Source organism: Marinomonas sp. BSi20584 (assembly GCF_002792415.1).
GTDB classification, from domain to species: domain Bacteria; phylum Pseudomonadota; class Gammaproteobacteria; order Pseudomonadales; family Marinomonadaceae; genus Marinomonas; species Marinomonas polaris.
Genome location: NZ_KZ454896.1, coordinates 1 through 57060, shown reverse-complemented (window position 1 = coordinate 57060; position 57060 = coordinate 1). Strand labels below are relative to the sequence as shown.

59 protein-coding genes, 1 other RNA gene and 1 riboswitch (1 of these 61 only partly in view) are annotated in these 57060 nt (G+C 43.6%); of the genes, 27 read left to right on the top strand and 33 right to left on the bottom strand.

What is annotated here, in order from left to right; translation table 11 throughout:
- A protein-coding gene (locus TY87_RS20225) for an ATP-dependent helicase (protein ID WP_232617192.1) crosses the window boundary here: on the top strand, positions 1–110 show its 3' portion. Its footprint begins 2197 nt before the window's first position; only the last 110 of its 2307 coding nucleotides appear in the window; its start codon lies beyond the left edge, outside the window; the stop codon is at positions 108–110.
- 10 nt (positions 111–120) lie between these two features.
- Positions 121–1077 (top strand): isopenicillin N synthase family dioxygenase, encoded by a 957-nt coding sequence (locus TY87_RS20220; RefSeq protein WP_100188439.1) that lies wholly within the window; start codon positions 121–123, stop codon positions 1075–1077.
- 98 nt (positions 1078–1175) lie between these two features.
- Here TY87_RS20220 and TY87_RS20215 read toward each other — a convergent pair whose 3' ends face one another.
- The 5 genes from TY87_RS20215 to TY87_RS20195 all read right to left on the bottom strand — a co-directional run bounded on the left by TY87_RS20215 (position 1176) and on the right by TY87_RS20195 (position 6223).
- On the bottom strand, positions 1176–1934 hold the full coding sequence (locus TY87_RS20215; protein WP_100188438.1) for an SDR family NAD(P)-dependent oxidoreductase: 759 nt from the start codon (positions 1932–1934) through the stop codon (positions 1176–1178).
- A gap of 150 nt (positions 1935–2084) precedes the next feature.
- Positions 2085–2870 (bottom strand): class II glutamine amidotransferase, encoded by a 786-nt coding sequence (locus tag TY87_RS20210; protein ID WP_072839818.1) that lies wholly within the window; start codon positions 2868–2870, stop codon positions 2085–2087.
- A gap of 73 nt (positions 2871–2943) precedes the next feature.
- Positions 2944–4611, bottom strand: coding sequence for a methyl-accepting chemotaxis protein (locus tag TY87_RS20205; protein ID WP_100188437.1), 1668 nt, complete (start codon positions 4609–4611; stop codon positions 2944–2946).
- Positions 4612–4931: 320 nt separating this feature from the next.
- Complete coding sequence (hisI, locus tag TY87_RS20200) at positions 4932–5345, bottom strand: phosphoribosyl-AMP cyclohydrolase (protein WP_100188436.1); 414 nt, start codon at positions 5343–5345, stop codon at positions 4932–4934.
- Positions 5342–6223, bottom strand: a complete 882-nt coding sequence (locus TY87_RS20195; RefSeq protein WP_100188435.1) for a 6-carboxytetrahydropterin synthase — start codon at positions 6221–6223, stop codon at positions 5342–5344. Before TY87_RS20195 ends, hisI begins: the two co-directional genes overlap by 4 nt.
- A gap of 221 nt (positions 6224–6444) precedes the next feature.
- Between TY87_RS20195 and ffs the strand changes: the two genes are divergently transcribed.
- Together ffs and TY87_RS23020 are read left to right on the top strand one after the other, a co-directional pair.
- Positions 6445–6541: signal recognition particle sRNA small type (gene ffs / locus TY87_RS20190), an RNA gene on the top strand.
- A gap of 137 nt (positions 6542–6678) precedes the next feature.
- On the top strand, positions 6679–6960 hold the full coding sequence (locus TY87_RS23020; protein WP_100188434.1) for a TnsA endonuclease N-terminal domain-containing protein: 282 nt from the start codon (positions 6679–6681) through the stop codon (positions 6958–6960).
- Between the two features lie 98 nt (positions 6961–7058).
- Here TY87_RS23020 and TY87_RS20180 read toward each other — a convergent pair whose 3' ends face one another.
- The 23 genes from TY87_RS20180 to TY87_RS20070 form a co-directional block, all read right to left on the bottom strand.
- Positions 7059–7547 carry a ParB N-terminal domain-containing protein gene (locus TY87_RS20180; protein WP_100188433.1) on the bottom strand — a complete coding sequence of 163 codons (489 nt, stop codon included), beginning with the start codon at positions 7545–7547 and terminating at the stop codon, positions 7059–7061.
- Positions 7548–7549: 2 nt separating this feature from the next.
- Positions 7550–8770, bottom strand: a complete 1221-nt coding sequence (locus TY87_RS20175) for a type III PLP-dependent enzyme (RefSeq protein WP_100188432.1) — start codon at positions 8768–8770, stop codon at positions 7550–7552.
- The gene (locus tag TY87_RS20170) at positions 8767–9534 is read right to left on the bottom strand and encodes an HpcH/HpaI aldolase family protein (RefSeq protein ID WP_100188431.1); all 768 of its coding nucleotides are present in this window, start codon (positions 9532–9534) and stop codon (positions 8767–8769) included. The genes TY87_RS20175 and TY87_RS20170 overlap by 4 nt, the downstream gene beginning before the upstream one ends.
- Before the next feature lies 1 nt (position 9535).
- Entirely contained in the window at positions 9536–13054 is a 3519-nt protein-coding gene (locus TY87_RS20165; RefSeq protein WP_100188430.1) for an IucA/IucC family protein, read from the bottom strand.
- Positions 13051–14259 carry an MFS transporter gene (locus TY87_RS20160; RefSeq protein WP_100188429.1) on the bottom strand — a complete coding sequence of 403 codons (1209 nt, stop codon included), beginning with the start codon at positions 14257–14259 and terminating at the stop codon, positions 13051–13053. Before TY87_RS20160 ends, TY87_RS20165 begins: the two co-directional genes overlap by 4 nt.
- Positions 14249–15967, bottom strand: coding sequence for an IucA/IucC family protein (locus tag TY87_RS20155; RefSeq protein WP_100188428.1), 1719 nt, complete (start codon positions 15965–15967; stop codon positions 14249–14251). Before TY87_RS20155 ends, TY87_RS20160 begins: the two co-directional genes overlap by 11 nt.
- An 11-nt stretch (positions 15968–15978) precedes the next feature.
- Complete coding sequence (gene sbnB, locus TY87_RS20150) at positions 15979–16992, bottom strand: 2,3-diaminopropionate biosynthesis protein SbnB (protein ID WP_100188427.1); 1014 nt, start codon at positions 16990–16992, stop codon at positions 15979–15981.
- 14 nt (positions 16993–17006) lie between these two features.
- Positions 17007–18002 carry a 2,3-diaminopropionate biosynthesis protein SbnA gene (gene sbnA, locus TY87_RS20145; RefSeq protein ID WP_100188426.1) on the bottom strand — a complete coding sequence of 332 codons (996 nt, stop codon included), beginning with the start codon at positions 18000–18002 and terminating at the stop codon, positions 17007–17009.
- A gap of 205 nt (positions 18003–18207) precedes the next feature.
- On the bottom strand, positions 18208–19035 hold the full coding sequence (locus TY87_RS20140; protein ID WP_100188425.1) for an ABC transporter ATP-binding protein: 828 nt from the start codon (positions 19033–19035) through the stop codon (positions 18208–18210).
- 7 nt (positions 19036–19042) lie between these two features.
- Positions 19043–20011, bottom strand: coding sequence for a FecCD family ABC transporter permease (locus TY87_RS20135; RefSeq protein WP_100188424.1), 969 nt, complete (start codon positions 20009–20011; stop codon positions 19043–19045).
- On the bottom strand, positions 20008–21012 hold the full coding sequence (locus TY87_RS20130) for a FecCD family ABC transporter permease (protein WP_157789928.1): 1005 nt from the start codon (positions 21010–21012) through the stop codon (positions 20008–20010). The genes TY87_RS20135 and TY87_RS20130 overlap by 4 nt, the downstream gene beginning before the upstream one ends.
- The gene (locus tag TY87_RS20125; protein ID WP_100188422.1) at positions 20993–21904 is read right to left on the bottom strand and encodes an iron-siderophore ABC transporter substrate-binding protein; all 912 of its coding nucleotides are present in this window, start codon (positions 21902–21904) and stop codon (positions 20993–20995) included. The genes TY87_RS20130 and TY87_RS20125 overlap by 20 nt, the downstream gene beginning before the upstream one ends.
- Positions 21898–24039, bottom strand: coding sequence for a TonB-dependent receptor (locus TY87_RS20120; RefSeq protein WP_100188421.1), 2142 nt, complete (start codon positions 24037–24039; stop codon positions 21898–21900). The genes TY87_RS20125 and TY87_RS20120 overlap by 7 nt, the downstream gene beginning before the upstream one ends.
- A gap of 696 nt (positions 24040–24735) precedes the next feature.
- Complete coding sequence (locus TY87_RS20115) at positions 24736–25104, bottom strand: methionine-R-sulfoxide reductase (protein ID WP_072839848.1); 369 nt, start codon at positions 25102–25104, stop codon at positions 24736–24738.
- A 225-nt stretch (positions 25105–25329) separates the two neighbouring features.
- Positions 25330–25869 (bottom strand): ribosome biogenesis factor YjgA, encoded by a 540-nt coding sequence (yjgA, locus tag TY87_RS20110; RefSeq protein WP_100188420.1) that lies wholly within the window; start codon positions 25867–25869, stop codon positions 25330–25332.
- A gap of 6 nt (positions 25870–25875) precedes the next feature.
- Positions 25876–27228 (bottom strand): magnesium transporter, encoded by a 1353-nt coding sequence (mgtE, locus tag TY87_RS20105; protein WP_100188419.1) that lies wholly within the window; start codon positions 27226–27228, stop codon positions 25876–25878.
- Positions 27229–27235: 7 nt separating this feature from the next.
- Complete coding sequence (locus tag TY87_RS20100) at positions 27236–27505, bottom strand: HPr family phosphocarrier protein (protein ID WP_012070121.1); 270 nt, start codon at positions 27503–27505, stop codon at positions 27236–27238.
- 9 nt (positions 27506–27514) lie between these two features.
- Positions 27515–27964, bottom strand: coding sequence for a PTS IIA-like nitrogen regulatory protein PtsN (ptsN, locus tag TY87_RS20095; RefSeq protein ID WP_012070120.1), 450 nt, complete (start codon positions 27962–27964; stop codon positions 27515–27517).
- Positions 27965–27981: 17 nt separating this feature from the next.
- A complete protein-coding gene (locus TY87_RS20090; RefSeq protein WP_072839851.1) occupies positions 27982–29457 on the bottom strand; it encodes an RNA polymerase factor sigma-54 in 1476 nt (491 codons plus the stop codon).
- Positions 29458–29535: 78 nt separating this feature from the next.
- A complete protein-coding gene (lptB, locus tag TY87_RS20085) occupies positions 29536–30261 on the bottom strand; it encodes an LPS export ABC transporter ATP-binding protein (protein WP_012070118.1) in 726 nt (241 codons plus the stop codon).
- Complete coding sequence (gene lptA, locus TY87_RS20080; RefSeq protein WP_072839852.1) at positions 30262–30789, bottom strand: lipopolysaccharide transport periplasmic protein LptA; 528 nt, start codon at positions 30787–30789, stop codon at positions 30262–30264.
- Positions 30773–31351, bottom strand: a complete 579-nt coding sequence (gene lptC, locus TY87_RS20075; RefSeq protein ID WP_100188418.1) for an LPS export ABC transporter periplasmic protein LptC — start codon at positions 31349–31351, stop codon at positions 30773–30775. Before lptC ends, lptA begins: the two co-directional genes overlap by 17 nt.
- On the bottom strand, positions 31351–32349 hold the full coding sequence (locus TY87_RS20070; protein ID WP_100188417.1) for a calcium/sodium antiporter: 999 nt from the start codon (positions 32347–32349) through the stop codon (positions 31351–31353). The genes lptC and TY87_RS20070 overlap by 1 nt, the downstream gene beginning before the upstream one ends.
- A gap of 127 nt (positions 32350–32476) precedes the next feature.
- On the opposite strand from TY87_RS20070, the gene TY87_RS20065 reads away from it, so the two are divergent.
- From TY87_RS20065 to TY87_RS20025, 9 genes are all read left to right on the top strand, one after another.
- A complete protein-coding gene (locus TY87_RS20065; protein WP_084122376.1) occupies positions 32477–33277 on the top strand; it encodes an ABC transporter ATP-binding protein in 801 nt (266 codons plus the stop codon).
- Entirely contained in the window at positions 33274–34056 is a 783-nt protein-coding gene (gene mlaE / locus TY87_RS20060; protein ID WP_100188416.1) for a lipid asymmetry maintenance ABC transporter permease subunit MlaE, read from the top strand. The genes TY87_RS20065 and mlaE overlap by 4 nt, the downstream gene beginning before the upstream one ends.
- Position 34057: 1 nt before the next feature.
- Positions 34058–34522 carry an outer membrane lipid asymmetry maintenance protein MlaD gene (gene mlaD / locus TY87_RS20055; protein ID WP_072839856.1) on the top strand — a complete coding sequence of 155 codons (465 nt, stop codon included), beginning with the start codon at positions 34058–34060 and terminating at the stop codon, positions 34520–34522.
- Between the two features lie 3 nt (positions 34523–34525).
- Entirely contained in the window at positions 34526–35143 is a 618-nt protein-coding gene (locus TY87_RS20050; RefSeq protein ID WP_072839857.1) for an MlaC/ttg2D family ABC transporter substrate-binding protein, read from the top strand.
- Positions 35144–35356: 213 nt separating this feature from the next.
- Positions 35357–35593, top strand: coding sequence for a BolA family protein (locus TY87_RS20045; protein WP_012070110.1), 237 nt, complete (start codon positions 35357–35359; stop codon positions 35591–35593).
- 24 nt (positions 35594–35617) lie between these two features.
- The gene (murA, locus tag TY87_RS20040) at positions 35618–36880 is read left to right on the top strand and encodes a UDP-N-acetylglucosamine 1-carboxyvinyltransferase (RefSeq protein WP_072839858.1); all 1263 of its coding nucleotides are present in this window, start codon (positions 35618–35620) and stop codon (positions 36878–36880) included.
- Position 36881: 1 nt separating this feature from the next.
- Positions 36882–37526, top strand: coding sequence for an ATP phosphoribosyltransferase (gene hisG / locus TY87_RS20035; protein ID WP_012070108.1), 645 nt, complete (start codon positions 36882–36884; stop codon positions 37524–37526).
- Entirely contained in the window at positions 37527–38837 is a 1311-nt protein-coding gene (gene hisD, locus TY87_RS20030) for a histidinol dehydrogenase (RefSeq protein ID WP_100188415.1), read from the top strand. It abuts the gene before it with no gap.
- Positions 38837–39388, top strand: a complete 552-nt coding sequence (locus TY87_RS20025; protein WP_100188414.1) for an SRPBCC family protein — start codon at positions 38837–38839, stop codon at positions 39386–39388. The genes hisD and TY87_RS20025 overlap by 1 nt, the downstream gene beginning before the upstream one ends.
- 8 nt (positions 39389–39396) lie before the next feature.
- On the opposite strand, the gene TY87_RS20020 is transcribed toward TY87_RS20025, so the two are convergent.
- Positions 39397–40449 (bottom strand): S1C family serine protease, encoded by a 1053-nt coding sequence (locus tag TY87_RS20020; RefSeq protein WP_100188413.1) that lies wholly within the window; start codon positions 40447–40449, stop codon positions 39397–39399.
- An 18-nt stretch (positions 40450–40467) separates the two neighbouring features.
- On the opposite strand from TY87_RS20020, the gene TY87_RS20015 reads away from it, so the two are divergent.
- Positions 40468–41229 carry a Nif3-like dinuclear metal center hexameric protein gene (locus TY87_RS20015; protein WP_100188412.1) on the top strand — a complete coding sequence of 254 codons (762 nt, stop codon included), beginning with the start codon at positions 40468–40470 and terminating at the stop codon, positions 41227–41229.
- A gap of 67 nt (positions 41230–41296) precedes the next feature.
- On the opposite strand, the gene TY87_RS20010 is transcribed toward TY87_RS20015, so the two are convergent.
- Complete coding sequence (locus TY87_RS20010; RefSeq protein ID WP_100188411.1) at positions 41297–41752, bottom strand: Z-ring associated ZapG family protein; 456 nt, start codon at positions 41750–41752, stop codon at positions 41297–41299.
- Positions 41753–41879: 127 nt separating this feature from the next.
- On the opposite strand from TY87_RS20010, the gene zapE reads away from it, so the two are divergent.
- From zapE to TY87_RS19985, 5 genes are all read left to right on the top strand, one after another.
- On the top strand, positions 41880–42980 hold the full coding sequence (gene zapE / locus TY87_RS20005; RefSeq protein WP_100188410.1) for a cell division protein ZapE: 1101 nt from the start codon (positions 41880–41882) through the stop codon (positions 42978–42980).
- 153 nt (positions 42981–43133) lie between these two features.
- Positions 43134–43562 (top strand): 50S ribosomal protein L13, encoded by a 429-nt coding sequence (rplM, locus tag TY87_RS20000; protein ID WP_072839865.1) that lies wholly within the window; start codon positions 43134–43136, stop codon positions 43560–43562.
- Positions 43563–43576: 14 nt separating this feature from the next.
- Positions 43577–43969, top strand: coding sequence for a 30S ribosomal protein S9 (rpsI, locus tag TY87_RS19995; protein WP_072839866.1), 393 nt, complete (start codon positions 43577–43579; stop codon positions 43967–43969).
- 397 nt (positions 43970–44366) lie between these two features.
- Positions 44367–44999, top strand: a complete 633-nt coding sequence (locus tag TY87_RS19990; protein ID WP_072839867.1) for a glutathione S-transferase N-terminal domain-containing protein — start codon at positions 44367–44369, stop codon at positions 44997–44999.
- Positions 45000–45088: 89 nt separating this feature from the next.
- Complete coding sequence (locus TY87_RS19985; protein WP_072839868.1) at positions 45089–45466, top strand: ClpXP protease specificity-enhancing factor; 378 nt, start codon at positions 45089–45091, stop codon at positions 45464–45466.
- A 99-nt stretch (positions 45467–45565) separates the two neighbouring features.
- Here the strand turns inward: TY87_RS19985 and TY87_RS19980 are convergent, their stop codons facing one another.
- The 3 genes from TY87_RS19980 to TY87_RS19970 are packed head-to-tail and all read right to left on the bottom strand — an operon-like array spanning position 45566 to position 48271.
- The gene (locus TY87_RS19980) at positions 45566–46159 is read right to left on the bottom strand and encodes an SIS domain-containing protein (RefSeq protein ID WP_100188409.1); all 594 of its coding nucleotides are present in this window, start codon (positions 46157–46159) and stop codon (positions 45566–45568) included.
- Positions 46160–46164: 5 nt separating this feature from the next.
- Positions 46165–46548 carry a YraN family protein gene (locus tag TY87_RS19975; RefSeq protein WP_100188408.1) on the bottom strand — a complete coding sequence of 128 codons (384 nt, stop codon included), beginning with the start codon at positions 46546–46548 and terminating at the stop codon, positions 46165–46167.
- On the bottom strand, positions 46499–48271 hold the full coding sequence (locus TY87_RS19970; protein ID WP_232617191.1) for a penicillin-binding protein activator: 1773 nt from the start codon (positions 48269–48271) through the stop codon (positions 46499–46501). Before TY87_RS19970 ends, TY87_RS19975 begins: the two co-directional genes overlap by 50 nt.
- A 113-nt stretch (positions 48272–48384) precedes the next feature.
- Between TY87_RS19970 and rsmI the strand changes: the two genes are divergently transcribed.
- The 8 genes from rsmI to TY87_RS19930 all read left to right on the top strand — a co-directional run bounded on the left by rsmI (position 48385) and on the right by TY87_RS19930 (position 56931).
- The gene (rsmI, locus tag TY87_RS19965) at positions 48385–49248 is read left to right on the top strand and encodes a 16S rRNA (cytidine(1402)-2'-O)-methyltransferase (RefSeq protein WP_072839872.1); all 864 of its coding nucleotides are present in this window, start codon (positions 48385–48387) and stop codon (positions 49246–49248) included.
- A 52-nt stretch (positions 49249–49300) separates the two neighbouring features.
- Positions 49301–50059, top strand: coding sequence for a transporter substrate-binding domain-containing protein (locus tag TY87_RS19960; RefSeq protein WP_100188406.1), 759 nt, complete (start codon positions 49301–49303; stop codon positions 50057–50059).
- Between the two features lie 118 nt (positions 50060–50177).
- Positions 50178–50282: riboswitch (TPP riboswitch) on the top strand.
- Positions 50283–50465: 183 nt separating this feature from the next.
- Entirely contained in the window at positions 50466–52547 is a 2082-nt protein-coding gene (gene thiC, locus TY87_RS19955; RefSeq protein WP_232617190.1) for a phosphomethylpyrimidine synthase ThiC, read from the top strand.
- A gap of 15 nt (positions 52548–52562) precedes the next feature.
- The gene (thiE, locus tag TY87_RS19950; RefSeq protein WP_100188405.1) at positions 52563–54095 is read left to right on the top strand and encodes a thiamine phosphate synthase; all 1533 of its coding nucleotides are present in this window, start codon (positions 52563–52565) and stop codon (positions 54093–54095) included.
- On the top strand, positions 54095–54292 hold the full coding sequence (gene thiS, locus TY87_RS19945) for a sulfur carrier protein ThiS (RefSeq protein WP_072839874.1): 198 nt from the start codon (positions 54095–54097) through the stop codon (positions 54290–54292). The genes thiE and thiS overlap by 1 nt, the downstream gene beginning before the upstream one ends.
- Position 54293: 1 nt before the next feature.
- A complete protein-coding gene (locus TY87_RS19940) occupies positions 54294–55070 on the top strand; it encodes a thiazole synthase (protein ID WP_100188404.1) in 777 nt (258 codons plus the stop codon).
- The gene (thiH, locus tag TY87_RS19935) at positions 55067–56239 is read left to right on the top strand and encodes a 2-iminoacetate synthase ThiH (RefSeq protein WP_100188403.1); all 1173 of its coding nucleotides are present in this window, start codon (positions 55067–55069) and stop codon (positions 56237–56239) included. Before TY87_RS19940 ends, thiH begins: the two co-directional genes overlap by 4 nt.
- Before the next feature lie 209 nt (positions 56240–56448).
- Positions 56449–56931, top strand: coding sequence for a Spy/CpxP family protein refolding chaperone (locus TY87_RS19930; protein ID WP_100188402.1), 483 nt, complete (start codon positions 56449–56451; stop codon positions 56929–56931).
- The last annotated feature ends 129 nt before the right edge of the window (positions 56932–57060 follow it).

Sequence of the window (57060 nt, the reverse complement as noted above, 5' to 3'; positions counted from 1 at the left end):
GACAAGAACGAGACGAAAAACAAATGATTTTTGTGGATTTTGGCGAAGTGGGTCTAAAACGCTTTAATCCTAAGCACACACAACTTATTAAACTGTCTTCCAGAGCCTAAGGAACGCGTAATGTCCATTCCATTGATTGATTTATCTAAACTGACTCACGAGAGCGAGTCAGTCCGCCAAACTGAAATAAACGCCCTAGACAAGGCGTGCCGAGAGATTGGATTTTTCTACCTAACTAATACAGGTATTCCGAAAGAATTGATGGCCGCGTTGATGCGTGAAGCTAAACGATTCTTTAATCAGCCGCAAGACGTGAAAAATGCGATTGATATCAAAGACAGTATCAATCACCGCGGTTATGGCAATATTGGTGAAGAGCAGCTGGATGAAATTGGTCACGCGGATTGGAAAGAAACCTTTGATATGGCGTTGGATTTTCCAAAGGATCATCCTTTGGTCGCGAAATACCCAACCATGTACGGGCCAAACCAAAATCCAAGTGATCCAGCAACCGTAGAAGTACTGCAAGAATACTATGTACAAGCCTTTCAGGTAGCACAAAAATTGCTGACGGCTATGGCGCAAGCACTGTCTTTGGACAATGATTTCTTTGTACGTTGCTTTAAAGATCACGTTACCGTGTTACGTATGATTCACTATCCGCCGCGTCCAGCTAACGACCATGACAACGGCGCGGGTGCGCACACGGATTACGGCTGTGTCACCTTGTTGTTGCAAGATCAGATTGGTGGTTTGCAAGTGAAAAATCGCAAAGGCGAATGGGTCGATGCAACGCCAATCGATGACGCGTTAGTGGTAAATATTGGTGACTTGATGCAGCGTTGGACCAACGACGAATATGTTTCTACTGCACACCGTGTGCGTGCTTCGTTGCCAGACGTACATCGCTATTCTTTCCCATTCTTTGTGGAGCCAGATTACGAAACCAATGTTGAGTGCGTGCCGAGTTGTGCTACAGCTGACAAACCTGCGAAATACGACGCTATTTTGAGCGGCGACTGGATTCAGTCACGCTTTGATGCGACTTATGCGTATCGAGAAAAAGAGAGCGCATAAGTAATATCGCAATAAAAAACCTCATCTTGATCCAAGGTGAGGTTTTTTATTGCTAAGTAAAAAGCTTTATCGCTAAGTAAAAATCTATCTAGGTCGATTTACTGAGCGAGGTAACCACCGTCTACAGGATAATACGATGCAGTAACAAAAGACGCCGCATCACTGGCTAACCAAGCCACAAGGTGAGCGACTTCTTCTGGTTTGCCAAGGCGCTTAAGTGCGTGTTTTTGAGCAAGCATATCTAGTGTCTCGGCATCTAAATGTTCATCGACCAAAGGCGTATGAATAAAGCCAGGGCCTACGGCATTTACACGAATGTTGTCCTCTGCATGCTCGACTGCAGCGGCTTTGGACATACCAACAACGCCATGTTTTGCGCTGACGTAAGCGGGTGAGCTCGGGAATGCAACTTGGCCAAGGATGGATGCCATGTTGATAATGCTACCAGAACCATTTTTACGCATGGCAGCAATGGCTTCGCGTTGGCAATAAAAAACACCGTTGAAGTTAACATCAATCACTTTTAACCAATCTTCTGTGGTGTAATCGCCAGATTTGCAAGCGGGGCCGCCAATGCCTGCGTTGTTGACCGCTATATCTAGACTACCAAGTTGCTTCACGGTTTCATCCATAGCAGCTTTGACCGATTCAGGATCACTTACATCGACTTTAATGGTGATGCATTTCACATTGTATTTACTGATAGATTGTCTAGCTTTTTCTAATGCTTCTTCATGAAGATCCCAAATGGCGACATCGGCACCTGAATAGGCCAGTAGCTCTACACAGGCTAAACCAATCCCTGATGCGCCGCCTGTTACCATGGCTTTTTTGTTGTCTAATTGGTAGTTGATCATGTTAGCTCCTTTTAATTGAATCAATGCAATTGAATAACTCACCCCTGAAGGGTAACAGTCAAACGATTAAGTTGCATGATGTAGGTCAAAGGAAGTGGGAAGATAAAGTAGCAATAATATAAAAGATAAATTATTTATTAAAAGTGACCGCTAGGCGGTCATTTTTAATAATTCAGACAAAGGTTGGATTTGGTAATTTTGACCTTTGATTCTGGCAATGTGTCCTGCTGGAACTTGAGTCCAGCTGTCGCTGCAATGGTCGAGAGGTTCTGAGCCAATCACAATGTGCTTGGCGAATTGCTTGCAGTATAGGCTTGGCGCCAGTTCATCACTGGAAAAGCGAATCGCGGTTATTTCTTCTCCGTCTGAAAAAACCGCCGTGAAGCGCAATGGATCTTTGATGTTCTTCTGTTTCATCATGTCGAGAATTTGCGATAAAGTTATCTCAATCGCATATTCTGGATTCGTTTCTAAACCATTGGCGATCATCAATAGGAAAATAACTTCTGAATCAGTTGCGCCATGACGGTGGCTATAAAGATGCTCTGGAATCAAGCGATCCAACTGCCAGCGTAAAGACTCATAACCGCCAATTTGTCCGTTGTGCATGAATAACCAATTCTTGTAACTGAATGGGTGGCAGTTCGAACGGTTGGTTTCTGTGCCCGTAGAGGAGCGAACATGGGCGAAGAATAGCCCACTTTTAATGTGTCTCGCTAAACTCTTTAAATTGCTGTCACTCCAAGCTGGCAAGACTTCATGATAAAGTCCAGGTTCTTCGCGTTCATCGTACCAGCCAAGACCAAAACCATCGGCATTCACGGTGACTTCGGATTTTCTGGCGCTTAAGCTTTGATGAATTAAAGAATGCTCTTGTTTAAAAAGCAATGACTCAAGGTAAACAGGATCGCCTTGGTACGCCATCCAACGACACATGATTTTCTCCTAGGAATGAAAATAAAGAGAAGTAACTTCGTTACTTCCCTAGAGATCTTAATTTGCTGTAGCTCTATACTTTGAAGTAGCTGATTTTTGCCGACAATTGTGTGGCTAATGAAGCCAGCTGTCCAGCTGAGTTACTAATAGAATGTATAGATTTAGTGGTGCGTGATGCAATCTCCGTAATATTTTCGACATTGCGGCTTACTTCGGCCGTTACTGATGCTTGCTCTTCTGCTGTCGCTGAAATTCTATCGTTCATGTCACGAATTTTAGATACGGATTGATTAATATGTCGAAGCGAATCTTCCTCGTGTTTAACTTGATTTACGGCATCAGTGGAGCGCTGATGGCTCGATGTCATGGCTTTTACTGCAGAGCTTGTACCACTTTGTAATAGAGCGATCATTTTCTCAATTTCTTGTGTGGCATTTTGCGTGTTCTGTGCAAGATGGCGCACTTCATCAGCTACCACAGCAAAGCCTCGACCTTGCTCACCAGCTCGCGCAGCTTCAATCGCAGCGTTGAGAGCGAGTAGGTTGGTTTGTTCTGCAATACCTAGAATGACGTTAAGGATATTACTGATTTCTTTAGTATTGGATTGTAATTCATTAATAGTATGTGCAGAACTGGCTATTTCAGTCGCTAATTCTTGAATGCTATCAATTGTTCTAGTGACAATTGCGGTGCCTTCATTGGCTGCTGTTTCGGCATCATGCGCTGCTTGGCTTGCGTCTGTTGTGGATTCAGAAACATGCACTGCCGTGGCTTGAATTTCTTGTATCGCTTGAGATATGAAGTTGGTTTCTTGTTGTTGGCGATCGACCATTTCAGAGGATTCGTCGGTAATACGGTTAAGGTCATTAGCAGCATTGGTCAACATGGAGCTGGACTCAGCCACATCATGCAAAATGCTACTAAGCTGAATGACTAGTTTGTCCATTGCTGTTTCCAGCATGCCGATTTCGTCTTTGCGTGTGCTGGCAATTTTAGATTGAACCAAATCACCTGAGGCAATTTCTTCTGCGCGTCGAACAGCTTTAATAAGCGGTCTACAAATGCCGTTAACAATGATGATACTGACAGTGATACCAATCACAATAAGTACTGCGGCAAATAAACCACTAGCATAAATGGTTTGATCAAGTTTGCTGTTTTGGTTGTCTGCAACGGCACTACTGTATTCATTAATGGAGGTTATAATTTCCTCCATTTGCTTGTTCACCGTAATCAAGCTTTCGTCAGCAGCACGTCGAGATTTATTCGCTTTCATGGTATTTAGCTTGACCCACCAGCTGTAAGTTTCTGTGCTGGCTTCTAAGAAGATAGCTTGTTGCTCTTCTAGTGCTTTAATCTGTTCTAGTAAGCCGTCTAATCCATCGTGTACTGGCATGGTTGCAAGAATGCTTTTTACATTTTCGATACTGGTTACCAACTCACCAGTGTAAGTTTTGAATTTTTCGGCTGATTCTGCAATTTGCTCAGTGCCATACCCACCAATTGTTTTAGCAATAGATACTTGGAAGTAACCGCGTTCAAATTCAACAGATTGTTGTAGTAAAAGCTGACGACTTTTTTCTAAGTTCTTAACTAGTTGGAGGCTTTGTGAGGATAGGCTTTGTAATTCTGAAGACACGGATTTACTGGTAAGTGCAGAACTAACGCTCATACCAACAATAACCAGCGAAAAGAGTGCAATAAGTGAGAGTATTTTAGTGCGTACGGACAGATTTAACATAGTTAACCCAATGAATTAAGAGTGTTGGTCGATATCTCTTATCCAGCAATACTTATGCCAATCAAGTTTCATTCCCTCGCACGAAGAGAGTTGACTTGTTATCCTTCCTGAACTTGTACTTTATTTGATCTAAAGTTTGGCAAAATATTTGCTAGCTTCGAGAGTGAATAAAAAATTTGCTTTTTTACCGTTCGGATTCAATTGCATAATTCTTGTGGAATGTGCAAAAAAAACTGACAAGACCTAAGGTAACTCGAAAGGGAGAGAGAAGCATAGTGGTTTTTTGCCAAAATGCTCCATTTTTGTGCGTTTTTTGTAACTTACTTGGTTGTAGATGGTGCAGAGCTGATAACAACGTCGTTTCCGTCAACCGTAAAAAAGAAGCAGTCGCGTCGATTGGTATGGCAAGCAGGGCCTTGTTGATTCACTTTGACCAGAATCGCGTCGCCATCACAGTCGAATGACATAGATACCAATGTTTGGCGGTGACCAGAACTTTCGCCTTTACGCCAGTAGGTTTGGCGTGAGCGAGACCAATAACATACTTGACCTGTTTCTAGGGTTTCACGAATGGATTGCTCATTCATATACGCCAACATTAATACTTCACCAGTATCATGTTGCTGCGCGATGGCCGCGACCAAGCCATGCTCGTCTGTTTTTAAATTTGCTAATACTGTGTCTAGAGATAGCTTTTCGCCTTTGGCGAGATTTTCGTATTCTTTTAAGCTCATATTCTTGCCTTTATTTTTTCTGAGATTGCGCCCTTACCAATGCCTTCAAAGCCGTGCGCTTCAATATGCGTTCCTAGGTTTTCTTCCGCCAGTACCTCAGCGATATGCGCTGAAAGGGACTCAACCGTAGTGTCACAATCCAGCATGTAGACTTGATTGCTGTCGATTTTTAGTTCAAACAAACCTTGCTGGCTGGTGTAGCTAAAGCAGTGATAATTTACACCGTTTTCAGTCACTTGGCTTATCAAGTCTTCTTGGGTACCTAAATAGATGTCTTCCCAACGCTTTGCCCAATCGTATTCCATCGCAGCATTTCGTGCGCCATCGGTGTAAATCTCAACCGTAGAGCGATGACCATGAGCAATCCGTTGGCAATTCCCTGAGTGTTTTTTCAAACCATGGCTGTATTGATATTGTGCGCCAGTAATTTGCTCTGGTGAAAAACGCACGCTAACGGCTTCTAATTCCGCTGGCAGCAGATTAAGAATTTGCGACTCAACCCATTTAGCGACCGCTTCTGGTGTCACTTCTGTCATTGGCAATACGCAAATCGCTTGAGTCGGCGCGTCGCACTGAAATACACGTTTGTCGTCAGCTGTGGCTTTACTGTGATCAAAGTGAAAAGACACGCGATCATCAGCTAATGGAGTCATAGTTGATCCGCTGTGCTCAGCAGGAATCGCCAGCATGTGATCAATGTTGTCATCCAGCCATTTCTTGATTTGTTTTTTAACGATACTGAAATCACAAATCATGCTTTCATCGTTTAACTTGCCGGTCAGCACAATGTCTGTCTGCCAGCTTTCACCCAACAAACCACGCTTAGCATCAAAGTAGGAAAAATCCACGTGGGTCAGGTTTTTTACAAATAGCTTCAACTCGCTACTCCTATGATTCTTAATGGCGCGTATCTTACCGTAAATAGAAGCAGCGTTATAGCTTGATACTAAGAAGCAAAAAAGTAGAGGAGAAGTTGAAAAGGGCAGTGATAAGCGCCAATTTATAAGTATTTGAAAATACATAAGAAAGGCGGTTGATATTTCGATTTGGCTGCGTATAATTGCGCCCCAAGGTCAACAAGCCTCCTTTATGGTGTCTCTGCTGGTCCCCTCGCAACGATAAACCGTTAATCTGGTCAGGTCCGGAAGGAAGCAGCCACAGCGGTGGACTTGTGTGCCGAGGTGCGGCTGGTAGAGATGCCACCTTAATCTCCCCAAAATATTGATTGAACCATAAGCTGACAAATTGGAAGCATAAGCTGTCAAATTTGCACTATATGATGTCATAGTCTACTTTTAAGTTGTTATTTAGTTACAACTTAAAAGTATGGGTTATGTACAATCGCAACCTTCGCAAACCAAGCTCAAATAAAAACATCTACAAATTCGTTAGTAGAAAAAATCGTTCAACTATTATGTGTGAGAGCGGTTTAGAGTTTGACGCTTGTTTTCATCTTGAATTTTCTCCTTCTATTGCTTCATTTGAATCCCAGCCCACCGGCATAGAGTATCAAGCAGATAATAAAGTTTGCCGTTATACACCGGACTTCAAGATCGTGAAGGATACAGGTGAGGTTGAATACATTGAGATAAAACCTATGAATAAGAGTCATTAATAAATTTCATAAATAAGTAAAGTGCTGGGAGCTACTTGAAAAAATACCTTAATCCAAGCGCTCCCTAGTAAATTTTGAAACTTGCCAGGGTTTAGTTTTCACTTCAGAAGTTCAAGAGAAATATTACATGTAGGCAATGGGCTTTTGAAAATATGCTTGGTGCTTTTTGGGGGGAAAAATTTTCTATTTTTTGCGAAATCCTTAATTACTTTAGGTGTGACCAGCATTGATGAATGGGTACTGATCAACTCAACTTCACTGTAATCTAGCAAGATGCAAGGAATACGTTTTAGGTTTAGTCTTTGAGCTGCTGCTCTTCGGTGATGGCCGTCCATAATCGCAAAACTGTCTCTATCTATCGTTACTGGTACCCGCCATAGCTTTTCCATTTCTATTTTATTGGCCAGCCAGTCTACACGATAATCATAAACTTCCTCGTTAGGTAGTATTAGATTTAAATCAACAAAAGTAACAGGTTTTGCACCCAGCATGGTCGACGTTCGCTCGGAAATGTCTGATAAAAAACTCTTATCCAGCATTGTTAATGTGTCGTGGAAAATGTCTGAGAATTGTTTTGCGTGCAACATTGTTAATACTCCTTAGGAAATGTTAATTGATTATTTTGAATATAAATCCGTTCTGGGTGCGGATGGCTTAAAAAATCATGATGAGATATGTGCCAACCGTAGGCGCCAGCATGCTCAAATAGGACTAGATCACCAACCCTTACTTGCTCAACATGAACTTGTTTGCCTAATACATCTTTTGGAGTACATAACTCTCCACATAATGTGATGTTTTCTTGATTGAAACCTGGGCGAGAGCAGGGCCAGTTCCATTGCTCTTTCGGCACAATTTTGAAGGGGTGATTATGCTGCCAAGAAGAAGGTAGTCTAAAATGATGGCTGCCCCCCCTAAGAATGGCAAAGTTCTCGCCATGATTAGTTTTAAGATCAGTCACCTCGGCGACATAACAACCAATGGGGGCTGTAACGAATCGCCCACACTCCATCGCCAGCTTGAACTCGATGCCAGATTGCTCAAAAATCAGCGTTAGTCCATCGCAGTAGAGCTCCCAATCAAACTGAGAGCCATGAGGTTCATAATTAAATCCAATTCCACCACCGACATTAATAAGTTCTATTTCGAAGCCAAATGCTCGCTGCCACATTTGAGCGAGCTCAATGTAGTTTTGAATCAGGAGAAGATGGCTTTTAGCATCTAAGTTGTTGGATAGGGCATGGAAGTGAAAGCCGACACAGCTGATGTTCGAATAATTCCCTAGAGACTTAAGAATACTTTCGATCTGATGTTGGTCAACTCCGAACTGGGTCGGTTTGCCAGCCATCTGTAACGTCGCATTTGGCAAGCTGAAATAAGGGTTTATGCGAAGCAAAACCTTTACAGGTTTTCCAGCGTCTTTTGCCAGTGTATTTAAGCGGATGAGTTGAAGCTCACTTTCAATGTGATAGAGCTCCACGTTTGACTCTAGCGCTCCCTGTAACTCAACTGAAGTTTTTCCTGGTCCACCGAATGCAATCGGCTTATCAGGTGTTGCCTGTCTGACCTTATTTATCTCCCCTAAGGAAGCTACTTCAAAACCATAGACATAGGGCGCTAAGGTTCTAAGTACGGGCTTGTCAGAGTTGGCTTTGATCGCATAGTAGAAATTTACCTGTTCAGGCAATTCTCGCGTAATCCATTGAATTCGCTCTGATAAGTAGTCTAAATCGTAATAGTAAGCACATATCGGCTCATTCTGATCATCAATGTACTGTTTCAGGGGCGTTAGAGAAAATGGGGTTGTCATACTATCTCCTTATGGGCCAAAAGGTGAGCTTGATGCGCGCGTCGCATAATGCCTCTGTCATCACCAATGACGAATAGTGAAACCGATTGTTTACGCCAGCGTTGCATATCGTCGATATGACGGGGCAAAGCGCAAAAGGCTTTACCAGCAGAGTGAGCCGCTGCACAAATCTGCTCAAGAGCCTGTTGAACTTTAACGTGGCTTGTCTGCCACGATAAGCCCATGGATTGAGATAGATCGGCAGCCCCTTCGAGAATTACGTCTATACCATCGACCTTTGCAATGGACTCCACATTGCTAAGTCCTTCCAAGCTTTCGATCATGACGACAACTAGAGTGTTTTCCATAGCTTTGTGGATGGCATCATTTAAGCCATCCATGCCATAGCGGCTGGTCCGAGTAGAATTGAGTCCTCTATGTCCTAGTGGGGCATAGTGGCATAACCCAACGGCATTTCGAGCCTGATTAGTGTGGTCAACTCTGGCAAATACCATACCCGCCACCCCTGCATCTAATAAAGGTACGACTAAGTGGGAGGTGTTAGGTGGAACTCGTACCAGTACTTCTAGCTGGCTAGCTCGGGCAGCCAGTACCATTGTTTCAATCTGCTCGCAGCTGATGAGCGTATGCTCCAAGTCAATTATTACAAAGTCATATCCAGCGGCAGCCATCTGCTCAAGAGCAACTGCAGATGGAATGGAGCAAAACACACCGAAGCATTCTTCCCTATTTAGAATTCGAGATTTGAGTGATGTCTTGAGCATTTTAGCGCGCTCCACTCAATGGGTTAGCCACTGACATCACACGTAGCCTAATTTCCGGCAGAAAGCGGCGGCTCGCTAGCTGTTCAACATCAATTTGAGCTGCAAAGAAGTCAAACAGCTTGAAGCGGTCGGCAATATTAGGATTGTTAGACTGGTACTGCTCGATCACAGTTCGTGTCAGCTGCCAAAATTTCTCCTCATCGAAGCCGTAATGTAGATGAATGAACCAAGAAAGCTCAGCCAAGTTAACGAAGCATAGGGCGTCTTGGGTGAAATCCCGTAACTCACTAGCACTATTTGTTTCTAAAAACGAGTTGGGGTTTACTGCTGCATGCGCGGTTGGAGCATCAGTGAGCTCTGGCAGGGTAACGGAATTCCCCATAAGCTCCCGGCTATAGCGGACACCGTCATGGAAATCTTTTAGCGCAACCTTGATTGGCATGCCATCTTGGTGGATTAAAAGCATATTTTGAGCATGAGATTCTAGGGCTGTCCCGTACTGCCATAGTAAATGCATTACCGGTAAGTAGACTCGTTCAATGAGCTTTTGAATCCAGTTTTCTATTCCGTGCTGATTGATCCATGGATCGATTACGGGTCGTTTATCTAAATCAAGTTGCATGAGTATTGTCACAGGGCACGCTGATTGGTCCTCTTTTAGGTACGGATAGACACTTTCACGCCAGATGCATGCCAGTGCGCCATATTGAGCAGGGATTTGAAGAGAGGGGGAAACCGACAGGCCGGCGATTTCACGTAAGATAATAGGTTTGTGCGCTTCGGGTAGAACTACATCATCTTGTACCAACTGCCATAGCCAGTCGCTTATCGGAGCTGCATTTTGCACAGTATGTGGCGCGAGAACGCGTGATGTTGAAGTATTTATAAGACTCATCGCCAATTTAACTGATGGTGCCCATAGGTTACTTACATTGGATAAAGTTCGAATCGACTGTTGTGGTAAATAATCAGGCCCCTTTACATTAAGCTTAATCATTTGGGCTTTTACGATCTGGTCTTGGTAAAAAACGCGGATGACTTTTTCCCATTGCCATGGATGAACAGGAAGCAAGGCCACTTTATGGAATGTTTTACCCGCTTCGGCAATCTGTGTCTTAAATGACTTAATTTCTGAGCTGGAAAACTGCTGACGATAAATAGTTTCCCAATTGTATGACTCACTGGTTTTTGTCTGAATCAGTGATTGGTCAACTGCGATCCAGACAACCGGATACCCTGATGAAAGTTCAGGTCCAAAGCGTTCATTCTCTATTAAGTCAAAGCCGATCCGAGATTTAAAACTTGGATGATACAAATGGCCGTTATTGGCGCGTGCTTCTTGCTCAAAATAAGTCATCTCTCGTAAAGGGATAGCAGGAAGAGATTGCAATGCCTGAGCGTGCTTTACTAGGGTTTGAATAAGCTCTTGCTGAAATTGGGTCCAGTGTTCTGGCTCCACCTCAATTACTTGAGCAAGATCTAGCATAACTTGATTAAGAGAAGGGGCATTAGATTGATCTGATTCCTGTCTTCTCAGCGTTCCAGGTTGTAAGCGGATTCGACCAAAGCTGAAGCTAATACGAGCGTTACACTGGTAGCTTAATTCCTTAGTGACAGGAATATGTAGGCTATCGTTTACCTGTTGGTAGGAGAGGGCACGTTCAAATAGCAATGCCTCAAACAGCTGATCAATGACTCTTTGTTCTGCTTGCTGATACGGTACAGTCATCTCTGTTTTATTTAGTGGAGTAAGACCGCAGTAGTGATAGCGACAAAGTGGGTTCAAGATTCCAACCCATACAGGTTTTTCACCGCTCTTCTGGAAGGTACTGAGCATGTTGGCTTTCGCTGGCAACTCGCGTGTCTGCAGAAGTTGCTGCACATAGCTTTTCCCTTGTTCAGACTTATTGGCATCGAACAGGGTTTGTCCTGTTATGCGCCATAAGTCGTCTTCGGTTGTCGGACAAAACCTAGCAATCGCACCGATTAGATGAGCAAGATGATTTACTACCAGATAGTATTTAAAACGGAACCAAGCTTCGTCAGTAGAATACCAAACGGAGCTATCATGTTTGACTTCAGGACAACGCGTTCCTAACACAGAGTCTTTGACGACGCTGACACCTTCCATGTCACGTACTACCAGTTGGATGGGGATACCATTCTCAAATCTCATCAAACTATTTTGAAGATGAGCTTCAAGACTGATCCCCGTTTTAGCAAAGAGCTCCAGCGCAGGCAGGAGTGATACCTTGATATACTGCGCCCACCAATCGCAGATAAAGTCTTTTGTCACGGATGTATTTGCAACCTGAGCAGCCTGATTAATGTAATGCAGCAAAGGCAATTCACCTGTTTCAAGATTTTCTTCAACAAGACTGCCCAAAATCCGTGTTTTTGCCAGAGCGCTAGCTTCCAAGCCCGCTCGATAAACGATGCCAAATGATGCCTCTAACTCAGGAATCTTAAGTGTCTGAGCGGCCAATTCTGGTAATAAACGAAGGTTTTCCTGAGATTCATCAGGGCCGATTTTGTTGAGTAATCGACTGGCATCAATAGCCCTAATTATCTGCTCAGTTGGATTGTTGCGGATAAAGTTGGTGATTCGAACATCTAGGGACAGTTTTAGAAACAGTCCGGTTTCGGGCATCCATACAGTGCGTACGGATGACGTAGGCCAAACCACTTGGCCTATTGGTCCAAGTGAAATAATAGCTTGACCGTCAAGCTTCCTACGAATCTCGTCGTTATCCAACAGGAAGTTTGCCTGCCAAGGGTGGCAGGGCAGAAGTTCATATTGATTAGATTTCGTCCCCAATAGTTGCTCTGCTTCATATTGTGCCTTTGGATCAATTAACTTGGATACGTCATGACCACTGGCATATGTCTGAAGTAATTCTGGCGCTACGGCGAAGTAGTGTAGTTTGAATGACGCCCCTAATTCAGGGCTATAACGTCGAATATCGTCTTCGCTAAAACCGATGTTGGCTTTTGATGTGACATGAAATGGATGGCCTAGCAGCATACCTTGTTCAGAGGTGATGAAATCTTTGACGAGATGTAACGAATCTATTGGGCCACTTCGTTCATTCATGAAGAAACGGGATCGCTCTACGCTATTGCACATGTGTTCATAGAGTGTGGCTGCGGCCTCATGTTGTGCATCAAGTGGCTCCGCTTCAAAAGCCAACTGCTGACTAATCAATTTCAGCAACGGCTGTATCTCGGTTAAACGCTCTACATGGAATCCTTTTGCAGACTCTAGTACGAACTGCTCACCATACTGGTGGTAGCCAGTTAGGGATAAATGTATGATGCTGCCGTATAAGATGGTATCCGATGAAGTAAAAGGATAAGCAAAGCAAATCGAAGCTTCTGTAGGATCCAGCATGTCGAAAAGTGGATTGTTGGTATGTGGAATCTCAAGCTTACTTATCTCCACACCAGTCTCACGAAAATAGGTATTGAGATATTGTTCGTAAAGCTTGTTTAGCCAACGTGAGTTTTGGGTTGACGTCATAGTCTGATTGCCTTTTGGTTGGTGGTGTTTTTGTTAGGAATGAGAAAGAGTGCAGCCGCAGCAAAAAAAGCAGCACTGATGGCTATGGCCCCCGAAGCTTGAAAAAACGAATAGCCTCCCGCTGCGGCTAGTGGACCAATTAACTGCCCGAGAACCAGTGCGCTTTTAGCGGTGCCTATTGCTTGTCCTTGCTGACTTGAGCCTGCTTGTTTGCCAATGCTGTACATGACCGCGGGGATCAATGCGGCAAAAAAGAATCCTTGAATGATTCGTAGTAGTGCGATAAGCCATAGGCTATTTACCCAGAGCAGCGCCAGAACCGTTGCGCCACATCCCGCAGCTGCGGTGATAAAGCTTCCGACAGCATCACCTTGATCATTGCGTTTTCCCCAGTAGGCTCCGGCTACAAAAGTGGCTGCCCAAGCGATAGCGTGCAGAACTCCTGTCGCGGTTGCGGGGGGAGCTAAGGTTTGCTCAAGGTCATTGATATAAAGGGCAAAGCAGGTCACTAGTGCAAAGGCTCCGCCTTGGGCGAAGGCGCCAGCACCAAGCCAAGAGAGTGTTGGCCAATTTAAATACCATCCCTTAGCGAGAGCGGTGCCGCTTTGCTCTATGAGTGAAGAGGAGGAAGCCCCTTGAAGTAATAACGTTGCGGTAATTAGAGCGATACATGTCATACCCGCTGTTAAATTCAATAGGAGTTTCATTCCCCATTGGTCCATAAACAGCCCTCCAACAAGGGGACCGCTTAGGCAGGCTGCGGCAATTGCGCTCTGGAGTTTTGCTAATGTGACCCCTCTGGATATACCATCGACAGGAGAGGCTGACTCCACGATATGACTGGTGTATGCCGTTATTGCAACGGATACGCCACATAAACCAAGCAATATTCGGGAAAAAAGAAATAGCGCGATCGTTTCGGAAATAGACATCAGAACCAGTGAAAGACAGAAGCCTGAAAGTGCTATCGTTAAGAGGTTCTTGTATCCCCAGCGATCTGCTAGTCGTCCAATAAATGGCGCGGTTAGCATACTGCCTACTGCTGGGGCGGCTAACGCGATGCTTGCCCAAATTGCCAAGTTGCCTGCATGTGCCGTCAGCTTTTCCAAGTACAATGGCATGACGGGAATCAGAACCATCAAGCCAAACGTGGCTAGAAACTGACAGCACAGAAGAAGATGAAGAGCTCTGGCATTAGCTTTCATTGGAAAATGTACTTTCGGATAGTTCGGTTACTTCAACATAGTGTAATGGATTAAGGATCTCTCCCATTGCACTAGGCATTCCTGAAGTGGCCTGCTGTTGATGTAATAGTGGGGTAAGCAGTTGTTTGAATGGCCAAACCTTTGAGTCAAGTAAGGTTTCACAAAGGGTAGCGGCTAATTGCATATCACGTAGGCTATTCGCAAAGTCTTCAAGACAAATCCGGATCCAACGCCAAAAGTCAGCTTCATTGTGATCGCAGTGTCGAAGTGCTGCTAAAGCGATAGGATATAAGTTCACTTGTATACCGAGCGTTACGAAGTACCCTAAAAGCTGCTGATCGGACTCTAGTACTAGCGAGTTTGACGTCGACCAGTCGATCTTGTAGTCAGGTATAGGCAAGCCGCTTTTCTTGAGACGATCTGTGCAGATTCTAAGGGTGTCGTGGTCTCGGAGAATAAAGCCGCTTAGTTCGCCATCTTGATACTGTGCGATAACGTTTTGTCCATGGCATTCAGGCATTACCCCGTAGCTCCATAATGTCAGGAATGTATCAATAAATAGTGACGACAATTTTTTAACGGCTTGCCAGGGATCAGTCTGTTCGCCCAACAGTTTCTGAAATACAGAAATTTGTGAGAAGGCCAGCGACGATAAAGTGATTTGCTGGCTTGACTGGTCATTTGCCTGGGTGGGTAAATAGCGCAGTTGGCAGCCGAATAATCCTTTGTTTTTAATTAGATCTTGACCAGATACTTCATGGGTGTCTTTGACTACCCACCAACGATTTTCATCGCACAGGGTTAATACCTCTGCGAGATCGGGTTGCTGGACTAAAATCATTTCTAGCAACCGGCAGGCTTCATCACCATTGATCAAGTAGCGAGGTGGCATTGATCGGACAGCACCCAATGTTCGAGCATTAGTGGAGAGCTTTAAGTGGAGATTTCTGTCTTGTAAGCTGATGAGTGTGCGTAACGAAGATGTAGGCACACCAGCTAGAGACGTGAATGAAAGATTAATGCCTTCAACACCACTGTCATCAGATAAAAGCTCACGATGCTGGGTAGGTAACATCGGCAGAGTGATATAATTTGGAGCTAACTTCGCCATTTTGTTTTTAAGCTGGGCGAGTTCCTTGTCTTTAAGGAGAAGGTCAGCAGGCTGTGAAGCTTGCTTAGTTATTAGTTGACTAGGATGGAAAGCCCACCAATGTAGGTTGAATGAAGTTGAAACTAACGAAGCTAGTGCACCCTTTGCATGTGCAAAAGGATGGAATGGGCGATCCGCAGCTAAAGCTATCCTTTCGCTGGTAATCAAAGTGTCACGTCCCTGATCCTCAAGGGATTGCAGCAGTGTTGGTAGAGAGTCGATCAAATCGAAACTCTCATGCCACCATTGAATGACTTCAGCATGGTTCGACTTTGGCCACCATGATGCTTGAACCAAGTAAAGGATGACTTGCCTAAGGTCTATCAATTTACGGGAATGGTTAGCTTTATCGGACAGGTGAACTATGTTGTCCAGCACTCGATATGGCCTTAGTCCTTGCTGTCGATCACAGGTTAGTTCTAGTGAGATTGAATCGTTCAGTGCAATAGACATTAAGGGCTCAGAAAATCTTAGTTGACTATGAAAATCGTTGAAATTTTCCATATAGAGAGCATCAATCAGTTTTTGAAGTTGATCGGCGTAAAGCTGGTGCAACATAGTTATTTCTCCTAGAACAGCGCTAATTCAGTACCGGCATTCTTGCTCTCAGCAGCTTGGTAAAACCAGCGAGCGCAAACGATGTCGTCGATCGCCATCCCCATCGGGTTGAGGAGGATTATTTCATCGTCAGTTTCGCGGCCCCTGATGTTACCTAAGATGATTTCACCTAGCTCAGCATGTAGTTGTTCTCGGCTAAATAACCCATCTTCAACTAGCAGATTGATCACTTTTTTTTCTCGATTCGATTGGTCCCAATCGTCGACCACTACTTTGTCAGCTTTCAGAAAGACATCACGCTCAATATCCATGATCGAGATGTTGGAAACGAAACAACCTTTCTTAAGCCACTCGAATGGGATGTATGGTTTTTCTGAGACAGTACATGTCACCAATACATCGGCCTGCTCAATGGCAGACTGTGCCGATTCGTGGATTGAAAACTTGGTAGCTGGGAAGTCTGTAGCGAACTGGGAAATTAACTTGTCTGCAGCGGACATATTTACATCAAAAAGATGTATCGTTTTGATTTGAGAGAACTGCTCAAGAAGGGTTTTAACTTGCATCTGTCCAATAGGGCCACAGCCAATGATTGAGATATCAGCGAAGTTTTTCTTGGCGAGATATTTTGTTGCTACCCCAGTGATTGCCGCTGTACGCATGGAACTGATTAAGCTTGCTTCCATTACTGCTACTGGATAATTGGTTTGAGCATCATTCAGAATGATAAGAGCGCTGGCACGAGGAAGGTTGAATTTAGTAGGATTGTGTTGACGCGATCCGATCCATTTAATACCTGCAATAGGATTATCGCCACCTAGATAGCAAGGCATTGCAATAATGCGATCGGCAATATGATCAGCGCTTTGCCAACGTAGATAAGGCTTAAGCGGTTGAACGAAATTTCCATCCGCATGCAGTTTCAATCCTTCTTCGATCGCTTCAATAAAAGCATTACTATGATTGGCGCCTAGTTCTCGAAGGTCTGACTGACTAAGATAACGAAGTGTAGCTGCTTGAGTCATGATGAATCTCCTTATTATTCAATTGGGTCTTTTTGCTGGATGTTTTCTTGTTTATTGAAATGGCGTTCACGTACCATCTTGAACCATGAGTCGTCATATACGAGATCTAGATAGCGGTCTCCGCGATCGGGTAGTAGTGTTAAAACACATTTACCAGCTGGAATATTAGGAAGAATTTTTTCGATTGCAGAAATTACTGAACCGCTTGAGCCACCAGCAAAAATTCCTTCTTCAGCGATCAAACGACGGCAGCCTAATGCTGATTCAAAATCGTCGACATAAACCACTTGATCTACTTCATTTATTGAGAGAAGTTCAGGAACGCGGCTAGCGCCGATACCTGGAATTTCTCGAGGCTCAGACTTACCTCCAAATAAGACTGAACCAATAATATCGACCGCAATTACCTTCATATCAGGGAATGCTTCTTTAAGGCGTCGGGATACCCCCATTAGCGTCCCTGACGTGCTTGCTCCGATAACCAGATAATCAATTTTTTGATCGATTTGATTTAGAATTTCGCTGCCTTCCCCATAGTAATGACTGCGCCAGTTATCTGGGTTTGCGTATTGGTTGATCCAAACCGCTTTCCTGATTGATTTGAGGAGTTGTTTAACTGTATTAATTCGAGTCAATAGGTAGCCATCATTCTCATCTTTTTCAGAAACGATCACGATGTTTGCATCAAAAAGTTTTAGAATTTTGAGGTTGGTTGGCGAAATTTTAGGATCGACAACCGCAGTGAAGTTGAGGCCTTTCATCTTGCATATCATTGCAAGCGCTATAGCTAGGTTGCCTGATGAGCTTTCAATGATATGACTGTCATGTTTGATGGTGCCTGTTTGAACTCCTGCGTCTAGCATATACATTGCAGGTCGATCCTTGATGCTCCCACCAGGGTTCATTAGCTCCAATTTAGCTAAGACAGTCACATCACTATCTGAAAATACCTTTGAAAGTCGAACTAATGGAGTGTTTCCGATGCAGCTTGCCATATTTTCTTTGATCATTTTTTCTCACCTTATCCATGTTGTGATCATTGAATATTAATGAAGATGATAATGATTATCAATAGTTTTTAGTTGTAAGGTTATAAGTTTTATATGTTTGCCTAGGGCTAGAGAGGTTTGGCACTGACGCCTAGGTGCGAAGTTACAGCGACTTTAATGGGCTGTAACAACGCAGCAGCGGAAGGTTTGGAGGAAGTTATCTGAGTTAGACTGTTTCTAATTTTGTAACGGATCTTAGCATACCATGGCGGTTTGCTAAGGGAATTAACAGCGGACAGGAAGCCTGCGGGTGTGGCAGGATGTCACAGCTTAAATCAAATATATCTTCGATCAGCGCTGGTGTTACCGTTTCAGTTGGTGAGCCTTGCGCCATGATTTTCCCTTTTTTCATATAAATCAGGTGATCGGCAAACTCAAAGGCTTGGTTTAGGTCATGGAGAACCAGTACGAGCGTTTTCCCATGGTCTAGATTGAGCTGCCGAATGAGATTGAGTAGGTCATACTGATGGCTCAAATCTAGATAGCTCGTGGGTTCATCTAGCATGAGAATATCGGTTTCTTGGGCCAAAACCATGGCCAACCAAGCTCGTTGTCTCTGTCCTCCTGACAATGCCCCGATAGAACGCTTTGCTAGATCTTGAATCTTGGTTTGTTTAAGAGCTTCTGCCACGGCAGTTCGATCTTTGGTAGAAGGGGGGAGTAATGCTCGTCGGTGAGGATAGCGCCCCATCATAACTAATTCTTCAACCGTAAGCGTGTCCGGTGCTGTTGGGTGTTGAGGCAAAAAGGCAAGCCGTCTAGCCATTTGCCGAGCGGAAGTTGCATATTGTTGCCAGTCTCCTATCCAAACTTGCCCTCCCTGCAAGGGGTGTAAACCTGCTAAGGATTTCAGTAAGGTCGACTTCCCGCAGCCGTTAGCTCCCAATAAAACGGTAATGCACCCAGCAGGAATGGTAAACAGGGCTTCTTCTATCAGCGGAGTCCCGCGATATCCTACTTTTAAGTCTGTAGCTCGAATCGTATGATTATTCATGAAGTCATTATCCGCGAATACGTTGCTGCCAAAGCAGCAGTAGAATAAATACCGGTACGCCTAACATCGCCAGCATTAACCCTGCAGGTAACTGTACTGGAGCGAATAGGCTGCGCCCCAATAGGTCAGCTAGCATCGTTAAGAGCGCACCGTATATCAGAACCGGGAGGGCCAGCCTTTCTGGATGAGGAGGATGCAGTAATCGGGCGAGATGTGGAGCTAGTAAGCCGACGAAGCCAAGTGTGCCGGACGCAGCCACTGCCACAGCACCAAGAGCACAGGCCATCAACAAGCACAGGCCTTCTATCGCCCCTGTTCGCGCCCCAAGCATTCTAGAACTGAGTGGATCAAGTAGTAAAGGACCAAGCCTTTGACAGAGTAGCCAAGAGGCAGGAAGCAGAACTGACGACCAAACAAGTGTGCTAACCAAGGTGCTGTGATTGGTAGAAGCAAAGCTTCCTGAGAGCCAAGTCATAACCATCGCCAATTGTTGTGTTTCTGACAGAATCAATAGGCAACCGATGAGTGCACCTAATAAACTACTGAGGCCGACCCCCATCAGGATTAACGCAATAGGGGGGGTCCCACGACACAATCGCCATAGCACAATCACACTTGTTAGGCCGCCAGCGACTCCCAGCAGCGGCAGCCATTGAGGTGGCATTTCTGGCATGATGAGGATACCCAGTACGACCGCGAGCGCTGCGCCCTGATTCACGCCAATAATACTGGGATCTGCGAGCCGATTGCCGGAAAGTGTTTGCAGTAACAGGCCAGCCATACCTAATCCTGCTCCGACTAGAGCTGCCACAATCACTCTTGGTAGTCGTAATTCGGTGATAATCTGCATCATCAGTTGTCGCTGCTGTTGCTCCATAAAGAGCGGCAATGTATCGATGCTACCGTTTAGCATACAGAGTGCGAGTATTGGTAGTAATAAGCCTAGGCAGAATGTCGGTGTGAGTCGTATGCTCATTGGTTTCGATATCTCCTTTTTACTAACCACATAAACCAAGGCACTCCGAGTATCGCAAGTGCTACGCCTGGCGGGATTCGGTCATCACTGTCTAACAGAAATACGGCGAAATCCGCTAACGGTAGTAGCAAAGCGCCCAGAAGTGTACTTCCCAGAAGCTGATCAAGTATCCGTTCGCCAATCCAAAGGCGTGCAAGATGCGGCACGATTAGACCAATAAACAGAATAGGGCCACTAACGGCTACTGACGTCGCGGTTAATATCAGAATAATGGCGCTGACCATGATTAAGATCGTGCGTGGATTGGCACCTAGACCACGTGCGGTATCGTGACCGGATTCCAGTAGCTGTAATGATCGAGTTGAAAATACAGCAAGTATCAGTCCGGTTAATACAAGAGCCGCTAAAGGGCCAATCTGGCTTCTTTCAATCAAGGATAAAGAGCCTGCTAGCCAAAAACGGATGGCATCGAGTGCGTGTTGATCGAGTATGAGGGCAACGGTGGTCAAAGCGCCAAACAGTGTGCTGAGTAAAGCGCCAAACAATAATAGGTTTTCCGCTGCAATCGCTCCGGTTGTAATCCTTACCACGCCGAATACTAAGACCATTGCCAAGAATGCCCCACTTAATGCCGCTATAAAAGCATACAGAGGTAGGAATGGCAAAGGGGAAATGATTAGGCAGACTAACCCTAACGCTGCCCCCTGATTAAGGCCAAGTAACCCAGGGCTTGCTAGCGGATTGGCCGTCATTCGCTGTAGTAGACAGCCAGCACAGCCAAGTGCTGCGCCCACCAGCAACCCAGCGAATAGCCTAGGAAGGCGTAGCTCGGTCAGCACCAAATAATCCATATCGCTTATGCTCGTTGTATCACCACGCAGCAAACTTAATAGGGACATAGCGCTGTAACCGTGTTCCCCAGCGAGCAATATAGCGGGAGGTAACGTAAGAAGAGCGATCAGCAGGAAGAATAGGCTGCGCTCAGTTGATAGGATAGTCATGAATAATCTGCTCCAAATCATCTAGAATATGCTCAACAGCAAGAGGGCCTATGCCTAGCATCCAGTAGCTGTCATCTATCTTGTAGAGATGCCCTTCTAGTCGCGACCAGAAGGGCGTTCGCTGCCATCGACGCGCCAATGATCCCTGCTTAGGGGAATATTCACTTAGCAGCACTATATCACCGTCTAGTAAATCGATCTGTTCCGGCGAGCGTAGTCGTCGAGCGAAGCCGGGACCAGACTGCGAGCTAGGGCGCTGTAAGCCACAGCGCGCCATAACCGAACCGATGAACGAGTCGGGCAGGTAGAGCCTAATGTGGGTTTGTAGTGATCGTACGATCGATAATTCGGGACGCCCCTTTATTTCGTATTCCGCTAGTATTTGTTGGCAGTGGTGGTCGATTTTATTGAGTAACGCCTCGGCAGTATTTTCTCGGTTTAATGCTTTAGCAAAGAGGCGCACATTATCGGCCCATGTCGCCCCCACTTTATCGGTAAATACCGTAGGCGCGATGGATGATAGCAACGGGTAGAGTCTGCCATGGCGCAGCCGACTGCCAAGAATAAGGTCTGGCTTTAATGTCATGAGTCGTTCTAGATCTGGCTCTTGTACCACGCCTAGGGAAATAAGCTCGATGCCTTCTAGAGGTAGATAGTCTGGAAAATTGCCAACTTGATAAGGGGTGGTCGCAGCGATTGGCGTCACCCCCAGGGCCAGGGCAATATCGAGCTCTCCAGTGTCTAATACCACCACTCGCATGGGGTTTGGGCTAACGCAACTGCTTCCCAGTGAATGACTCACTGGGAAGCAGTTGCTAAGTACTGTGTCAGCCGAATACAGGCAAGTCGACAGCATTAGAGAGAGGGCTAAGATGATGGTTGTTCTTACCATTGGTATTGATAACTGGCTTTTACAGTAGTACCTGATGCAGAGACATGGCTTTGGTTGTTGCCATTGCGAAGCAACTGGCCATATACCGTGTAGTAATCTTCGTTGAACAGATTCTCAATACCTAAACTAAGCGTGTGTGCTGCCACTTGATAGCGAGCGCTGTAATCAACTGTCGTGTAAGCATCAACTTTATTGCTGCCAAAGCCAATTTTATCTTCAAAGGCGTCATCACGAGCACCGCTGTAGTTCACCTGCAGGCGATGGAACCATTGATTGTTCGGTGAGTACTCTGTGTAGGCGTGCACTTGGAGTGGCGCAATACGGTAGCCGTTCAGAGCTTTCCAACGACCAGCGCTTTCGTCATAACGCTTACCTTCCGTCCACGTTAACAAGCCTCCCAATTTCCAGTTGTCATCAAGTTGATGGTCCATTGTCAGCTCAAGTCCATAGATACGCTCTTCAGAGCGAGGCAGTGCCAGCGAAAGATTCTGAATCGTGGTCTGCCCTAAATCTGATGTGCTGTAGAATACGGCAATGCTAGTCTGCGTATCCCCCCAATCATTGCGCATCCCAATTTCGAAATTGTCCGTTTTAATGGGCTTTAACTCGGAGTTTGTGATGTCGAAACCATTAGCTGCATAACGGAGTTGCAGGCCTATGTCTGGGAGTTCAAAACCTTGGGAAAAATTTCCGTATAATTCTGTGGAGTCATTTATAAAGTAAATCAGGCCAGTGTTAAACAAGAAATCATCGTAACTAACATCACCACCATGAATAGTGTTGCCCTGACCAAGGGTCGTGAAATCATTAAATGAAGCTGAGACATACTCATAGCGAGCCCCTGTTTCCCAGCGTAAGTCATTTGTCAAATTGCTTTCAAACTGTGCGAACGCGCCGATATTGTCTTGTGTAATGGGCGGTACAAAGACTCGGTCCCCAGTGTCGATAAAGACCGTTCCGTTGCTATTATCATAAGCTGTGCCATCAAAAGTCGTCACAGGCATTTCTGATTTTTCCCGATTCATATCTAGACCCCAGCGCAAACGGCTCGCCTTAGTAAGGTCTGTATTAAATGTTAAACGGCTCCCCATACTTTCACTGTTTAGGTAGCTCTGGGCTAAGGAATTCCATGTACTGATAGTCCGTCCATCAAAAGGTGTGAAACGAGCGTGATAATCCCGGTAATAAACTTGAGCATCAAGGCTACCTAGCTGAGTCTTATCCATTTCCCATGCTAAATTTAATAAGGTGTTGCGGGTGCGGTTTTGCTTGTCTAGCTGTAAGCCTGGAATCGCCTGAGCTTTAACACTCCCTGCAGGTAGGGCTGCGACCGAAGGGGCGGAAGCATAATCTGAATCTTGCTCCGCGTCAAAGTGATTCGCTGACAGAGTAAAGGTGCCTTTTTTTGTAAACCAGCGTGCTTTACCGGCTAAACTCAAGCTATTCGTATCGGACATGTCACCTTGGCTAGGTTCAGGAGCGATGCGGTCTCCGTCAGCATCAAAGAAGGAGTTAGTGCTTTCCCATGCTAGGTTGAAGTTGTAGTCGAAATTTTCATCTCCATTGGCAACATACTGCTCTCCTCGATAACTGAGACCGTCACTATCTAGTTCGGAAAGGGCGCTTTTTAGTCCAATGGTGCTGGTGGCTTTATGCTCATTCTGGCGTGTTACTATGTTGACTACTCCGCCTGCCGCGCCGCTGCCATAAACAGCGCTACCGCCGCGTAAGACTTCGATTCGTTCGATATTAGCAACATCGATGTTCATCAAATCACGACTGACGTTTCGATTGGTATTTTGAGGAATGCCGTCGATCAGCACTAGAAGATTTCGACCACGAATGCTTTGATTATAGTTAGTTAAAGTCTTGCTAGCAGGCGCCATTCCAGGAACTGTTTTGGCAAGAATCTCGCCTAGGTTACTGGCGGTCTGATACTGATTCTCTATCTGCTGGCGGTCAATCACTGTAACAGAGTGGGCGAGTTCTTTGACTTCCATGCCCTGGCGAGTGGCAGTAACTTTTACTGCCTCCAGCTCTACAGAGGTACTGATATCTTGTGCAATTGAAGCGATCGAGAATGGGGTGGTGGTCGCCAAAAGAAGTAGGGATGTCAGATTTATATTCGGTTTCATGGGTGCTCAACTTCCATATAAAATATTAAAGTTAATTATGATAATCATTATCGTTTGATTTTTCAATAATTTTCCTAAATTTACACAGATTACTGAAAGAGAATTTGATATATAGATAGATTCCCATTTTTAATAGGTACAGGTTTGGCGGACACTAAATGTTATTATTTGTTCGGCCAAGGAGAAAGTTATAAGACATCTCGTTTACAAGAAAGCGCACATGTCGTTGCACGAGTGCCAAAAGATATTTAAGAGATTATTATGATATCTGGTGCTTCAATATCTCGTTTTTATTTACGTCGCCTTAGATAAGATAAAGCAAGAAGTAGAGCGCACATCATCGTGTAAAAATGGCAGATGTACTGCTATTCAAGGAGAAGCTTTCTAGTGCCAAGGGATCAAGAGAAGAGACTCTTAGTTTAATTGCTAACTTTGAGCAAGAGTCAGATTCGATGTAAGGGAACTATAAAGATCCGGAGATCACAGTCGAAGATTTGCTAATAAAGCTTGATCGTTCAGTGCCAAGTTTTACACATTTAGTAAGAGGGTCATGACTTAAGAGCTGTCTTGTGTTGTTTTTAAAGTAACGGCTTCAGGTGATTTTTTTGTGTTTCAGACGCCACCAATAAAACAGTTATAGAAACAATAAAACCGCCAGTTGGGCGGTTTTATTGTTTTAGCGCTTGGACTAAGTGATCAACCTTGGCTTACGAACTTCATGGAGATGGAGTTGACGCAGTGGCGGATGTTGTTTTCAGTGAGTCTTTCCCCTTCAAATACATGACCTAGATGGCCTTCGCAATTGGCGCAGACTATTTCTATACGACGGCCGTCGGCATCTGGTACGCGTTTTACAGCATTGGGGATTTCGTCGTCAAAACTTGGCCAGCCGCAGTGAGAAATGAATTTGTGTTCTGAGGTGTAAAGCGGCGCTTCGCATTGGCGACAAACATACAGGCCGCCTTCCATTGTGTCGGTGTATTCTCCAGTGAATGGGCGTTCGGTGCCTTTATCAAGGATTACACTAGCTTCTACAGGTGTAAGCTTGTTGTATGGTTTACTCATAAGACTTGTTCTCCTGTCACTATAATGGACGTTAATAGCATAAATTATGTCATGCCTTATCGCTGTAGACTAAGACAATAAATTGCACGGCGAGTTCGAGTTTTTGTGGGCGTTAGTTTTTAGTAGGGAGTGGGCATAAAAAAGCCCATCTTAAAGACGGGCAATTTTATGTACGGATACGCCATTATCAATGTATAGCGTCGATCTTTGGACTTGAGTTTAAGATTATTCCATTAAACCAAGACGCTTTTCTTCGGCTTCACGTAAGAAACGGAAAAGTTTTTTACGGTTTGTGGTGTTTCCTTCTTGTGACACTTCTTTCTGAGATTGGCGAATAAGCTGTCTAAGCAGTTGGATGTCTTCAATCTGTGGGTTTTCTTCTAAGTATTCAGACAGTACTTCTTTGCTGTTCTCGCCAATTAGCATGTCGCGTTTAATCTCAAGCTGATGAAATAGCTTGTTGTAAGCGGCAGAAGTGGAATCGAAAAGCGCTACACGGTGCGCTATGGCTTCGTGATCTTCTGTGCGCATTACCTTGCCGATGTATTGCAAGTGTCTTCTCATGGCTTCATGTTGCTTTATGCGGCCAGCTTCAACGAATGCTTCGCGTAGAGTGTCAGACATTTCCACTTTTTTAAGCTGATTTTTGCTTAGGCCTAGTAGTTTTTTTCCAAGATCTTGCAGGGCTTCCATTTCACGCTTGATCTGGGTTTTGCTCTTAGGGATTTCTTCGTCGTTGTTTTCAAATTGATCAAAATCTGTCATGGGAACCTATATTAGAAAAATAGTAGCGAGACCAAGGAAGGATAGAAATCCAACCACGTCGGTCACGGTAGTCAAAATTACGCTGCCGGCTAGGGCGGGGTCGATGCCAATTTTTTTTAGTAGAATTGGCAGAAGTGTACCAGTGGCCGCTGCAAAAAGCAGATTTATTATGATAGCGCCTGCAATGATATAGGCAATCTTGATGTTGTCAAACCAAAGTGCGGTAAGTGCGGCTATTACTGTTGCCCAAACAAGGCCATTTATGAGTCCAACAATGAGCTCTCTATTAAGTAGCCAGCGAGTATTGGTAGAGCCTATCTGATTTAGTGCGATACCGCGAATGACCAGTGTCAGTACTTGAGAGCCAGCTATACCGCCCATGCTAGCAACGATTGGCATGAGTATAGCTAATGCGACAACTTGGTCTAGTGTCTCTTGGAATAAGCCGATAACGTAAGACGCTGTAAAGGCGGTTATTAGGTTTATGCCAAGCCACACTGCGCGTCGCTTGGTGGTTTTCATGATGGGTGCGAAGGTATCTTCGTCATCATCAAGACCCGCCATGCTTAACATGGAGTGTTCGGCTTCGTCACGGATAACGTCTACAACGTCATCGATGGTGATGCGGCCAAGTAGTTTTTTAGTTTTGCTGTCAATAACGGGAGCGGATACTAGGTCCATTTTTTCAAAAAGCTGCGCGACTTCGCTGGCAGGCGTTTCTGCGTCAATGACGGTGAATTCTGTTTCCATGATATCGCGCACTGTAGCGCTAATATCTGATACCAGTAGTTTGGTAAGTGGAAGTATTCCTAAAAGGCGATCTGAACGGCTGACAACCAGTAAGTTGTCTGTCATGTCTGGTAGTGTTGAGTGTCTGCGTAAATAGCGAAACACTAGATCGACGGTAATGTTTGGACGTATGGTGATGGTGTCCGTATTCATCAAGCCGCCAGCAGAATCTTCCGAGTAGCTTAATAGTGCTTCAACTCTTGTTCTGTCTTGCGTGGACATTGACGCAAGAACTTCTTTTACGACCTTTTCTGGTAGGTGTTGCAGTAAGTCTGCAAGGTCATCGCTTTCAAAATGTTCGGATACGGCGATAAGTCGCTCTGTATCCATGTTTTTCATGAATTGTACGCCAATATCTTCGCTTAGATATTGAAGTACTTCGCCTTCATTCTTGGCTTCTATTAACTCCCAAAGAAGCTTACGCTCTTTGGGAGGAGAAGACTCTAATAGACGAGCAACATCCTGTGCGGGCAAAGCGCCGTTAAGTAAATAACGGATTTGCATGGTGGTACCGGATTCGAGCGATTCGGTGACCGTTTGGAGGTGATTTAGAGTGTTTTGCTCTGACATATAAGTCTTACTCGTCTTCACCAAAACGATTATTTATTAATTCTATTACCGCTTTTATTGCATCTAACTCGTCTTCACCATTGGTTTTGATGCGAATTTCTGTGCCTTTGCCGGCAGCAAGCATCATCATCGCCATGATGCTTTTTCCGTCAACATTTCGGCTATCTTTTTCTATGGTGATATCGCAAGAAAAGCGAGTGGTTGTTTCAACCAATTTGCCAGCAGCGCGAGCATGCAAGCCAAGTTTATTTATGATCGTGACGGACTCTTCCTGCATGCTTTTTTCCTATATTAGTGATTCAAATATATTGAATAGTTCTTCATTGGTCTGTGCTGTGCGCAATTTATCCAGTGCTTCTGGAGATTGGGCAAGTTCTGCTATTTGAGCTAGTGTTGCAAGGTGTTGGTCACACTCATGAGGTGGAACAATTAATGCAAATATTAAGTCTACCGCTCTTTTATCGATGGAATCGAAATCAATCGGAGTTTGCAATGACATAACGACAATAGCGGTATGGTTTGCAGATTCTAGGCGACAGTGTGGAATAGCTATGCCGTTGCCTATGCCTGTACTACCTAGCTTTTCACGACCTAGTAGTGCGTCATAGACAGCTTCGTTGTCACAATGCAGTCGATTGGAAGCAACTTCAGCAATGCTTTCAAGTACTCGTTTTTTACTAACAATATCTTGTTTTGCGAGAACGAGTTCCGCTTTTAATAATGATTTCAAGGACATGATAAAATGGTTTCCGTTTAGATCAGTCGTTTTCGTTCATTGGAAGGAGGGATGTTCATCGCCTCTCGATATTTGGCTACAGTGCGTCGAGCAACCTGTATGCCTTGGTCTGCTAAAATAGCAGCTAGCTTGTTATCGCTTAACGGTTTTTTCGCCGGTTCATCCGATACAAGCTTTTTAATCATAGCTCGTATTGCGGTAGAAGAACATTCTCCGCCAGAGGCGGTGTTTACATGGCTGGAGAAAAAGTATTTCAGCTCAAAGATGCCTTTTGGTGTGTGCATGTATTTCTGTGTTGTTACCCTAGAAATAGTTGACTCATGCATACCTACTTCTTCTGCGACATCATGAAGAACCATGGGTTTCATGGCTTCTTCCCCTAGTTCGAAGAAATCAATTTGTCGACTTACAATGCAGCTTGCCACTTTTAATAAAGTTTCGTTGCGGCTCTGTAGGCTCTTCATGAACCATTTTGCTTCTTGAAGAGATGTTTTTATGTAAGTCACATCTTCTGCTGTTGCTGCTGCAGTGCTAGCCATCGCTGAGTAAGTCTCATTGATTTTGATGGGCGGCAAAGCGTCATTATTTAGTTCCACTTGCCATACGTCATGGCGTTTTTTCACTGTGACATCAGGAATAACGTAGTCCGTGTCGTCAGCGTCAATAACTGAGCCTGGGCGTGGGTTGAGCTGTTGAATCAAATTGACGACTTCTTTTAGTGCTTCGTCTTTGAGCTTTGTCTTACGGCTCAACTGAGCAAAATCTCGATTACCTAATAATGGTAGGTAATGATCAATAAGATTGTATGTGCTCTTATACAGCGGGTGGCTTTGGAATGCTTCTAGTTGCACAAGAAGGCAGTCGCGTAGGTCAATTGAGCATACGCCTACAGGGTCAAAGCGCTGCAATCTATGCTGCACTGCAATGACTTCTTCAATATCTAGATCTTCTAATTCAGTGCCGAGAGATTCCCAGATGTCATCGGGAGAAATGCTTAAGTAGCCATCAGGTTGAACGCATTCAATGATGGCGTAAGCGATTTCAATGTCGCGATCTGACATGTGGGTTAAATTTAATTGCCATATAAGATGGTCTTGGATGCTTTCTGCTGGTGCGTTACGGCTTTCGAAGTCGCTATCGCCTTCGTAGCTGTTGTGATCGCTGACAGCTGCAGAACTTTGATAGGTATCATCCCAGTTACTATCTATGGATAGTTCTTCAGGGATGCTTTCTGTCCACTCAGATTCTACGCGTGGTTCTTCGCTATTATTGTCGACTGTTGTATCGGCAGCGCTTTTTGATTCTATGCTTGCAGGGATGTCGTGATGAATTTGTTCGTCGTCGTCGAGCTCAAGCAATGGGTTCGATTCAAGAAACTCATGAATTTCTTGTTTTAAATCCAACGTAGAAAGCTGCAGCAAGCGAATAGCCTGTTGCAGTTGTGGCGTCATAGTCAGCTGTTGACCAAGCTTTAATTGTAAAGACTGCTTCATAGAGCAACTCTTTCTTCTATTTGAATGAATTGGAACGAGTTATGCATACTACTCCCTTTCTACAGCAATGATAAGGGGTTACAGACGGAAGTCGTCGCCTAAATAGACCTTTTTTACTTGTTCATTGTTGATGACGGTACTGGCATCGCCAGATGCAATGATGTAACCATTGCCAACAATGTAAGCTTTATCACAGATGTCTAGTGTTTCTCTGACATTGTGATCGGTAATTAAGACACCGATTCCACTTTCTTGGAGATGTTTGATTATGTGTTTTATGTCACCAACTGAGATAGGGTCTACGCCAGCAAAGGGTTCATCAAGTAGGATGAATTTTGGGTTCATGGCAACCGCTCTCGCTATTTCAACCCGGCGCCTTTCTCCTCCTGATAGTGCCATTCCTAGGTTGGTGCGAATATGGGTGATATGAAACTCTTCTAAGAGTTCTTCTAGTCTTTCTTGTTGCTGTGCTTTTGTTAGCTTTTTGCGGGTTTCTAAAATGGCTAGGATATTATCTTCTACAGACATTTTCCTAAAAATAGATGCCTCTTGAGGGAGGTAGCCAATGCCTTTTTGAGCACGAGTATGCATGGCGTCATGAGTGATGTCTTGGCCATCAATAAATATGCCGCCAGCGTCGTTTGCTACCATGCCAACTATCATATAAAAACAGGTGGTCTTACCCGCGCCATTAGGGCCGAGTAGGCCAACGGCTTGGCCAGACTCAACGGAAATAGATACATCCTTTACGACTTGGCGTTTTTTGTAGCTCTTCGCAAGGTGTTTTGCTTCTAGTAGTGCCATCTATTTTTTATTCTCAGGTGCTTGTTTATCTTTTGGCGCTTGCGGTTGTAAGGTCATTGATACGCGCCCTGAATCTTTTTTCTCAGCACTGAATGTGCCGTCATCAATCATGTAGAGGATGTAGTCTGCGGTGATGGAGTTCTGCATTCTGCTTAGGTAACCATCACCAATAATTTCTAATTTTGATTCGCTGGTTAAATAATGTATTTCATTGCCTTTACTGATAACAATGTTGCCGCTCCAGTCTATCTGCTGACTGAATTTCGCAGGTTTTCCTGTGGCTTCTAGGCTGCTAAATTTTCGGGTCTTAGCGTCTGTTGTTACTTTAAGGTATTGGGCCTGAATTTCAATGGTACCTTGCTTAACAAATACATTGCCTTTGTATATTGCTTCGCCTGAATTTTGGTCGAATGATGCCTCATCAGCTTGTATTTCTAATGGCTTGGTTGTGTCTTCAGGTAGTGCGTATGCGTATTGGCCAATTAGGGCTGAAGTAAGCAACACGCTGACGTTAATGAATCGTTTCATATTTTCCTCGTACAGATCCTGTCATCACGACTTCTTCTGAGTTTATATATGTTGTAATTGTGCCAGCAGAAGTCTCTCCTTGAGTGGAGATAAGCGTTGCATTTCCATAGCTGGTTAGTGATTGATCTTTATCTAAATAATGTATGTTATCTGCACTTAGCTTTATATCTTCAGATTGAAGGTATTTTTTAGTCGCTCTGGCATTTTCGGTTAATAGAATATCATTACTTCCGTCTTCAATAACCCCTTTATCTGCTTTTGCGCTCCAATGACCTGATTTTGAGTAGCGCTCGACGTTCGGCATTTCTAAGAGTGTTGTGGATTTTGCTATGTAGTGCAGCGTTTGTTTAGCGTCAAGTGTTTCGATCAGAAGTCCGTCAGCATCAAACTCTTTAACTTTGACATTAGTTATAAAGTAGTCTGGAGAGCTGCTCAATGAGTCTGTTTGAACGAGGTTTTGTATAGGTGCTGCCCCATACCAACCTAAAGAGGCTACTACTATTAAAGTAGCCCCAATGATTAAAAGGCTTTTGGGTTTTGTTAGTGTTTTTAACGAAAGCATTACACCGAACCGTTTGAGCTAATAATAAATAAATAAACACCATAAGAAGCAATAAGCGGTAAGCCTACCCATCTAGGGATACTGTTGTTTTTCGTTTTCTTGAAAATGAAAATGGCAAGAGCGAGAGCAACTGTTAGGCCTAAAACCCAAGGGAAATCTCTGCTTATCACGCTTTGATCTACTAGTCCTGGAGCAATAAGGGCTGGTAGTGGTAATACGGTGGCCAAGTTGAAGATGTTTGATCCCAATATATTGCCAATTGCTATATCGTGATGGCCTTTTCTGACGCTGCTAATTGAAGCCGCTAGTTCAGGTAGGCTGGTTCCAACTGCAACGATAGTAAGGCCTATAACTAATTCGCTTACGCCTAAAGCGGTTGCTATGCCTATTGCACCCCAGACAAGTAATTTAGAACTTCCTATCAATACAGCTAATCCGATTAGTGCAATGATGAGGGATTTGCTGACAGAGGTTCCATCGTCTTCTGGTAAGCCTTCTTTTAAATCTTTTTCTAAATCTTTACTGCCTCTTAGCAATATTGTCAGGATAATAATAAAAGCAGCAATTAGAATCACGCCATCCCATACGCCAAGAGTCTGATCAAACAGTAAAAAACCTGCTAGCAGGGTGATAGCTAATACGAGAGGGACTTCTTTGGTGGACAGTCCGGAGGCGATTGGAATTGCTGAGAATAATAATGTGATGCCGAAGACAAGTGCGATGTTGGCAATGTTCGAGCCAAGCACATTGCCAACTGCTATTTCTGGTGCGTTATCAAGTGCCGCAATGGCCGAAACGACCATTTCTGGTGCGGATGTGCCGAACGCGACTAACGTAATCCCTATTATCATTGGATTTACATTCAGTTTCTCTGCTACAAGCGCAGAGTGTTCTATAAATTTGTCGGAACTCATTACGAGCAAAACTAACCCTACAATTAGGGCGATAGAAAACAACAGCATGGTATTGATATTACTCAAAGATACAGGGAGTACCATTTAATGAGGTTTGGCGTTGAAATTCAAGGCTTGATCTTATAAACAAAGTGGATTTGGCTGTGTCATGATTTTATTTGTTGGGGGGCGATGTTAGTATCGGGCCATATTTGATAGGGATTAAAAAGGTGTGTCAGTGGTAGATGCTTATATAAAGGTCCAAAATGTTAGTTTTTCAAGGGGAGAGCGTTCTATTTATGAGAACGTATCACTTACTATTCCAAGAGGTAAGATTACTGCGGTGATGGGTCCTAGTGGGACGGGGAAGACGACATTGCTACGTTTAATTGCGGCGCAGCTCGCACCAAACTCAGGCACTATTTTAGTAGACGGTCAAAATGTTCACGCTTTGTCCCGCTCTGAACTTTATAAGGTGCGCAAAAAAATGGGCATGCTTTTTCAAAGTGGTGCTTTGTTTAGTGATATGACTGTCGCTGAGAATATTGCTTTTCCAATGGAAGAACACACCAAGCTGGATGCAAAAACAATAGCGGGTATTGTCTCTGATAAGCTTTATAGCGTTGGTTTACGCGGTGCCGCTAATCTAATGCCGTCGGAATTATCTGGAGGGATGGCTAGACGTGTTGCGTTAGCCCGTGCTATCTCTTTGGATCCAGAGTTAGTAATGTACGATGAGCCTTTTACTGGGCAAGATCCTATTTCTAAAGGGGTTCTTGTTAAGTTGATACGCCAGCTTAATGATTCAGCAAATATGACGTCTGTTCTTGTATCTCATGATGTTGAAGAGTCTCTTTCTATTGCTGATCATGTGTGTATTTTAGCTGGTGGGCGAGTGATTGCTGAGGGTTCTGCCGACGAAATTCGTGCTTCTGATGACCCTGAGGTAAAGCAGTTTTTGAATGGTGAACCTGATGGTCCTGTTCCCTTCCATTATCCAGAAGAAAGTATTTCTAGTAGGGCTGCATTATGAAAAGCATTGAGTTGTTGGGGGCGTCGCTACTGGATTGGCTTGAAGCCGTTGGTCGAGCCGGAATATTTTTGGTACAAAGTATTTTTAGGTTGCCTGTTCGGTTTAAAGAGTCTGTAAATTTGCTAGTGAAGCAGCTTTACTCTGTTGGGGTGTTATCTCTCGTTATTATTATTGTTTCAGGTGCTTTTATTGGCATGGTGCTGTCGCTTCAGGGTTACAGTATTTTGGCTAAGTTTGGCTCAGAAGAAGCGGTTGGACAGCTGCTGGCGCTTTCTTTGTTGAGGGAGTTGTCTCCAGTGGTTACGGCGCTTTTGTTTGCTGGACGTGCTGGCTCATCTTTGACGGCTGAAATTGGTTTGATGAAAGCAACGGAGCAATTATCCAGTTTTGAAATGATGGGTGTTGATCCTCTAAGACGGGTGATTGCGCCTCGCTTTATTGCTGGTGTGATTTGCTTGCCTATCTTGAGTTTGATTTTTTCTGCGTCGGGTATTCTTGGCGGACATCTTGTTTCTGTTGAATGGTTAGGTGTTTATGATGGCGCTTTCTGGTCATCAATGCAGCAGTCTGTGTATTTTGATACTGATATTATGAATGGCCTTATTAAGGCGTTATGTTTCTCAGTTGTTGTTACATGGATCGCTGTTTATCAAGGTTATGAGTGTGTCCCCACTTCTGAAGGGATTGGTAAAGCAACCACTCGTACAGTGGTTTTAGGTTCATTGGCTATTTTGGCTTTAGATTTTGTATTAACCGCCGCTATGTTTGGGGATTTTTAGCATGAGAAGTAAGCGTTCAGAATTGTTGGTAGGGTGTTTTATTGTATTGGGCGTTGTTGCTCTTGTTTATTTGGCCGTTCAAGTGAGTGGGCTTGCCTTCTCTAGCAAGAAAGACACGTATCAGGTCGTTGCTAGGTTTGATGATATTGCAGGGCTCACAAATCGAGCTAAAGTCTCTATTGCTGGCGTGGCGGTTGGTAATGTTGAGTCAATTACGTTTGATAAGAAGTTGTATATGGCTTTGGTAACAATGAATATTGATTCGGACGTTAATAATATTCCTACCGATAGTTCTATTGCAGTGTTGACGAGTGGTTTGCTGGGTGAGAAGTATTTAGGTATTTCTATTGGGGCTGAGGATGAAATGCTTAAAAATGGCAGTGAAATTTTTGATACCCAATCCGCCCTGGTTTTAGAAACTTTGATCAGTCAGTTCTTGTTCAAAGGCGGCGATTCGGAGAAGTAATATATGTCTAAGATTTTATCTGGTGTTGTTTTTGTTTTTTCCTTGCTTGGGTCAAGTGTAACTTGGTCTGACGTTGATGGTGCAAGGGATACGGTTATTAAAGTGGTTGACGCTTTTCGAACAGATATCGTTGCTGATAAAGCGGTGTTGTCTAAAGATCCGGTTTTATTAGAGAAGCGAGTTGATAATATCTTGGCGAATGTGGTCGATTTTGATGATTTTTCCAAAAAAGTGATGGGAAAATATTATCGAAGAGCATCGCCTGAGCAGCGTATTCGCTTTGCCAGTGTTACTAAAGATACCTTGTTGAAAACATACGGCACTTCCTTGCTTGAGCTGGATGCAGATCGAATTAATGTTTTACCTCTAGGGCCTCAAGGTAGGGGGAAAGAAACCAAAGTTGACGTTGACTTCCAGATGGAATCTGGCGGCATGTTAAATATCAGCTTTTTCATGGAAGAGTCTAAAAAAGGTGTATGGATGTTGAGTAATGTTGTGATTAACAACATTAACTTTGGCTTAACCTTTCGTAAGCAGTTTGGTGTCATGATGGAGCAGAATAAGAATGACATTGAGTTGGCTATTTCTGCTTGGCGAGAGTCTCTAGCGAAGAAGTCTTAATTCAATAAATCTGGCTTTATTGTGAGCAATAAAATCCGAACCCATTAAATGGGTTCGGATTTTTTGTTTTTTGGGAGGGAGCATTGTCAGTCTTGATTAAAATCTTAGAAAACAAGTGGTTTTTTATTCAGAGTTAGGCTTAGAGGTGTTAAGTAGTTGGCTGTACTCATGTAGAATAGGGGAATCGAGCATATTTTATATATTGGAGCGACTGTGAACGCAGGTGAAGTTAAAGCACTTTTGGAATCCTCTATCCGCAACTGTGAAGTGGTTGCAGAGGGAGAAGGTTGTAATTTTCAAGTAGTTGTAGTGACAAGTGAGTTTGAGGGGCTGTCAACGGTTAAGAGGCAGCAGCTTGTGTATTCACATCTTCAAGAAGCTATTTCCAGTGGCGCCATTCACGCCGTTACAATGAAAACCTATACGCCAGAACAAATAAGCAAGCTATAAAAGCTATTATAAGAGATTAAAAATATGGATAAGCTTCTGATTACCGGTGGTACTCGGCTTAATGGTGTTGTTCGTGCTTCTGGTGCGAAAAATGCTGCGTTGCCAATTTTAGCGGCAACCTTGTTAACTAAAGAATTGATCACAATTAAAAACCTTCCTCATTTACACGATATTACCACCATGCTTGAGCTGCTTGGCTCTATGGGATGTGGCGTTGTTGTTGACGAAAAAATGAGTGTTCAGCTGGATGTTTCGACTCTTAATAATTGCGAAGCGCCTTATGATCTTGTTAAAACCATGCGCGCTTCTATTTTGGTTCTTGGTCCTTTAGTCAGTCATTTTGGTAAAGCGGTTGTATCACTTCCTGGTGGTTGTGCTATTGGTAGTCGACCAGTGGATTTGCATTTGCGTGGTTTAGAGGCCATGGGTGCAACAATCGCTGTAGAAGGCGGCGATATTATTGCAAGCGTTGATGGTCGTCTTAAAGGTGCTCGTATCTTTTTTGATAAAGTGACAGTAACGGGAACTGAAAACCTGTTGATGGCAGCGACTTTGGCTGATGGACAAACTATTTTAGAAAACGCGGCGCGTGAACCTGAAGTGGTTGATTTGGCTGAATGTCTAATTTCAATGGGCGCTAAAATTAAGGGACATGGTACAGATACCATTATTATTGATGGCGTAGAAGCTTTGCATGGTACCAGTTATCCAGTGATGCCAGACCGTATTGAAACAGGTACTTTCTTGGTTGCTGCTGCTATTACTGGTGGCAAAGTGCGTGTTATTGATACCAATGTTAAGTCGCTTGAGGCTGTTCTTTCTAAATTGGAAGAGGCTGGCGCGAAAGTGACTTGTGGTGATGATTGGATTGAAGTGGATATGGAAGGGCGTCGTCCAAATGCTGTAAACATCAGTACTGCGCCGTACCCTGCGTTTCCAACAGATATGCAAGCACAGTTTGTTGCCTTGAACTCAATTGCAAACGGCGTTGGTCGAGTTATCGAAAATATCTTTGAAAATCGTTTCATGCATGTAGATGAAATGCTTCGCATGGGAGCCGATATTGAAGTAAATGGTAACACTGCAATCGTTCGTGGTTGTGAGCGTTTGAAAGGCGCGCCAGTAATGGCGACGGATTTACGTGCTTCTGCAAGTTTGGTGCTTTCTGCTTTAGTAGCGGAGGGTGATACAAAGATTGATCGTATCTATCATATTGACCGTGGCTATGAGTGTATTGAAGAGAAATTCGGTTCATTGGGTGCGAAAATTTCACGGGTCTTAAATTAATATGAGTAAAACATTAACGATTGCGCTGTCGAAAGGGCGCATTCTTGGTGAAACTTTACCGCTTTTAGAAAAAGCGAATATTGTTCCAGTTGAAGATATTAGTAAAAGCCGAAAATTAATATTCGATACCAATCATGAGCATATCAAGCTAGTTATTTTGCGTGCGACTGATGTACCGACTTATGTTGATCATGGTGTGGCAGACTTTGGTGTTGCTGGTAAAGATGTGTTGATGGAAGCATCCACAAAAAATCTTTACGAGCTGCTGGATCTTAAGATAGCGAAATGCCGTTTGATGACGGCAGGCGTTGTTGGTCAGCCATTGCCTAATAGACGTTTGAAAGTTGCTTCGAAGTTTATCAAAACAGCGAAGGCGTATTTTGCTGAGCAAGGTATTCAGGCTGATGTCATTAAGCTATATGGTGCGATGGAATTGGCGCCTATTATGGGCTTGGCTGATCTTATTGTGGACATCGTTGATACAGGCAATACGCTAAAAGCAAATGGTCTTGAGGCTCGTGAGTTGATCGCGCCAATCAGTACACGTTTGGTGGTCAATAAAGCGGCTTATAAAACGAAGTATTCTGAAATCGAGCCTATCCTAGAAATGATAAGACGTGCGGTTGAAGATAACGAGGGCAAATAATTGAACCTGAATATTCGAGAATTCTCTTCTAGTTCTGCTGGTTTTCGCTCTGAACTAGAGTCTTTACTTGCGTGGGACTCAGTGTCTGATGCAGGCGTACAAAAGGCAGTGGTCGATATTGTTGAGCAAGTTCGTCTTAAGGGTGATGAGGCGGTTATTGAATTCACCAATCGTTTCGATCGTCGTCATGTTGTTTCTTCTGCTGAGCTTGAAATTTCACGTGAAGAGTTGGCTCTTGCAAAAGGTCGAGTCAGTGCTGAGTTAGTGGCTAGCTTGGAAGCGGCAGCAAAGCGCGTTCATGATTATCATGAACGTCAAAAGCAGCCATCTTGGCAGTATCAAGAAGATAACGGTACCGTGCTTGGTCAAAAAGTAACGCCTTTAGATCGTGTTGGTGTTTATGTGCCAGGTGGTAAAGCGGCTTATCCTTCTTCTGTATTGATGAATGTTATGCCTGCTAAAGTAGCTGGTGTTGGCGAAATTATCATGGTTGTTCCAACACCAGATGGTTTGGTTAATGACATCGTTTTGGCCGCGGCGTATATTGCTGGTGTGGATCGTGTATTCACTATTGGTGGTGCGCAGGCTGTTGCGGCTTTGGCGTATGGTACTGAAACTATTCCAAAAGTTGATAAGATTGTTGGCCCAGGTAATATCTATGTGGCCACAGCTAAGAAGATGGTGTTTGGTGTTGTCGGTATCGACATGATTGCCGGACCTTCTGAAATCCTTGTTGTGTGCGATGGTAAGACGGATCCTGATTGGATTGCCATGGACCTATTCTCTCAAGCGGAACATGATGAAGACGCCCAGTCTATCTTGATTTCTCCTGACTTAGCTTTTATCAAAGATGTAAAAGCTTCTATGGAGCGTTTGATTGAAACTCAAAGTCGCAAAGATATTATTAAAGCTTCTTTAGAAGGTCGTGGAGCCTTCATTCATGTTGAAAATATGGATGAAGCTATGGATATTGCGAACATAGTAGCTGCTGAGCACCTTGAGTTATCTATTGATGAACCTGAGAAATGGGCGGAAAAAATCCGTCATGCTGGTGCGATCTTTATGGGGCGTCATACGCCAGAAGCATTGGGTGATTATTGTGCAGGACCAAATCATGTTTTACCAACGTCTGGTACGGCAAGATTTTCATCACCTTTGGGTGTCTATGATTTCCAAAAGCGTAGTTCTTTGATTTATTGTTCGCCTGAAGGGGCGAGTGAGTTGGCAAAAATTGCTTCTCCTTTGGCTCGTGGAGAATCTTTAGAGGCGCATGCTATGTCGGCGGAATATCGTATTTTGAAGGATTCTTAATGGCGGGTAATTTATCGCATCCAGCTGCTCTTTATAAGCTGAGAAAGGTAACGCGTATTTCAGCGTTAGTTATCTTGTTTTTAGTGGTAGTTGGTTTTTTTATGCCGGCAGATTATCGGGTGGAGCGTAGTGTGATTATTAATGCTCCTCGTGATGTGGTTTACCAAGATATACTTCAAGGGGATCGTTTACCAGATTGGATGTTTGTTCAGGATGGTAAAGTGGCTTCATTTGAAGGTGTTTTGGGTAAAGGTGATTCTGTTGCCTTGTTTTATGATAAAACAACCGAGCAGGGTGTTTTATCGGTGACTGAATCATCTGAGGATGTCGTGCGTTTTGATGTGCGTCCTAAACCGAAGGTAAACTTAGTGCATAATCAAATAGACTTGCAGGAAAGCAAAGGCGGTACTTTGGTTAAGTGGACGATCGAAGGTAGCCTTAGTGCTGGCTTGTTGAGTCCATATCTTGCGATGTTTGCAAATGATATTGCGGGTAGTAATTTTGAGCGCAGCTTGCAGAAGTTGAAAGAGCAGGTTGAGTTTCAGCATTAGCGCATATCCTAATAAGTAATGCGTTGCATCGTGGGTTGTTTTTCTAGCATGATATTTGTCTGATAGGATTGCTGCCCGCGAATGCCAACCAGCGAAATGCGTGTTCCAGGTTTTAGTGATGCTATTAGGTGTCTTATCTGAAATGGGTCTTCGCTCGGCGTGTTGTTAATTTCAAGTATTATATCTCCAACTTCTATTCCGGCTTTTTCAGCAGGACTTTCTTTAGTTATATCGCTTACTAATAGTCCGTGATTTGATGGTAAGAGTAAGTTATCTGCCAGAGACTGGGTTATTTTTTGAGCGTCCATTCCTAAGTATCCTCTTACTACTTCCCCTTGTTTTATGATATCAGTCATAACATTGAGAGCGTCGTCAATCGGTGTGGCAAAGCCAATTCCTTGTGAGCCGCCAGTGCTTGAATAAATGGCAGAGCTAATGCCAATGAGTTCGCCTCGTAGATTGACTAACGCGCCGCCTGAATTGCCTGGGTTTATTGCTGCGTCCGTCTGTAGGAAATTTTCATAGGTGTTAAGGCCTATGCTGTTTCGGCCTTTGGCGCTAATAATGCCGGCTGTTACCGTCTGTCCAATTCCAAACGGGTTGCCTATTGCGAGGATCTTGTCTCCAACTGACACCTTGTCACTGTTGCCCATTTTAATGTTGGGAAGATTAGGTAAGTCTATTTTTAAAACCGCTAGGTCGGTGGATGGATCTGAGCCAATGAGTTTTGCTTCAACACGTCTATCATCATGAAGAGCAATGACAATACTTTGTGCATTTTGAATGACGTGATGGTTTGTTAGTATGAAGCCATCTTTCGTTGCTATGACGCCAGAGCCTAGGTTAACGCTGTGTTTTGCTTTGTTTGAATCGCTAAGGCCTTTTTGTTGTATGACTTGGGTGTAAATGTTAACAACAGAAGGTGTGGCGATTTTGACCGGCGTTGAATAGCTAGAGTCGGAGATTTTTTGTTTCTCCTGTATAAGTAGTACAGCTAGACCTATACAAGTGCCAGAGAGAATAGAGATAATGATGGGCGTCCAGTAGGTTTTTTGATTCATAAAGTATAAGGAGTTGTTTTGCTACGCAGTGAATTTGAGTTATTGCTTAATAAGACATTAAGTCCAAGTCGCTTCAAAGATTATGCGCCCAATGGGTTGCAGGTGGAAGGAAAAAAAGAGATTAACCGCGTGGTTACTGGTGTAACTGCTAGTCAGGCGTTAATTGATGCTGCTATTGACTATAAAGCAGACGCTATCTTCGTTCACCATGGTTATTTTTGGAAGAATGAAGATCCCAGAATTGTTGGTATGAAATATCGTAGAATTGCGTCTTTGATTAAAAATGATATCAATTTATATGGCTATCACTTGCCATTAGATGCACATCCTACGCTAGGTAATAATGCTGGCTTAGCTGATGCTATTGGGCTTTTAAATCGGTCTGGCTTGCAGGTAGGCGTGCCTATCGAAGAGTCTATCGGAGTTGTCGGTGAGTTAAGTGAGCCAGTTACATCTGATGTATTTCGACGAATAGTCGAATCTGCTGTTGGTCGAAATATACTATTTGAATGTGTTAATGATCGCCCAATTCATCGGGTGGCGTTGTGTACTGGTGGTGCGCAAGGTTATATAGAGCAGGCCGTAGCTGTTGGTGTGGATGTATTTATCACTGGTGAGGTTTCTGAGCAGACAATTCATATTGCGCGTGAAATGGATATTCATTTTATTGCGGCAGGGCATCATGCAACTGAACGTTTTGGGGCGCAGTCTATGGCTGCGTATTTATCTAGTGAGTGTGGTTTGGAAGCGGTCTTTATTGATGTAGATAATCCAGCTTAGTGAGATGTTAAGCAGGTGAAAAAAAACGGGCTTTTGAAAGCCCGTTTTTTGTTGGTATGTTTTCTTGTTAAAAAGTTCGTTTTGGTTCGAGGTCTATATTTCTATCATCAAGACCGAATGATTCGCTCAGCGTTCCAGGCTCTTTATCTTTTTTCAGAGCGTAGTCTCTTGGTGGTTCGAAAGATGCGGGTTCAATAGTATCGGTATTGTTTGAAGCGGATGTGCTTCTTTCAATTTTTATGTTGCTTAATTGAGTTGCATTATCTGCAAGAGTGTTTCTGAGGTCTGCTAAGCGTTTTTCTGCAGACATTAAGTGTTCATTACTGTCAGTGAAGAAGTTGTCGATAATAACTTGCTTGCTGTCTAGCTCTTGCTGTAGTGACTTCATCGTGATGATGTTTGAGCTTGAGTCAGCTTTTTTGCTGTTATTTTTTGCACTGTAGCTTTTAAGAGCAAGTGTAGCAACACAGCCAATAATGATGCCGGTAATAAAGATAATAATGTTGAATTCTTCTAAGTTCATGACTTTCTCCAAAAAACAGATAATCCATTATAGCGAAACCACCCCTACGATAACAGCTTGATAGGTGTTGTTTAAGATGCAATTTGTTAGAATAAGCATAATTTACTAATCGAACGAAAGAGCTGCGATGACACCCATTACACGTTACAAGCAAGATTTGACAAGAACAGACTTTAATTACGATCCAGCTCAAGAAGAAGCAGTGGAAGCTCTTCAGGATTTATTTGACCGTTTGGTTGCGAGCCAAGCAGATAAATCCTCCAGTGGCCTCTTGGGACGCTTTTTGAAAAAGAAAGCGCCGACTGTTGAGCAAGGGTTGTATTTTTGGGGTGGAGTAGGTCGAGGTAAGACCTATTTAATGGATACTTTTTTTGACTGTTTGCCAACAGAAAAGAAAATGCGTCTCCATTTTCATCGCTTTATGCAAATGGTTCACCAAGAGCTTCGTAAGTTGCATGATGTTAAAAATCCATTAGAGATTGTTGGTAAGGAAATTTCGTCTAAAGCGCAGGTGTTGTGTTTTGATGAGTTTTTTGTGACGGACATAACTGATGCTATGATTTTGGCTGGCTTACTTGAGGTGCTGTTTGAAAATGGCACGACTTTAGTGGCAACTTCGAACATAGAGCCAGATGGCTTGTATAAAAATGGTTTGCAGCGGGCGCGTTTTTTACCGGCTATCGACCTTGTGAAAAAATACACTAAAGTCATGAATGTTGATGGTGGTGTGGATTACCGATTGCGTACCTTGAAACAAGCTAAACTTTATCACTTTCCTTTAAGTGAGGAAGCGGATGAGGCTTTAAATGAGCGTTTCATGAGTTTAATTTCTGATGCCTCGCATGTTGTTGAGGGGGGGGCTGCAGAAATTGAAGGCCGAAGCATTCCTTTGTTGCGAAGCTGTGAAGGGCTTGCTTGGTTTGATATCAAAGCGTTGTGTGATGGGCCAAGAAGTCAGGTTGACTACATTGAATTAGCGCGTCTTTACACTACGGTAATTGTTTCTAATTTACCGCAAATGGATGCGTCACGAGATGATTTGGCGAGACGCTTTATTAACTTGGTAGATGAGTTCTATGATCGCCATGTTAAGATGATTTTTTCTGCAGAAGTTGCTATTCCAGATATTTATACGGGTACGCGATTGGCTTTCGAATACGACCGTACAGTGAGTCGATTATTAGAGATGCAATCAGAAGAATATTTGTCTTTAGAGCACCGTCCTTAAGTGTATTTCGACTTTCATATTTAATTGGGTTGGTATATACTTCGTTCGCCTTTTTAAAGGTAAGTGTACGTTGATCAAATATTTTGATATTTGGCCAACCAATAATAATAGGTATAGCGTGTCATTGAACACGCGTATTGAAAGGGTTTTTTGATGAAAACTTTTACAGCTAAACCTGCTGAAGTTCGCCGCGACTGGTTCGTGGTTGATGCTGAAGGCAAAACTCTAGGCCGCTTGGCTACTGAAATTGCTCGTCGTCTACGTGGCAAGCATAAAGCTGAATATACTCCACACGTTGATACTGGCGATTATATCGTTGTTGTTAACGCTGAGAAAATTCACGTTACAGGTAACAAAGCAGCTGCTAAACAATACTACCGCCATACTGGTTACCCAGGCGGCTTGCGTTCTATGAATTTCGAGAAGTTGATTGATCACGCTCCTGAGCGCGTTCTTGAAATCGCCGTAAAAGGTATGTTGCCAAAAGGTCCTTTGGGCCGTGCAATGCACAAGAAAATGAAAGTGTACGCTGGTACTGAGCATCCACATGCTGCTCAACAGCCTCAAGCCCTTAACATTTAATACGGAAGATCATTATGTCAGCTACTCAATACTACGGTACAGGTCGTCGTAAAACGTCTACCGCTCGTGTGTTCCTTAAAGCGGGTTCTGGTAACCTAGTTATCAATAACCGTACTCTTTCTCAGTACTTCGGTCGTGAAACAGCTCAAATGGTTGTTCGTCAACCTCTTGAACTTGTTGGCGCTACTGAAAAATTTGACGTTTATATCACTGTTAAAGGTGGTGGTATCTCTGGTCAAGCTGGTGCGATACGTCACGGTATCACACGCGCTTTGATGCAATATGATGAGACTCTACGTCGTACTCTACGTTCTGCAGGATTCGTTACGCGCGACTCTCGTGAAGTTGAACGTAAGAAAGTTGGTCTACGCAAAGCACGTCGTCGTCCTCAGTTCTCTAAGCGTTAATTTTCGCTTTGGAATTATTATCAAAACGCTTGGTGTTTTCGCCAAGCGTTTTTTTTGCTTGAAATAAAGTTGGCTATAGAATTCTTGCAACAAAATGGTTTTTCTAAGAAAAATTGTTTGAAAATAATGTTAGAATAGTCGGGCTTTGAAATTCATGGTTTCATAAGTGTATTTTAGTTTGCTACGTGTTGCTTGAAATCTAGGTTTGAGATATTTCTCTGTATAGACTCAAGTACTAAGTTAAAGCCTTGTTTTATAAGAGGTGCGCGAGTAAATATTCCATGAAAAATTTTCTGTGTTGACGATATCGTGTAATATTTTTGTTACTTCGTCACCATATTATAGTTTGTCCCCTCCTTTGAAGGGGATGTAGATGTTTTCAATATAGGGGTTAGACATGGGTGTTATTGCAAAGCGCTCCTCAATGACGTTCTTCTCTGATGGAGAAGATCATTACAGCCATAGAGTTCGTATTGTATTGGCTGAGAAAGCCGTCACAGTGGACATCATAGATGTAGACCCGTTTAACAAGCCAGACGAGTTGGCGGATGTTAATCCATACAATGAGCTACCAGCTTTAGTTGATCGTGATTTGGTTCTTTATGAGCCAAATGTCATGATGGAATACTTGGATGAGCGTTTTCCACATCCACCATTGCTGCCTGTATATCCTGTTGCTCGTGCTGAAAGTCGTTTGTTTATGTATCGTATTCAGCGTGATTGGGCAAAGCTAGTTGATTTGATTCTTACTAGTAAGGACAAAGAAGCTGTTGCTAAAGCACAAAAAGAATTGCGTGAAGGTTTGTTGAACGTTACTCCAATTTTTGAAGAAAAACCTTATTTCATGAGCGATGAGTTTACTATCGTGGATTGTTGTTTGGCTCCAATCTTGTGGCGTTTGCCTATACTTGGCGTAGAGATTCCTAAGGATCAAGCAAGAGCGCTGTACAAATATATGGATCTTGTCTTTGCTCGTGAGTCTTTCCAAGAAAGCCTTTCTGAAGCAGAACAAGAAATGCGTTTAGACTAAGCTGAGGCTTTATCTCGGTTTTGTTAAGTAGCAAAAGAGGAGCTTATAGCTCCTTTTTTTTACTAAATATTTATTAGGTAGGAGACAAAATGTTACCGAAAAGATCTTATTTATTAAATGCGGCTTATTCTTGGGTTGCTGATAATGATATGACGCCTTATCTGCTGGTAGATGCTCAGCAGAAAGATGTTGTGGTGCCTACCGAATTCGTTAAAGATGGTCAGATAGTGTTAAATATTGGTATGTCTGCTGTGCGTCATTTGATCATGGATAAAGACGCTGTCTCGTTTGAGGCGCGCTTTAGCGGTAAACCTATGCAGGTTTATGTGCCGATACGAGCGGCACTGGCTTTATATGCAAAAGAAAATGGCGATGGTTTTGTTTTTCCGGATGAAGAATTTTTTGATGAGCCGACTCCAACACCACCAGAACCTAAAAAAGGTTTTCAGTTGAAAGTTGTGAAATAAAGAATAGCGCAACATCTCGCTATACTTTTCTAACAGACAAAAAAAGAGCCGCTTTAAAGTGGCTCTTTTTTTGTCTCAAATATTTTTGATTGAATCTACTTAGTCTTCGTAGCCAAATAGTTGGCGCTCAAGTAGGTCAACCAATATGTGAATGACGCTAAGTTGGCATTCGTGCACTCTGGCTGTGCCAAGAAGATTGATTTTTATCTCTGTATCATCCTGAGAGGTGAGTGACGAGACATTTTTTGCTTCTGGGCTAGTTAGCGCGACTATACTCATTTTGCGTTCATGGGCCGCTTGAATGGCTTGTATTATTGGTGAGGTGTTGCCTCTGTTAGCAATGACAAACAGTATGTCGCCTTGATTGCCTAGTGCAGTGATTTGCTTTGAGAAAACATCGTGATAGCTATCGTTATGAGTAATTGCTAATAGAGCGGAGCCTTCGCCGCTTAGGTTGATTGCTGGCAGTCCAGGGCGCTCTCTGTCCATTCGGTCTAACATTAAAGTACTGAAGTACTGAGACAGGTGAGATCCTGTGCTGTTGCCGATACAAATAACTTTACCACCAGAAGCAATGCTTGAAAAAATCACTTTTGCAGCATGTTCAATATAAGGAGGTAAACTTTCCAGGGCTTGTTGTTGTGCTTCAAAACTCTGGGCAAATTGTGTGTAGATTGCTTCTTGAAAATCCATAGTGATTAAAATACTGCTTTAAGCCAGGTTAAATGTTGAGAGTCTATTTTTTCGTCAAATAGTATCGCATCGAAGCGACTTGCGTTATTTACTTTATTATTCTTTTGTAGCCATAAAGCCGCGCTGTTGCGTACTTTCTTAAGCTTTGATTGTCCAAGGCTTTCAGCGGCATTGCCGTGAGTGTTATTCGCACGAAAGCGCACCTCTACAAAAACATAGGTATTTTGATCTAAAAAAATTAAATCAATTTCTCCGATACGGCAGAAGAAGTTTCGTTCTACAAACCGAAGCCCTTGCTTTAGTAAAAAGGCTTCGGCTGCTTGCTCGGCTTTCTCACCGTTATTTTTCGGTGCCTTCCTTCTGTTTAAAAAACTGGTGACTGGTCGCATATACCAAATTTCCTTTTCGGTAAGTCATGATCTCAGGTCGTTTATGAAATATGCCATTCTCATCCATGGTGATAATGCCAGTATTTGCAGAAATTTTAGTGCTCGGAAGCAGGGTGAATAGCTGGTATTTGCTTGCTAGTAAATACGAGTCGGCACCTAGAGCTTGTAATCTGCGCAAAATATTTGAATTTTGATTTTTAGGCAAAGCATCTAACGAAGTGTTGTTTGGCGTAAGAGCTGGAGCTTCTGTAAAAAGTATGCGCTCAATATCTTCAGGTTTTGTTGATCTTTCTGGGGCGCTATCATTTAGAGTGCTGCTGGCTAACATTGGTATTTTGTCAGCGAAGTAGAAATCTAAAAGAGGTCTGATTTGTTTAGCGTCGTTGAGTTTGCCAATGTAATAGACGTAATCCAAATCTTCGCGAGATCTTGCGATGCTGTCTACGCTTGTGCCTATCCATTTTTCTACGGATCTTTTACGGGCATAACTCTCATTAATCAAAAGCAGTTTCTGAATCGCATCTTGTCTGCCTTTTGGTGTGTTGGCATAAGACTGATTAGAAGTGATGGTGACGTTTTCTTTCGCTGCTGCGGCACGAAATTCATCACTTTGTTTTAGTGCCCATGTATCCTGAGTGCTAAGGATCGCCGCTTTCGTTGCGCCTTCTTGCTTAGCGAAGGTGATCAGTTCGTGTATTTCATCTTCTGCGCTCAAGGAGAAGTGATAAAGATTTTTTGGGTGTTGATTTATGTCCAGCTGATTTAGTGCTATCACCGGGTAAGGTAGGTCTAAACGACTTACTTGAGCAACATTGTTTTTTTGCAATGGCCCAATGATGACATCGGGTTGTTGTGCATTTGCGGCGGCAAGTGCTTCACTAATGTTTGAATAGTCATCAATGTTAACAATGCTAACTTGTGGCCTTGCTTCTTTTTGGTTGTAAAAAGAGGCAAAAAAGCCATCTACAATGGCTTGAGATGCGCGTTCTAATTTACCGCTCATTGGTAACATCAAGACAATTTTTTTCGGTGCCATCTGTTCAACGGATGACATGATTTCGAAATCTTGCGGTGGCGAAAGTGCTGCGGGGTGACTTGGGTTTTCAATCTGCCAATTTTTGAATATCTTGAGTTGTTGCTCGATTGACAGTGATTGATCTCTTAATATGCTGCTGATGGTCAGCCAGCCATTAAGTAAGGGTTTTTGCAGCTGGTATAATTCATCAATTTCATTTTGCGTTAAATTTTGGATAGCCATCCATAATTTTGCTTGATTCTCTTCACCTTCATTTAGCGGAAGGTTATAAGTTAAATCCATTCGTAGATTTACGACTTCAAGCCAATTGCCAAAGTATTCAAGAATCGATGCTTTTGTTTCTTTCAATCGATTCTGATTGTCAGGGTGGCTTGCTGCAGGCAGTTTGTCGGCTTTTTCTAGGTAAGCTAAAGCGTCGGTGGAATTGTCTAAATTTGAAGAAGCTAAAGCAGCAAGTAAATAGGCTTCAAATTGAATCGACGATGTTGTAATTAACACCTTACTTTCTAATGCATCAATGGTTTGTTGATACTCGCCTTGTGCATAGAAGTTTTTTGCTGCGTTGTAGGCATCCGCTAGCTCCTTAGAAACATCCGAAGTTTTAATTGGATGGTAGATGCTAGGCGGCAAGGTTCTTTCTTGCGAGCTGCTACTGGCGTTTTGTACCCTGTTTTGAGACTGATCCATATTTAAATTCATGGAATTACAGGCGCTTAGCAGAAAAGAGCAAAGAGTTAATGATATGATGCGGTAATTAATTAGGCTCATAAGCTTATAAAATGACAAATAAAAGAGGCCACATGGTACCACATAGTTCTGATGATGCGAGAGGGTCGCTATACATAGTTGCCACCCCAATTGGTAATCTAGACGATTTCAGTAAAAGAGCCGAGCAAACTTTACGTGATGTAGACTATATCGCAGCTGAAGACACTCGACACACCCGACGTTTACTCAATCATTTTGCCATTGAAGCAAAACTTTTTTCCATTCACGATCACAATGAAAAAGACAAAGCTGATTATGTAGCGAGCTTATTAGACGAAGGTAAGAGTGTCGCTCTGGTGTCTGACGCAGGAACGCCGCTTATATCTGACCCTGGCTATCACGTTGTGCATGCATTACGAGAAAAAGGCCATAAAGTTTTGCCGATCCCAGGTGCTTGTGCATTGGTCGCCGCTTTGTGCGCCTCAGGCTTACCAACGGATCAATTCTTTTTTGCGGGTTTTGTACCAGCCAAATCCAAAGGGCGCTGTGATTTATTTGAATCTTGGAAGAAGCAAACTGGCACAGTGGTATTTTACGAATCCACTCACCGAATTTATGATTCAATTGCGGATGTGCAAAAAGTCTATGGTGAAGACGCGCAATTAGTATTGGCTCGCGAAGTAACGAAAACGTTCGAGACTTTCTTGTCTGGTACCGCATCTGAAATTCTTGCCAAGTTCGATGCAGATGCTAACCAATTACGTGGTGAATTCGTCGTTATGCTGAGTTTTACGCAAGAAAGCGGTAACGAAGCAGAATTAGAAGCGAAGCGTATTCTGACAATATTGTTAGAAGACTTACCAGTTAAACAAGCGGCAGCTATGGCGGCTAAATTAACCGGTGAAAAGAAAAATTACCTTTATAAAATGGCGCTGGAAATGCAAGGCGATAATTAAATTAAACTATGAGTGCTACGTATATGATGTTTGAGAAAAATAAAAAAATAGCGTGAAGTTTTTATCTTTTGCCGCGTTAGTCCTATTAAGTTCACAAGCTGCTCAAGCCCGTACTTGGGATGAAATAAAGCAGAGTGGGGAGTTAAAGGTTGGAGTAACGGGGGATTATTCTCCTTTGTCGTTTTATAACAAAGCCGGAAATTTAGAGGGCTTTGATGTTGATATGATGACGAACCTAGCAAAGTCATTGGACTTAAAAGTAAATTTCGTTAAAACAACTTGGCCTGCACTTTCTCAAGATCTTGCTAATGATAAGTTTGATATTGCAGCTGGCGGTGTGACGAAAACGCAAAAGCGTGCAGAGCAGTTTTCTTTATCCGATTCTGTAGCTGCAAATGGCAAGATCATTCTAAGCAATTGCAGTAATGCTAAACCACTGAGTACACTAGAGGATATTAATCAGCCTACCGTGAAAGTCATAGTGAATCCAGGTGGCACCAACCAAACTTATGTGGATGAGCACATTACATCTGCTGACATCATTCGGACTAAAGATAATTTTGCTAACTTGCAAGGAATTCGTGATAACACGGCGGACGCCATGATTACAGATTTAATAGAAGGCAACTATTATCAACTGCATGAAAAGGGTGTGTTTTGTGTTTCTTCAAAGCAAATATTAGCTGGTACGTCGAGTGTTAAAGTTTATATGATGAAAAAAGATAATAGCGATTTGCTTGGAAAGGTTAATACGTGGCTTCATGATTCTGATAAATCAGATTTGATGATGCATTGGGGTATTACCCAGTAAACTATTCATTTTATCATCAGTGGCTCTGATAAGTTGTATTTTGCTCTTGAAGGAAAGCTCTTGATCAATCGGGCAAAAAATCCGTGTTTACAAGATCTATTGCCTGAGAGTATGCTTGCACAACTTGTCGGAGTGCCATTTGGCTGAGATCGCATAATTAAGTGCGGGATCCGCAGAACCTGATCGGGCTAATACCCGCGTAGGAAACAAGAAAGTCTCCATTTTTCTTTTCTGCATCGAATGAACTCCTGATTTTTTATGGAATCGATGCAGTCATATCCTCTAAAGCATCCTTTTTGAATAAAATTCAGGGTTCACGTTTTGCAATTAACGCCAGTAGTGCGTTTGCCTGTGAAACAGCACCCCAGACAAGCAATTCTCCATTTTAAAAATAAGGGAAGTGCTCATGTCGACTATTAATGAATTAAACAGCGAATTGAACAGCGAAGCCAATCAACATAAAAAACCAACCAACTTATCTAAAAAGCAGTCTCGTGAAGAATCACGCCAAGCCGCGAAATCTTTTATCGAATCATTACAAGCAAGACCTTTTCCCGCGTCTGAACGTATATATCTAACTGGCTCAGACGACTCGATTCGCGTTCCTATGCGCAAGATCAATCTGACAGACACACCGATTGGTTCTGATCCGGACAATCTTACTTTCGAACCAAACGAAGCTATTTATGTTTACGATTGCTCTGGTCCTTATGCTGATCCGCAAGAAAATATCGATGTATACCGTGGTTTGGCGCCAATGCGTGCGCCATGGATTGATAAGCGTAATGACACCGAAGTATTAACGAGCGTGTCATCTGAGTTTGCCCAGTCACGCTTAGAAAATTCTGCACTGGACGAATTACGCTTTAAAGAATTGCCTAAAGTGCGCAAAGCTCGCCAAGGTAAATGTGTGACGCAAATGCATTACGCTCGCCAAGGCATCGTCACGCCGGAAATGGAATACATCGCACTGCGTGAAAATCAGAATATCGATGCGATCAAGAGCGAGTTGTTATTGAAGCAGCATCCTGGAAAAAGCTTTGGTGCTAATCTGCAAACTCGTATTACCCCAGAGTTTGTGCGCGACGAAGTGGCAAGAGGTCGTGCCATTATTCCTAACAATATTAATCACCCTGAATCTGAGCCAATGATTATTGGTCGAAACTTCTTGGTGAAAGTAAACGCGAATATCGGTAACTCTGCCGTGACGTCTTCCATTGAAGAAGAAGTAGAAAAACTGGTTTGGTCTACTCGTTGGGGCGCTGATACCGTGATGGATTTGTCTACTGGTAAAAATATCCACGAAACTCGCGAATGGATTTTACGTAACTCTCCCGTGCCAATCGGTACTGTACCAATTTATCAAGCCTTAGAAAAAGTCGATGGTGTGGCTGAAAATCTTAATTGGGAAGTATTCCGCGATACCTTAATCGAGCAAGCGGAGCAAGGCGTGGATTATTTCACTATTCATGCGGGTGTATTGCTGCGTTATGTGCCAATGACGGCTAAGCGTCTTACAGGAATTGTGTCTCGTGGTGGTTCCATCATGGCTAAATGGTGTTTGGCACATCACAAAGAAAGTTTTTTGTACGAACGTTTTCGTGAAATTTGTGAGATTTGTGCGGAATACGATGTGGCTTTGTCGCTTGGTGATGGTTTGCGTCCGGGTTCGATTATGGATGCCAATGACGAAGCGCAAATGTCGGAACTTCGCACCTTGGGCGAGCTGACGAAAGTTGCTTGGGAATACGATGTGCAAGTGATGATTGAAGGTCCTGGGCATGTGCCGATGCAATTGATCGAAGAGAATATGACAGAACAACTTAAGCATTGTCACGAAGCGCCGTTTTATACGTTGGGGCCATTAACTCAAGACATTGCACCGGGTTACGATCACATTACCTCTGGTATTGGTGCCGCTCAAATTGGTTGGTACGGCTGTGCCATGTTGTGTTACGTGACGCCAAAAGAACATCTCGGTTTGCCTAACAAGGAAGACGTTAAACAAGGTTTGATCACTTATAAAATCGCTGCCCATGCGGCGGATTTAGCCAAAGGCCATCCTGGGGCGCAAATTCGAGATAATGCCTTGTCGAAAGCACGCTTTGAGTTTCGTTGGGAAGATCAGTTCAACCTATCGCTAGACCCTGAAACGGCTCGCTCTTACCATGATGAAACATTGCCGCAGGCCTCTGGCAAAGTAGCGCATTTTTGTTCCATGTGTGGGCCAAAATTCTGCTCGATGAAAATCACCCAAGAAGTTCGTGACTACGCAAAAGGGCTAGAAAGTGCAAAGGGCTTGGAAGACGCTCAAAAAATCGATATGAGTGCTTTAGATGCGAACTCATTTGATGCTAATGACGCCGAAACAGGCATGCAAAAAATGTCGGAGCAATTTCGCGAGCTAGGCAGTGATGTCTATTTGACCACGGATAAGTTAACGACTGACAAGCATACAACCGATAAATCAAAAGAAAAATCGTTGTAAGTAAAAGGAGGATTTATGTCTATAAAACCTCCTGTTGTCTGGTGTGTGGGCGGGTCGGATTCGTCCGCCCACGCTGGACTTCAAGCGGATTTGCGTACGGGGCAAGATTTAAACTGCCATGTACAAACGATTATCACCTGCATCACAGCGCAAAATTCCAAAGAGGTGCGCTCTGTTGAACCAGTTTCTTTGACTATGTTTGATGAGCAATGGCAAACCTTGCTCGATGATGTGCCGCCAAATGCTATTAAAGTGAGTTTGCTTCCTTCTATCGAGATAGTTAAAGCGTGCTCGAATTGGTTGAAACTTATAAAAATATATTTCCCGAAAGTGCAGGTGATATTTGACCCTGTTATGGCGGCGAGCAGTGAATCGGGCAATCAATTGCAGCAAACCGACGCAGGTGCGAGTTTGCTGGATTATATTTTGCCGTATGTAGATGTGATCACACCAAATTTGATGGAGTTTAGTGCGCTTACGGGCTTATCTGGTGAACTGGCTATTGAGGATTTGCAAGCGAAAATGGCGTCGTATTTCGCAGCGTCTGAAAGTCGTTGGTTGCTTAAAGGAGGCCATTGCAGTCACTTAGATGGCTCAACTGATTGGTTAGTAGATCGCAACTCTATCATTGGTTTCGCAAGTGAGAGGCTTTCTGTCCACAATACGCGAGGCACGGGTTGTACCTTGTCGACAGCACTGGCTAGCTTTATCGCCCATGGTTACGATTTTCTAGATGCTATGACCATGGCCAAAGCCTATATCACGGGTGCATTAAAAACCGGTGTGCAAATTGGTGAAGGGGCAGGGCCGCTTGGCCGTCCTGGTTGGCCGTTGCAAATTGAAAATCTGCCAACGATTGTCACGCCAAATAATCCTACGATGTCGATAAATTTGCCTTTTGCCAAGATGGATCTCGATAAAATGGGCTTGTATCCAGTAGTGGATTCCATTGCTTGGTTGGAATTAGTGCTCAAGCAAGGAGTGAAACTCGCCCAGTTGCGTATCAAAGACCCTGACGATGAATATCTGGAAAGTAAAATCCAGCAAGCCATCTCCTTAGGCAAAGAGTACGACGCCCAAGTCTTTATCAATGATTATTGGCAGCAGGCCATCGCCTTTGGTGCTTATGGGGTTCATCTTGGCCAAGAAGATTTAGATGTGGCAGATTTAGCACAAATCCAAGCGGCTGGCTTGCGGCTTGGCATCAGTACTCATGGTTACTATGAAATCGCCCGAGCGCAATCTATCCAGCCGAGTTACATCGCTTTAGGTCATATCTTCCCTACGCAAACCAAAGACATGCCATCTCAGCCGCAAGGTTTAACTCGACTTGCCTATTACGCGACTTTATTAAAAGGCGTGTTTCCAACCGTTGCGATTGGTGGCATCAATGCAGAGCGCTTGTCTGCTGTAGCTCAAACGGGTGTTGATAGTGTTGCGTTAGTAACGGCTATTACCAAAGCTGTTGAGCCAGAAGCTGCGACTCGATCACTTATTTGCTTGTTTGAAATGCACTCGAACACTCAAAGAAATAAGGGAGGCAAGTAATGAAAATCATGCTGAACGATGCGCCTCATGAATTCTCAGGGGAAACTTTGCAGGACTTGCTTACTCATTTAGACAAGAGCGAGCAAGGCATCGCTATTGCGATAAATCAGCAAGTGGTGCCAAAGAGTTTGTGGCGTAGTACTGAGTTGAATGAGCAGAGTCAGGTGTTTATTTTTGAATCCATTGCTGGGGGCTAATATGTCGTCTTTATTTATTGCAGGACACGAATTTCATTCTCGACTTTTTACTGGTACAGGGAAATACGCCAGTGCCGACGCCATGATGGATTCTTTAACCGCCAGTGGAAGTGAGCTGGTGACTTTGTCATTACGTCGTATGGATTTAAAAAATCAGACGGATAATATTCTTAAGCCTTTGCAGCAGCAGGGCATAAAACTGCTACCCAATACATCCGGTGCTCGCACCGCGAAAGAAGCGGTATTTGCTGCCGAGCTTGCCAGAGAAGCATTGCAAACCAACTGGGTGAAGTTAGAGATTCATCCAGATCCGCGTTACTTGATGCCAGATGGCATGGAAACCTTGTTGGCTGCCGAAGAGTTGATCAAAAAAGGCTTTGTGGTAATGCCTTATGTCCATGCTGACCCTGTGCTGTGTAAACGATTAGAAGAAGTGGGTTGTCAGTGCGTGATGCCGCTTGGATCGCCGATTGGATCGAATATGGGGTTGGCAAGTCGCCCATTTTTGGAAATCATTATCGAGCAAAGTACTGTGCCTGTGATTGTGGATGCTGGTATTGGTGCACCGTCTGATGCGGCATTGGCGCTAGAAATTGGTGCTGATGCGGTATTGGTGAATACCGCTATGGCCGTTGCTAGACAGCCAGCACAAATGGGTAAAGCTTTTAGACTTGCGGTGGAAGCGGGGCGAATGGCGTATGAGTCCGGTTTGGGGGAAAGGCGAGTGCAGGCTCAAGCAACGAGTCCATTGACTGATTTTCTCGGGGCATTGTCATGATAGACGGAACCAGTAATAAAATTCGTTTGTTAGAACAAAGCCCAGCGTTAGAAGGGCAATTTAGTCATTTTGTGGAAAATGCCGATTGGCAAGTAGTGACCCAATCCCATCAGGAGAAAACCGAACAAGATGTATTGCGAGCCTTGAGTAAGGACAAGCTTGATGTCTATGATTTCGCTGCCTTGATCTCGCCAGCAGCAGAGCCTTATTTGTTGGAAATGGTCGCGAAAAGCGAACGACTTACCTTGCAGCGTTTTGGCAATACGTTGAGTTTATTTGCGCCCTTGTACTTATCTAACACTTGCGCGAACGAATGCACTTATTGTGGTTTTTCCATGAGCAATGCCATTAAGCGTCTTACGTTGAATGAAACCCAGGTGGGAAAAGAAATCGCGGCGATTAAAGGTAAAGGCTTTGATCATATCCTCTTGGTAACGGGGGAAACGAATAAAGTCTCTATGCCGTATTTTGAACGCATGATTCCTTTGATAAAACCGCATTTTAGCCAGCTCTCTATGGAGGTTCAGCCATTGGATGCATGCGAATACAAACAACTGCAAGGTATTGGCTTGGATGGTGTTCTGGTTTATCAAGAAACCTATCGTCGTAAAACCTACCTCGAGCATCATTTACGAGGCAACAAATCCAACTTTAATTATCGCCTCGATGCACCCGATCGGATTGGGCAAGCAGGCATTCATAAGATTGGTTTGGGCGTGTTACTTGGTTTAGAAGATTGGCGCACGGATTCGGTGATGATGGCGCATCACCTACGGCACCTGCAAAAGCGCTATTGGCGAAGCCGTTTTAGCGTGGCGTTTCCGCGTATTCGTCCCTGTGAAGGTGGCATAGTACCAAAGTCGATCATTTCGGATCGACAGTTGGTTCAGCTTATTGCTGCTTGGCGTTTGTTTGATCGGGATTTAGAGATGAGCCTGTCTACTCGTGAATCACCAGAGTTTCGTCATCATGCAGTGCGCATGGGCTTTACTACGATGAGTGCAGAATCCAAAACCCAGCCTGGCGGATACGCAGATGACGCTCAAGAAGCCCTTGAGCAATTTGAAATCAGTGACGAGCGACCTGTTGCTGACATCATGGCGATGATTCGTGAGCAGGATCGTGAAGTGGTCTGGAAAGATTGGGATCCTGCGCTTTCACATGTTTAAAAAAAGGATGAGCGTCAAGCCATTCACTATCATTCCTAAGAATATGTTCGAGCTTACTTGGTTAATAGGGAAAATCTGCGAATGCGCATTTTCCCTTACGCTCTCATGACAAGTTGTGCATCTCGATTCACTCTCTTTGACACTGTTTGACAAATAAATGGACATAATAGATTTCATCCAAACAGGAAACAGAGCTTAAGGAGCCAACTATGTTTAATCGTAAAAAAGCAGGAATGATGGGCGTTATCGGTTTGAGTGCCGCGATTATAACCGGTGTAGCGGTGAGTGCTTATGCAGAAACAAAATCACCTCAAGGTGATGTTGCTAAAGGACAAGCCACTCAAGAAGCTCCAATCAATTCAGTTCCGAGTCACGAACAGCTTGCAAGTCGAATGGCTCAGCAGCTTGGCTTAGACGAAAAAACACAAACAAAAGTCTCTGATTTGTTTGAAAAAGACGGCAAAGCAATTCGCAAGATTCAGGATGAGTTGCACAATACGCAAGTTGAGTTAAGTAGTTTGTCACCTGGTTCAAAGGATTATATGGACAAAGTTGAGGATCTTGCCGAACAGAGTGGCGAGTTAACTGAAGACCTTACCGTTGCTTTTGCCAAAAATCGAGCTGGTTTGTATGCGCTGTTAACACCGCAACAGATTAAAAAGCTGGAAACGCCAGCACAACCGCAGTCTTAATTTTTCAGTAAATCTTTTCCCTTTTTACTGAAATCTATTGCTGATAATCCCCTTTATTAGTAATCCTGTACTGAGAGCCTTGCCCCAGCCGTCAAAAAGTGAACTGACCCCCAATAGTTGGACATTCCA

Coding starts and splice junctions, on each gene's coding strand:
- TY87_RS20220 (WP_100188439.1), top strand. CDS start 121: ATGTCCATTCCATTGATTGATTTATCTAAACTGACTCACGAGAGCGAG.
- TY87_RS20215 (WP_100188438.1), bottom strand. CDS start 1,934: ATGATCAACTACCAATTAGACAACAAAAAAGCCATGGTAACAGGCGGC.
- TY87_RS20210 (WP_072839818.1), bottom strand. CDS start 2,870: ATGTGTCGTTGGATGGCGTACCAAGGCGATCCTGTTTACCTTGAGTCA.
- TY87_RS20205 (WP_100188437.1), bottom strand. CDS start 4,611: ATGTTAAATCTGTCCGTACGCACTAAAATACTCTCACTTATTGCACTC.
- hisI (WP_100188436.1), bottom strand. CDS start 5,345: ATGAGCTTAAAAGAATACGAAAATCTCGCCAAAGGCGAAAAGCTATCT.
- TY87_RS23020 (WP_100188434.1), top strand. CDS start 6,679: ATGTACAATCGCAACCTTCGCAAACCAAGCTCAAATAAAAACATCTAC.
- TY87_RS20180 (WP_100188433.1), bottom strand. CDS start 7,547: ATGTTGCACGCAAAACAATTCTCAGACATTTTCCACGACACATTAACA.
- TY87_RS20175 (WP_100188432.1), bottom strand. CDS start 8,770: ATGACAACCCCATTTTCTCTAACGCCCCTGAAACAGTACATTGATGAT.
- TY87_RS20170 (WP_100188431.1), bottom strand. CDS start 9,534: ATGCTCAAGACATCACTCAAATCTCGAATTCTAAATAGGGAAGAATGC.
- TY87_RS20165 (WP_100188430.1), bottom strand. CDS start 13,054: ATGACGTCAACCCAAAACTCACGTTGGCTAAACAAGCTTTACGAACAA.
- TY87_RS20160 (WP_100188429.1), bottom strand. CDS start 14,259: ATGAAAGCTAATGCCAGAGCTCTTCATCTTCTTCTGTGCTGTCAGTTT.
- TY87_RS20155 (WP_100188428.1), bottom strand. CDS start 15,967: ATGTTGCACCAGCTTTACGCCGATCAACTTCAAAAACTGATTGATGCT.
- sbnB (WP_100188427.1), bottom strand. CDS start 16,992: ATGACTCAAGCAGCTACACTTCGTTATCTTAGTCAGTCAGACCTTCGA.
- sbnA (WP_100188426.1), bottom strand. CDS start 18,002: ATGATCAAAGAAAATATGGCAAGCTGCATCGGAAACACTCCATTAGTT.
- TY87_RS20140 (WP_100188425.1), bottom strand. CDS start 19,035: ATGAATAATCATACGATTCGAGCTACAGACTTAAAAGTAGGATATCGC.
- TY87_RS20135 (WP_100188424.1), bottom strand. CDS start 20,011: ATGAGCATACGACTCACACCGACATTCTGCCTAGGCTTATTACTACCA.
- TY87_RS20130 (WP_157789928.1), bottom strand. CDS start 21,012: ATGACTATCCTATCAACTGAGCGCAGCCTATTCTTCCTGCTGATCGCT.
- TY87_RS20125 (WP_100188422.1), bottom strand. CDS start 21,904: ATGGTAAGAACAACCATCATCTTAGCCCTCTCTCTAATGCTGTCGACT.
- TY87_RS20120 (WP_100188421.1), bottom strand. CDS start 24,039: ATGAAACCGAATATAAATCTGACATCCCTACTTCTTTTGGCGACCACC.
- TY87_RS20115 (WP_072839848.1), bottom strand. CDS start 25,104: ATGAGTAAACCATACAACAAGCTTACACCTGTAGAAGCTAGTGTAATC.
- yjgA (WP_100188420.1), bottom strand. CDS start 25,869: ATGACAGATTTTGATCAATTTGAAAACAACGACGAAGAAATCCCTAAG.
- mgtE (WP_100188419.1), bottom strand. CDS start 27,228: ATGTCAGAGCAAAACACTCTAAATCACCTCCAAACGGTCACCGAATCG.
- TY87_RS20100 (WP_012070121.1), bottom strand. CDS start 27,505: ATGCAGGAAGAGTCCGTCACGATCATAAATAAACTTGGCTTGCATGCT.
- ptsN (WP_012070120.1), bottom strand. CDS start 27,964: ATGTCCTTGAAATCATTATTAAAAGCGGAACTCGTTCTCGCAAAACAA.
- TY87_RS20090 (WP_072839851.1), bottom strand. CDS start 29,457: ATGAAGCAGTCTTTACAATTAAAGCTTGGTCAACAGCTGACTATGACG.
- lptB (WP_012070118.1), bottom strand. CDS start 30,261: ATGGCACTACTAGAAGCAAAACACCTTGCGAAGAGCTACAAAAAACGC.
- lptA (WP_072839852.1), bottom strand. CDS start 30,789: ATGAAACGATTCATTAACGTCAGCGTGTTGCTTACTTCAGCCCTAATT.
- lptC (WP_100188418.1), bottom strand. CDS start 31,351: ATGCTTTCGTTAAAAACACTAACAAAACCCAAAAGCCTTTTAATCATT.
- TY87_RS20070 (WP_100188417.1), bottom strand. CDS start 32,349: ATGGTACTCCCTGTATCTTTGAGTAATATCAATACCATGCTGTTGTTT.
- mlaE (WP_100188416.1), top strand. CDS start 33,274: ATGAAAAGCATTGAGTTGTTGGGGGCGTCGCTACTGGATTGGCTTGAA.
- mlaD (WP_072839856.1), top strand. CDS start 34,058: ATGAGAAGTAAGCGTTCAGAATTGTTGGTAGGGTGTTTTATTGTATTG.
- TY87_RS20050 (WP_072839857.1), top strand. CDS start 34,526: ATGTCTAAGATTTTATCTGGTGTTGTTTTTGTTTTTTCCTTGCTTGGG.
- murA (WP_072839858.1), top strand. CDS start 35,618: ATGGATAAGCTTCTGATTACCGGTGGTACTCGGCTTAATGGTGTTGTT.
- hisG (WP_012070108.1), top strand. CDS start 36,882: ATGAGTAAAACATTAACGATTGCGCTGTCGAAAGGGCGCATTCTTGGT.
- TY87_RS20025 (WP_100188414.1), top strand. CDS start 38,837: ATGGCGGGTAATTTATCGCATCCAGCTGCTCTTTATAAGCTGAGAAAG.
- TY87_RS20020 (WP_100188413.1), bottom strand. CDS start 40,449: ATGAATCAAAAAACCTACTGGACGCCCATCATTATCTCTATTCTCTCT.
- TY87_RS20010 (WP_100188411.1), bottom strand. CDS start 41,752: ATGAACTTAGAAGAATTCAACATTATTATCTTTATTACCGGCATCATT.
- zapE (WP_100188410.1), top strand. CDS start 41,880: ATGACACCCATTACACGTTACAAGCAAGATTTGACAAGAACAGACTTT.
- rplM (WP_072839865.1), top strand. CDS start 43,134: ATGAAAACTTTTACAGCTAAACCTGCTGAAGTTCGCCGCGACTGGTTC.
- rpsI (WP_072839866.1), top strand. CDS start 43,577: ATGTCAGCTACTCAATACTACGGTACAGGTCGTCGTAAAACGTCTACC.
- TY87_RS19990 (WP_072839867.1), top strand. CDS start 44,367: ATGGGTGTTATTGCAAAGCGCTCCTCAATGACGTTCTTCTCTGATGGA.
- TY87_RS19985 (WP_072839868.1), top strand. CDS start 45,089: ATGTTACCGAAAAGATCTTATTTATTAAATGCGGCTTATTCTTGGGTT.
- TY87_RS19980 (WP_100188409.1), bottom strand. CDS start 46,159: ATGGATTTTCAAGAAGCAATCTACACACAATTTGCCCAGAGTTTTGAA.
- TY87_RS19975 (WP_100188408.1), bottom strand. CDS start 46,548: ATGCGACCAGTCACCAGTTTTTTAAACAGAAGGAAGGCACCGAAAAAT.
- TY87_RS19970 (WP_232617191.1), bottom strand. CDS start 48,271: ATGGATCAGTCTCAAAACAGGGTACAAAACGCCAGTAGCAGCTCGCAA.
- rsmI (WP_072839872.1), top strand. CDS start 48,385: ATGGTACCACATAGTTCTGATGATGCGAGAGGGTCGCTATACATAGTT.
- thiC (WP_232617190.1), top strand. CDS start 50,466: ATGTCGACTATTAATGAATTAAACAGCGAATTGAACAGCGAAGCCAAT.
- thiE (WP_100188405.1), top strand. CDS start 52,563: ATGTCTATAAAACCTCCTGTTGTCTGGTGTGTGGGCGGGTCGGATTCG.
- thiS (WP_072839874.1), top strand. CDS start 54,095: ATGAAAATCATGCTGAACGATGCGCCTCATGAATTCTCAGGGGAAACT.
- TY87_RS19940 (WP_100188404.1), top strand. CDS start 54,294: ATGTCGTCTTTATTTATTGCAGGACACGAATTTCATTCTCGACTTTTT.
- thiH (WP_100188403.1), top strand. CDS start 55,067: ATGATAGACGGAACCAGTAATAAAATTCGTTTGTTAGAACAAAGCCCA.
- TY87_RS19930 (WP_100188402.1), top strand. CDS start 56,449: ATGTTTAATCGTAAAAAAGCAGGAATGATGGGCGTTATCGGTTTGAGT.